Here is a 55,727-nt window from a genome sequence, read left to right as displayed (position 1 = left end):
CGTGTTCTCCACCGACCACACGGGCCCGGTCGTCGGTACCGACTTCACCCCCGACGGCGAGTACCTGATGGTCAGGCAGCAGTACAACGAGCCCTTGGTGACGATGTACGACGTGGAGAACCTCGGCGACGAGTCCCCGTCGCCGGAGGGACCCCACTGGCCCGCGGCGCACTGGAACCGGTACGCCTTCTCCCCCGCCGGACCCGTCGTGGCCGTGGAACTGCCCGACGAGGACATCGCCGTGTACGACTACGGGGCGGACGAGGTCGTCCAGGAGATCGAGACCGAACGCGACTACCTGTGGATGGAGTTCTCATCGGACGGCCGGACCCTCTACTCCGCCGGGCTGAACCTCACCGCCATGGGCCCGTCCGGTGGCCGGGCCTGGGACGTGACCACCGGGGAGGAGCTGGTCTCCGGGGACACCCTCCTGGTCGACATCCTCGCCGTCCACCCCGAGGACGAGGTAATCGCCACCTTCGCCGACGACACCCTGCTCCTCCTCGATCCCGAAACCCTCGACGTGGTCAACGAGATCAACTGAGACGGCCGTGCACCCCATGACCAACGCAACCCCCGCCCGAATCGGCCCCTACCGGATCATCGCCCCGCTGGGCTCCGGCGGTATGGGCCACGTCCACCTGGGCCTGGGCCCCGGCGACCAGCCGGTGGCGGTCAAAGTGGTACGACCCGAGCTCGCCTACGAACCCGAGTTCCGCGAGCGCTTCGCCCACGAGGTCCACCGGGCCGGTCAGGTGACCGGCGGCGACCTCCCCCGGGTCCTGGACGCCGACACCACCGGTCCCTCGCCATGGCTCGCCACCCAGTTCGTCCTGGGCCCCTCCCTCCAGGAGATGGTCCGACGGATCGGTGCCCTGCCCGAACCCACCGTCCGGTACCTGGGCCGCGTGATCGCTCGGACCCTCACCCACCTGCACGCCTCCGGGGTGGTGCACCGAGACCTCAAACCCGGCAACGTCCTGGTCGCCGCGACCGGCCCCCGGGTGATCGACCTCGGGATATCCCGGGCCATGGACGAGACCCCGGCAAGCGGCTCCTCCGAGTTCGCCGGGACCCCCGGCTACACCGCCCCGGAGACCGCCCGCGGGAAGGAGACCGGCCCGGCCGCCGACGTGTTCGCCCTCGGTGCCGTCCTGGCTTTCGCCCTCACCGGGCGGGGTCCGTTCGGTGACGGCCACCCTTCGGCCGTGATCTACCGCATCGACCACCAGGAACCGGAGCTGGACGGGGTACCGCCGTCCCTGCTCGGCCTCCTCAGGGCCTGTCTGGACAAGGACCCGGCCCGCAGACCCACCGCTGACCAGGCCCTCCAAGCCCTCGGCGGTCCGGTGGCGCCCGCAGTGTCCGCGGGCGCGTGGCTGCCACGGGTCGCCGTCGCTGTTCTGGACGGCTTCGAGCATGACCACCGCACCGTCCTCCGGGCCTTCCTGGAGACCCAGCCGGTCCCCGGAGGACACAGCCGTGGCCGCGCCCTCGCCCTGGTCGGCGCCGCCGCGACCGCGCTGGTCCTGATCGCCGGGGCCGGAGTATGGGCTGTGACAGGGCCGTTCGGCTCCGACGAGGAGAACGCCGGGCCGGCCCAGGAGAGCGGTTCACAGGAGCCGGGAGAGGGCGCCGGCCCGGAGGCCCCCCTACGTGAGCGGTGCGACCCCACCGTCCACCTGGCCCCCGAGTACGTCGAGGCCGCAGCCCCCGAACCAGCGGTTCCCTCCGACGCCGGGTCGGTCCGCTTCTCCAACGACGGCTCGGTCCTCGCGGTACACCTCCAGAACAACGTCGTCCACCTGTGGGACTGGCGGGAGCGGACCGAACTCGCCGCGATCGAACTGTCCGGCGACGCCCCCTTCCGGGAGATCGAGTTCAGCCCCGACGACTGCCTCCTCGCCCACGGCTCGGAGGACGGCGCCCACGTGTACTCCCTGGAGACCGGGGAGCACACCGTCCACCTGGAGGGGCGTGACGTCCGCTCCGTGGCCTTCTCCCCCGACGGGACAGCCCTGGCCATGGCCGACCGGACCTTCCAGGACAGCAACGGCGGGGTCTACACGGTGGACCTGGCCACCGGCGAGGACGTCACCCGTTACGAGACCGACAGTCCCCGCGGCCACAGCGTCGCCTACTCCCCCTCCGGCGACCGACTGGCCGCCCAGGACGGCCAGGGCGACCTCCGGGTGTGGGACACCGTCAGCGGGGAGCAACTGCACATAGCCCGGAACCTGCCGTTCCCCAGTTTCCGCGCGCTGGACTTCTACACCGAGGACCTCGTCGTCGCGATGCACCCCAGGGGTCCGCTCGTCGTCGACGTCAACCAGGACGAGGGCGGCACCTACTACGAGGCCGACGAGCAGCCCGAGGGCGACACCGCCAAGGTCGTGCTGAACCGCGAACACGGTCTGCTCTACGCCTTCTACATGACCGAGGCGGACGAGAACGGTGGCGCCACCCTGAGCTACCGGGTACTGGACGTCCGCACCGCCGAGGACGTCACCCCCGAGACGGAGGACGACGGACTCCCCTTCGCCCTCCTGGACGTGCACCCGGACGGCGACGTCATCGCCACTCTCCCTCCCGACGTGGACGAGGTCCAGATCCGGGACGCAGTATCCCTGGAACCCATCGACATCTTCGAGTGAGCCGGACGGACTGACGAGACCCATGCTCCCCCTGCACCCGCACGACCCGCCCTCCGCGGGCCCCTACCGTCTCCTGGCCCGGCTGGGCGAGGACCACCGCACCCGCTCCTACCTCGGGGCAGTGCCAGGCAGACCACCGGTCCGGGTGCGCATCCTGCGTTCCGCCCAGGCCACGGACCCGACCTCGCGGTCCGCCTTCGCCCACCGGGTGCGGAGCGCGTCCGGACTGGGCGGCCCGCACGTGGCCGCCGTGCTCGACGCCGACCTGGACTCCCCGGTCCCGTGGGCCGCCACCGAACGCCCGCTGGGGACGGATCTGGACGGACTGGTCCGGGACCACGGACCACTCCCGACCGCCGCCCTGCACTCCTTCGCCCTGGCCACCGCCCAGGGGCTGGCCGCGCTGCACACCGCACAGCGCGCCCACGGAGCCCTGACCCCCGAAAGCGTTCTGCTGACCGGCGACCGTGCGCTGCTGGCCGACCCCGGCCTGATCCCCTCGCACGAGGCCCAAGACGGAGCTGGCGGTGTGTTCGATCCGCCCGAGGGCGGCGGTACCCCGGCGGGTGACGTGTTCTCCTGGGCAGCGGTCCTGTGCTTCGCCGCCAGCGGGGTCGAAGGGCCCCGCGGCCTGGACCGGGTGCCCCTGCAGCTCCGGGGCGCGGTCGACGCCTGTCTTCAGGAGAACGCGAACCTTCGCCCCAGTGCGGTCGACCTGGTCATCATGCTCGGCGGGACGGCCTCCGCCGCGCCCTGGCCCCCGGAACTGGCCTCGGTGATCGATGTCTCGGCCGTCGCCGTGCACCGGGCCCTGCCCGCAGAACCCGCCGCTCCCGAGCCCGGCGGCCGGGGCCGGTTCATCGGGCTGGCCGCCGGGGCGCTGGTACTGACCCTTGTCACGGCCACCGGCGCCGTCTGGGGTTACGACCGCCTGTTCGCGCTGCCCCAGGAGAGCACCGCGGACGGGGGTTCGGACCCGACGGACGCCGGCCCGGACGACGCGGCCTGCCTGGACGGGATCGGCTTCTCCGAACCCGGCGGGTGGGAGGGCGAACTCAACGCCGGGGAGGCGGTGTTCTCCCCCGACGGCGACGTGCTGGCCCTGGCCGGGGACGACCACGGGCTCAGTCTGTGGGACTGGCGCGAGGGTGAACTGCTCGCCGTCCCCGCGGAGGGGGCGGACCTGGTCCGTGACGCGGTGTTCTCCCCGGTCGGCTGCAGGGTCTCGGCCATCCGGGCCGAGGACGTCGAAGAGGCCGAGCGGGAGGAGAGGCCCCCCTACCGGCTGGCTACCACCTACGACGTCCCCACCGGACGCACCCAGGACCACCTGGGCGCCCAGCCGGCTCCTCGCCCGGACGGAAGCCGGGAACGCACGTCCGTGTCGGCCAGTGCCTTCAGCCCTGACGGCCGGTTGCTGGCTCTGGGCACTTCCACCAGGTACGAGGTCGACCGGGACGACTCGATCGGGGTGGTGGACGTGGAGACCGGCGAGTTGGTGCGGACCTTCAACGACGGGGAGAGCACCGGTTCCCTGGCCTTCCTCGACGACACCAGGCTCGCCGGTTCCGGGAGCGACACCATCACCGTCTGGGACGTGGAGACCGGCGATCCTCTCCAGACCGTCCGCAACGTCGCCTCGCGCACGATGGCGACCGTCCCCGGACGGAACCAGGTGCTCTACGTCAGGAACGGCGAAGTGGTCTGGCGCGACCTGGAGAACGACTCCGAGCTGGGCGCCTTCCCCCTGGACGACTACGCCGCGGTCCCCTTCGGCGCCTACGTCAGGTCGCTGACCCCCGACGCCGAGCGCGGCCTGGTGCACATCGCCTGGTACCACTCCACCGGGGAGGAGGACCCGGCCGACCGCAGCACCATCCGCCGTGCCCACCTGTGGGACGTGGAGACCGGCGAGGACCTTCTGGCCGGGAACGAGGACCCCATGCTCCTGGGCGCCGCCTTCCACCCCGAGGTGATCGCCGGGGTCGGTGCCGACGGGAACGTCAACATCATCGACCCGGACACCCTGGAGACCGTTGACGTCATCGGGTGAGGCGAACACTCCAGACGCCACACGATCCCCGTCACCGGGCACCGTCCGCTATAGCGTGACATCACGCATCCGCCGCCGGAGAGGAACCGCAGCATGCCCAGGAACAAGGCCAGACACGGCGCGATGGCCGCGCTGAACTCGCTGCTCGACAACACCCGCTCCGCCGCCAGCTCCACCACCGCTTTCGGATCCCCGGTGACCTCCGGGGGCACCACGGTGGTTCCGGTGGCCCGGGTCAGTTCCCTGAGCATCATGGGCGGCGGCACCGGGAACGTCCCGTTCTTCGGCGGCGACGGCGCGGGAGGCACGGGCTGCACCCGTGTCCGCCCGTCGGGCTTCCTGGTCCTCACCCCCGAGGGGGCGGCCTTCCGCCCCATCCGCCAGCCCGCCGCGGCCCTGGCCATCCCGCTGGCCGTCATCACCGCGGTGGCCGCCACCCGTATCGTCACCGTCTCCGTGCGCGAGGCCCGCCGCCGCAAGCGGATCGCCGCAGCGCAGGAGAAACAACAGGAGTCGGTTCGTTAGGGGCAGACCCGGCACAGCGAACCCGTCGAGGGAAAGCGGCCTCGACGTCATCGAGCAGGGAGGAGGCACGGCTCGGCACCTCGGTCGTCCACCGGGCGGGGTTCTCCACGAGTTCGCCCATCCTGAGGCTTTCCTCCACATCGGATTCCGCGAACGGGATCCCCCTCGTCCGCGGCCAGCGCGTGGACCGAGCACACGATCATCAGGTCATTCGTCAGGTTCGGATCGTCACCGAGAAGCAACGCGCCGGGGACCTGCACCAGGGCGACCCCCTCATGCCCGGACGGGGAACCGTCCCAGGGCTCCGGTCCCGGTTCCGGCTCCTGAACCGCTCCGCCTCCCCGGTGACAGCCCGTGGTGTGACCGGGGACGTACCGCTTTCCGGAGCGCTCGGATAGCCTCGGCTGGTTTCGGCCGCACTGTTGTTCGGAGGGCGCGCGTTGTCCGGGGTCATCGTCGGGTTCGGAGTCATCGCCAGCGTCGTCGTCATCGGCTACATGCTCGGACGGATCCCGCTGCTCGGCCCGGGGACCAGGGAGGTCCTGAGCAGGCTGGCGTTCTACGTGGCCAGTCCCGCCCTGCTGTTCACGATCCTCGCGCGCACCGATCTGTCCATCCTGGTGTCCGACCGGGTCCTGGTGAGCGTCCTGAGCGTGGTGGCCGTCGCTCTGGTCTTCCTCACCGCCGGGATCCTCCGGCGATGGGGCGTCGGGCGCACGACCGTGGGCCTGCTGGGGTCCTCGTACGTCAACGCGGGCAACCTCGGCATCCCCATCTCGGTGTACGTCCTCGGTGACGCCACCCTGGTCGCTCCGGTCCTGCTCTTCCAACTGCTCGTGCTCGCCCCGGTCTCGCTGACCGTGCTGGACCTGAACAACGGCGGGGTGCGCGGCTTCTGGCCGGTGCTGCGCCGTTCGCTGGGCACCCCGGTGCGCAACCCCGTGGTGATCGCCTCCGTCGCCGGGGTCGCGGTCTCCGCCTCCGGCTGGGCGCCGCCCGCGCCGTTCATGGAACCGTTCGAGCTGGTCGGCGGCATGGCGGTTCCGGCGATGCTGCTGGCCTTCGGGATCTCCCTGCACGGCAGCTCCGTTCCGGGGCGCGGCGGCCCCGAACAGGTTCCGGTGCTGCTCGCCGTGGCCCTGAAGTCCGCGGGCCAGCCGTTGGCGGCCTGGGCCCTGGGCTCCCTGGTGTTCGGCCTGGCGGGCGCGGACCTGTTCTCGGTGGTGGTGCTGGCCGCCCTGCCCACCGCGCAGAACGTGTTCAACTACGCCACCCAGTACCGGACCGGCGAGACCCTGGTCCGCGAGGTGGTCCTGCTGACGACCCTCCTCACCGTCCCGGCCCTGTTCGCCATCACGTTCCTGCTGGGTTGAGGCCGCGGGCCGGGTGGGAGGTGCCCGCACGGGAGGGGCCCGACGCACGGGGTGCGGCAGGGCCCGGGCAGGTCCCGGGAGGACCGGGCAGACACCAGGAAAGCCGCCGTAAAAGGTTGGTCATGGCCGGGTAGCGGGAACACTCATCCCCAGGGCCCGCCCCCACCCCCTTGGGGGACGGGCCCGTCCACGTGAGGCGCGCCGCCCGGGTAGCTGACGGGGAACCCCGGGAACCGGCGGCCGGGACCGCTCACGGGCGGGAGCCGACTCGGGAATCCGTGCGGAAGGGGCCGGTGCGACCGCATCCGGGTCGCACCGGCCCCTTGTTCCTCCCGGGCCCGCGAGGGCGCCGAGCCCGGCCCCGTGCAGGGCCGGGCCGGGGCTTTCGGAGGCTAACCCCAGGCCAGAGCGGTCAGCTCCGGGTCCTCCAGGGCGGTGCCGATGTCGCGCAGCACCTTCGATCCCAGCTCACCGTCGACCAACCGGTGGTCGAAGGACAGCGACAGGGTCGTCACCTTCCGGATCTTCAGCTCGCCCTTGTGGACCCACGGCATGTCGCGGATCTGCCCGAAGGCGAGGATGGCGGCCTCACCCGGGTTGATGATCGGCGTACCCGCGTCCACGCCGAACACGCCGACGTTGGTGACGGTGATGGTTCCGCCGGACATGTCGGCCGGGCTGGTCTTGCCCGACCGCGCCGTCTCGGTCAGGGCCTTCAGGGACGCCGCCAGCTCCGGAAGGGTCTGGGAGTCGGCGTCCTTGATGTTGGGCACCACCAGGCCGCGTTCGGTGGCGGCCGCGATCCCCAGGTTCACGTAGTTCTTGACCACGATCTCCTGGTTCTCCTCGTCCCAGGAGGCGTTGACCTCCGGGTGGCGGCGGACCGCCATGAGCAGGGCCTTGGCCACCAGCAGGAGCGGCGACACCTTGACGTCGGCGAAGTCGGGGCGCTCGCGCAGGCGGGCCACGGCCTTCATCGTCCTGGTGACGTCCACCTGGAGGAACTCGGTGACGTGCGGAGCGGTGAACGCGCTGTTCACCATGGCCGCGGCGGTGTGCTTGCGCACGCCCTTGACCGGTACGCGCACCTCACGGGCGGTGCGGTCCGGCGCGGGCGCGGCTTCCGGCGCCGCGGCGGCCGGGCTCGGCGCCTGCTCGGCCCCGGCCGCGGCGTGCACGTCCTCACGGGTCACGATCCCGCCCTTGCCGGTGGGTGTGACCGTCGCCAGGTCCACCCCGAGGTCCTTGGCTAGCTTGCGCACCGGCGGTTTGGCCAGCGGACGGCCCGAGGCGGGTTCGGGGCCCGCGGAGGCCGCCATGACACCGGGGGTGTTCGCGGGCGCGGGCTCGGTGAGCTTGGGCGGTGGTGCGGACACCGGGCCCGAGGGGGCCGGACGGCGGCGGGCGCGGCGCTGGGTGGAGGTCGCCTTCTCGCCGTAGCCCACGAGGGGCTTCTCCCGTTCCTCGGTCTCCTCGGCACCGCCTTCGGCGGCCCCGTCCGTGGCGGCCCCGCCACCGGAGCCGCCGGTGCCGTCGTCCACGGTGATGATGGCCGAACCGACCTCCACCGTCTCGCCCTCGGCTGCCAGCAGCTCCCTGACCGTGCCCGCGAACGGGCAGGGCAGTTCGACCACGGCCTTGGCGGTCTCGATCTCACAGATCATCTGACCGTCCGCGACGGTGTCGCCCGGTTTGACGTACCAGGTGAGGAGCTCGGCCTCGACCAGCCCCTCACCGACGTCGGGCAGCTTGAACGTCTGCACGCCGTCGACCGCGGGCGTGCTCTTGTGAATCGCCATGTCTTGCGGTTCCCCGATCTAGTACGCGAACGCCCGGTCGACCCCGTCCAGGACGCGGTCCAGGTCCGGCAGGTAGTGCTCCTCCAGCCTGGACTGCGGGTACGGGGTGTCGAACGCGGCCACGCGGATGACCGGCGACTCCAGGTGGTAGAAGCACTCCTCGGTGACCCGGGCCGCGATCTCCGCACCGGGGCCGCCGGTGAGGGTGGCCTCGTGCGCCACGACGAGACGGCCGGTGCGCTTCACCGACTCGGTGATGGTGGGGTAGTCGACCGGCGAGAGCGAGCGCACGTCGATGACCTCGATGGAGTGGTCGGTGTCGGCCTCGGCCGCCTGGAGGGCGGTCTTGATCATCGGACCGTAGGCCAGCAGCGTGCAGTCGGTGCCGGGCCGCGCGATCCGGGCCGCGCCCATCGGGGTGACCTCGGCGAGGGAGGCCCCGGTGTCGACCTCGGCCTTCTCGTAGTAGCGCCGCTTGGGCTCCAGGAAGATGACCGGGTCGTCGGAGCGGACGGCCTGCTGGATCATCCAGTAGGCGTCCTCCGGGTTGGCCACGGTGACCACGCGCAGTCCGGCGGTGTGCTGGAAGTAGGCCTCGGGGGACTCGCTGTGGTGCTCCACCGCACCGATGCCGCCGCCGTAGGGGATGCGCATGACGACGGGCATGCTGAGCTTGCCCGCCGAACGGCGGCGCATCTTGGCGAGCTGGGTGAAGGTCTGGTTGGCGGCGGGGAAGAAGAACCCGTCGAACTGGATCTCCACCACGGGCCGGTAGCCGCGCATGGCCATGCCGATGGCGGTGCCGACGATGCCGGACTCCGCGAGGGGGGTGTCGATGACCCGGTCCGCGCCGAAGTCCTTGTACAGGCCGTCGGTGACCCGGAAGACGCCGCCGAGCTTACCGACGTCCTCGCCCATCATCAGGACCTTGGGGTCGTGTTCCATGGCGGCGCGCAGGCCCGCGTTGATGGCCTTGCCGATAGTGAGGTTGGTTCCCATGGCCTAGCGGCCCCCTTCCGCGCCGGCGCTCTCGAAGGAGGCCAGGTAGTCGGCGAACTCGGACCGCTGCTGGTCGATGTGGACGTTGGGGTCGGCGTAGACCTCGTGGAAGATCTCCAGCGGCTCGGGGTCGGGCATGGACCGGCACTGGGTGCGGACCTGCTCGCCGACCCGGTCGGCCTCCTCGTCGATCTGCGTGAAGAAGGCCTCGTCGGCGAGGCCGTTCTGCTCCAGGTAGCGGCGGACGCGCAGGATCGGGTCCTTGGCCTTCCACTCGTCGAGTTCGCCCGCGTCACGGTAGCGCGTGGGGTCGTCGTTGGTGGTGTGGGCGCCCATCCGGTAGGTGAACGCCTCCACCAGCGTGGGGCCGTTGCCGGTCCGCGCGTTGTCGAGGGCGGCGCGGGAGACCGCGAGGCAGGCGAGGACGTCGTTGCCGTCCACGCGCACGCCGGGGAAGCCGAACCCGGCGGCGCGCCGGTAGATCGGCACGCGGGTCTGGCGGTCCAGCGACTCGGAGATCGCCCACTGGTTGTTCTGGCAGAAGAAGACCACGGGTGCGTTGTTCACCGAGGCGAAGTTGAACGCCTCGTTGGTGTCGCCCTGGCTGGTGGCCCCGTCGCCGAAGTAGGAGATGACGGCGGTGCCGTCCTCGCCGACGGCGCCGTCGCGCTGGATGCCCATGGCGTAGCCGGTGGCGTGCAGCGCCTGGCTGCCGATGACGATCGTGTAGAGGTGGAAGCCGTGTTCGTGCGGGTCCCAGCCTCCGTTGGTGACCCCGCGGAACATGCCGAGCAGTTCCTTGGGTTCGATACCGCGGCACCAGGCGACGCCGTGCTCGCGGTAGGAGGGGAAGGCCATGTCGTCTTCGCGGAGTGCGCGTGCGGAGCCGATCTGCGCCGCTTCCTGGCCCAGGAGCGAGGCCCACAGGCCCAGCTCGCCCTGGCGCTGCAGCGAGACGGCCTCACTGTCGACCCGGCGGACCAGGACCAGGTCCCGGTAGAGAGCGCGGATCTCCTCCGCGTTGATGTCCAGGGGGTAGTCGGGGTGCTGTGTGAGCTCCCCTTCGGGTGTCAGGAGCTGGATGAGCTCCGGTTCCTCGTGCGCGGCGGTTTCCGACACGTCGCTCCTCGGGTTCTCGGGGCCGACTTCGCGTGGGTGAACGCTGATCGACCGTTTAACGGTCCACGCGCACCCAGGGTGTCGGGCGGGCGCGGACAGCCCTCCCCACATCGTGACAGAACTCACCATGGAGAGCGCAAGCCCCCGACGACACCTTTTACGCTGCGCGACCCATACTCCCGGACGCGTGACCAGGCTGGATACCAGGGCTTCCTAGCATGTACAAGGCCTTCCAACTACTTTGCGGCAACGTGTCCGCAACAGGCGGATAGAGCCCTGTCCGGAACCCGGGACGCGCCCGGTCGGGCCATGGCAGGCGTGCAGAGGGCCGCACCGGGCCCCGCGCTGCCGGTGCGGCCGTTCGGGTGGGCCGTGGCGGCTCAGCTCAGGAAGGCGACCAGGTACTGACCCATCGCCCCGGCTGTGACAGCCAGGGCGTAGCCGGTGACGAGGAGGCCGGTCCGACGGCGGGGCTTGCGATGGCTGGCCGGGCGGCGGGGACGGTCCGACCTACGCGGGAGCGGTGGAGGCGGCGCCTGCTCCCTTCGGGGGCGGGGGATCGACACCGGACGTTCGGGCTCGGGGTCCTGGTCGGGCTCGCGGTCCGGCTCCGGAGCGGGGGCGGGTTTCGGTTCGGGGGTGCGGTCGGGGGCGGCGTCCTGACGCCGGCAGGATTCCGAGGACTCGGCCCTTCGCATCCACTCGGGCAGGTCCCCGTGGGCGAACCGGCGGCGCAACCCGGGGGTGTCGGGCATTCGCGCGAGGAGTTCGCGCTGCCTCGGGGTGCGGCCCAGGGAGACCAGGGGCGGGAGTGCTTCGGGCGCGGTGCGGTCGGCGTGGTTCACCTGGGGGCGGATCCCGGGGTGGAGCGCGGTGCGGTTGAATCGTCGGCCCCGGGGCGCGTCCAGGACCCGTCGCAGGTCGAGTGGCATGGTTTCGGCGGTCATCGGGCACCCCCGCAGACACAGGTGGTGGAGGGGGCGGTGGGATAGGTGAACTCGGCCCACAGCACCGTGCCCAGCACGCTCAACGAATCCTGTTCGGCCCAGCGCTGGGTTCCCCATTCCTCCGCCAACCGGTGGATGAGCTGGAGGCCGCGCCCGGACTCGGCCTGTTCCCAGTCCTCTACCGAGCGCCGGGCGGGCGGGAACATCGGGCGGGTGTCCAGGGGGCCGTCGTCGATGACCGAGAGCCGCAGGGTGGTCCGACGGCCCATCACGACGGGGGTGGAGAGCATCCGGAGCACCGTGCCGCCGGAGCTCTGGGAACGGGAGTGCCTGACGGCGTTGGCAAACGCCTCGCTCGCGCAGAGCTCGACGTCCTCGCGGAGGTGGCGGGGAACCCCGGCAAGGGATGCCAGGTCAGAGCGGAGTTCCGTCCGGAAACGGGGGCAGGCGGTGGGCGTTCCGGGGTACTGGCGGGCTTCCCAGCGCCGCCCCGGGTAGGCGGGCGTGGGGATCTGAGAGACAATGGACACGTCGGCAACTCCTCGTCGAAGGGTTGGTTGTCGGCCTGGCCCCGGGGGTGTTGCACCACCCGCCGGGGTTTCTCATGCCACCGGAGCAACGCTGAAGCCCAGCGTCACTGCTGATGTACGCAACGATAGAAACTTATGGCATAACCATCAACACATATGCAATAAGTTCGTCAAGATCTTGCTCCGCCAGGCATGAGGGGACAGGTACACCCCGGCGCTACGGTGGGACGCGAGTACACGTCATGCCGGAAGGGGCACGCTGGATGAGCACCCTCGAACCGCCTCGTGCGCGGTACAAACAGGTGGCCGCGCTACTGCGCGACGCCATCCGGAGGGGTGACTACGCGCCAGGCAGCACGCTGCCCAGCCAGCCGGACCTCGCTCGGGAGTACGGGCTCAACCAGAGCTCCATCAGTCGGGCGGTGTCCATGCTCCAGGCCGAGGGATGGGTTCGGACCGAGCACGGCCGCGGATCCGTCGTCCTGGAGATGCCGATCGTCAAACGTGTTCGGAAGATCGACCGTGACTACCGTTCCCCGCACAGCGGCAGCTCCTACGCCGAAGAGCTCACGGAGGCGGGGCTGACACCCCGCACCGAGCTCGTCCGTTGGGGCGAGGAAGCACCCAGCGAAGAGATCTCCGAGGTCCTCCAGCTCGCCCCTGAGGACACGGTGCTTGTGCGCAAACGGCACATGTTCGCCGACGAGAAGCCCGTTCAGCTCGCCATCTCCCACATTCCCATGCAGGTCGCTGGCAGCACCGAAATCGCCATGCCCGACACCGGTCCGAGCGGCATGTACGAGCGGCTGGCCCAACGTGGTTTCGGGCCGGTCCGCTTCTCCGAGGACATCGAAGTACGTGGAGCGACCGCAGAGGAATCCGCCTTCCTCGACATCGCCCAGGGGCAACCCGTCTTCCAGGTCATGCGCACTGCCTTCGACACCGAAGAGCGGCCGGTCGAAGCCTGCTTGAACGTCCTCGCCGCACTGCGCTGGCGCCTCACCTACACCTGGGATCAGCCACGATGAACGACGGTGTTCTGCACAGTGTCAGTGTCAGCGCGATCGTGGTGCGCCCCGAGGACGGAAAGGTCCTCGTCATCCAGCGTGCTGACGACGAGCGGTGGGTTCCGCCGGGCGGTGTCCTGGAGCTCGTGGAGACCCCCGAGCAGTGCGCGGTTCGTGAGGTGCGGGAAGAGACCGGGGTCGAAGTCCGGCCGCTACGGCTGACCGGGGTCTACAAGAACATGAAGCTCGGCGTGGTCTCCCTGGGTCTGCTGTGCGAACCGATCGGCGGCCAGGCCCGACCCAGCGACGAGGCGCTGTCCGTGGCCTGGTTGGCGCCCGAAGAAGCGATCCGTACCGCCCCCGAGGCCCGGGGCATCCGCATCGCCGACGCGCTGTCCGACGACGGCCCCTTCATCCGCGTCCATGACGGAACCCATCTGTTGGCCAGCAGCGCCGGAGGCGACTTTGGTTAGCGGGAAGGTCAGCCTCCGGATGACATCCGTCATCGGTCGGCCCGTGCGGAACGCAGGGGAAAGCGGTGATTCGAAGGACTGCCGGGTCCGCACGCGCCGAAGTTAGGTTCGGTGCATGAACCACGAAGAGCAGCGACCCCCGGCATCCGCGCCGACCCCACCGACAGCTCCTCCCGGTCCTCCCCCGCCGCCCGAGGCGGGTGCTGCGCAGCGCGGGCGCCGCGGTCCGCGTCCGGTGCCTCCGGGCCGGGAGTACCACGAGGTCCTCACCACGGACAAGCGCCGGATCTGGCGGGGCATCGCCGCACTGGCGCTGCTCATGGGCGGGATGCTCGTCCTCTCCTTCGGGTTCACGATCCTCGGCTTCCTGATCGACGCCGCGCTCGGCAGGGGCAACATGTTCGAGGGCGAGTTCGAGGTCACCCCGGTCAACCAGGCGGCGGGCCTGCTCGGGCTCGCCCTGCTCCTGCCGTGGAGCATGCTCGTCCAGCGATGGCTCTACGGCGTGAAGGGCGCTTCCCTGCACTCGGTCCTGTCGCTCTTCCGCCTGGAGGTGTTCGGCCGGTCGCTCCTGATCATCCTGCCGATCTGGACGGTCTACATGGCCGCCTTCACCTTCCTCATGCCCTACGAGCAGACGGACTGGCCGTACACCGACCTCGTGCTGATGTTCGCCGTCCTCATGCTGCTGACACCGCTGCAGTCGGCCGGTGAGGAGTACGGCTTCCGCGGGCTGGCCTTCCGGGTCGCCGCGAGCTGGGGGCGAGGACCGCGGGCGGCCCTCATCCTGGGCGTCGTGGTGTCGAGCCTGCTGTTCATGGTGGCGCACGCGGCGTTCGACCCCTGGCTGAACATCTACTACTTCGTCTTCGGCGCCACCCTGGCGCTCGTCTCGTGGCGCACCGGCGGCCTGGAGCTGGCGGTGGTCGTCCACGCGGTGAACAACACGGTCGCCTTCCTGCTCGTGGTCATCACGCACACCGACCTCGCAGAGGGGATGGACCGTTCGGCGGGGGTCGGTTCGCCGGTCATGCTGGTGCCCTGTGCACTGCTCATCGTGATCACGGCCGTGGTGTGGTTCCGGACCCGGCGTACGGGACCGCCGCGGACTCCGGTGCCGGAGCCGGGCCCGGGGGCGGAACCGGTTGCGCGAACGGGGCCGGGAACTGTCTGAACCGATCCCGTTCTCGGGCACGACAAAAGCACCGACATCCACCCGGAGTCACTGTCGGTGCGTTTTCCGTGAGAAATCCATGAGTCGCCCGCAGTGGCGCGGCCTCGCATATCCGCACCGGCCCGTCAGGGCCGCAGGAGGGCGGTGACGCACTTCCCCACCGCTTCTTCGGGCGCCTTTCGCCCCGCTCGCTCCGGGCGGTGTGAAACCGTTCGCCGGAGCCTTCTCGGACGCCTTCCGAGCCCCTGGACCGGGGGCTCTCGTCCGTTCGCCGACCGCCGGTCGTGTCCGGTTATTCGGACGCGGCCCGGGCCTGCTGCTCGGGAACGCGCATCCCGCGCTCGCGCCCGTAGTCGGCGAGCATCTCGCGGAGCTGGCGGCGCGCCCTGTGCAGTCGGGACATGACCGTCCCCAGAGGCGTCCCCATCCGGGAGGCGACCTCCTTGTAGGCGTAGCCCTCGATGTCCACGAGGTAGATGACCTCCTGGAACTCCTCGGGCAGTCGGGCCAGGGCCTGCTTGATGTCGGAGTCGGGCAGGTGGTCCAGGACCTCGGTCTCGGCGGAGCGCATCCCGGACGAGGTGTGCGCCTCCGCGGCGGCCAGCTGCCAGTCCTTGATCTCGTCAGTGGTCTCCTGGCGCGGTTCCCGCTGCTTCTTCCGGTAACTGTTGATAAAAGTGTTGGTCAGGATCCGGTAAAGCCAGGCCCGTAGATTGGTGCCGGCCCTGAACTGGTGGAAATTGGCGAAGGCCTTGGCGAACGTCTCCTGAACGAGGTCTTCGGCGTCGGCCGGGTTGCGGGTCATCCGCAGGGCCGTCGGATAGAGCTGGTCTGCGAACGGTGTCACCGCGGTGGCGAAGTCCAGTGTCTGTTCCTCGTCGCGGGTGGCACCGGCCGTGGAGGTCTGATCCTTTTCGAGAGTCGTCAAGATTCCCCCTCGGGACGACCGAACGATCACTTCCACACTGTTAGACGCAGCATCACACTCCCAATGATGACATCAATTGCCGTGATCCGGGTCACGAACGTACCGATTCCATCGCCAGTCCCGGTAAGGATGCAGTAAAACCCCTGCGTGTCACCTGGCCGGGACACGGACGCGTCCCCGGGTGTCATACGCTGGCGACGCCCGCCAGGCGCGTCCCGACGAGGTGCCCTTCGACCGGCGGAGCAGTGGCATACCCGTTTTTCCTGTGGAGGACCCGTGGCCCGCGTCGTGGTTGACGTCATGCTCAAACCCGAGATCCTGGACCCCCAGGGCCAGGCCATCGCCGGCGCCTGCTCCCGCCTCGGCTTCGAAGGGGTCGAACAGGTCCGCCAGGGCAAGCGCTTCGAGGTCGAGGTCGAGGGCGAGGTGGACGAGGCCAAGCTCGCCGACGTCCGCCGCCTGGCCGAGACCCTGCTCGCCAACACCGTCATCGAGGACTTCGAGGTCCGACCGGCCTAGGACCGGACCGCCCCTGGCTCCGGCGGTACCCGGGCCACCCCGTTCTGACACCCAAAATGTCGGAAGTGTCCAAGATGTTCAGCCGCGCCCCCTGGGGGCGCGGCTGTTCGTTTTACCCGGAGCGGCCTCGGGAAGGCTTCCTAACGTGCCGAGCTGGTAACCGACAGGAGCACGAGAGGTACACGGATGGGCACCGTTTTCTCGATCTCCCTCCCTAGACAGGCGTACACGGTCTCCGTCGCACGCGACGTACTCGGCGCACTCCTCGGCAGGTCGGGGATCTGCCAGGGCTGTGTCGACGACATCCTCCTGGCCGTCTCCGAGGCCTGCGCCAACGCCGTCGAACACGGGGGGCCCGCCACCGACTACTCGGTCGAGGCCCAGCTCGCCACCGGCTGGTGCGAACTGCGGATATCCCACACCGGAAGAGCGCCGGACACCGCGGCACTCGTCCGTCGCTTCACCTCGGAACACGCGCCCCTGCCGGGTCTGGAATCGGAATCGGGCAGGGGCATCCTGCTCATGCGCTACCTCATGGACGAGGTCGACTTCAGCGGCGAACCCCACACCACCGTCATCCTGCGCAAACGCGTCACCTCCTGCGATCCCGCCAGTGAGGACGACCTCGGCCGCGAACACCCGTCGGCGCGGTTCGCGCTCCTGTAGCCCTTCGGTCCCCATCGGCCCTTCGGTTTCCACTCGCTCCGTGACGCACGCCACGCGACCTGTCGGGTCGCACACCCGGACCCCCTTCCACAGGGGCCGGTCCGGGAGGATCACACAGTCCGGGCCCCTCCCGAGGGGGTGACCGTCGTATCCGAGCACAGGTGAGCGGGTACGCTGCGGAAGTAGCGGATGCGCCGTCCCCGTGACGGGGTCAGGCACCGACTTCTCCCCGTCGAACAACAAACTCGGAGTGTGCTCATGACAGCCCGTGTGGGCGTCGTCACCTTCCCAGGCTCCCTTGACGACAAGGACGCCGCTCGCGCGGTCTCCCTGGCGGGCGCCGAACCCGTCGCGCTCTGGCACGCGGACGCGGACCTCAAGGGGGTCGACGCCGTGGTCCTGCCCGGCGGCTTCTCCTACGGGGACTACCTCCGCTGCGGCGCCATCGCCCGGTTCGCCCCGCTGATGTCCGAGCTGGTCCCGGCCGCGCGTTCGGGCGACCTGCCGGTCCTGGGCATCTGCAACGGCTTCCAGATCCTGTGCGAGAGCCACCTGCTTCCCGGTGCCCTCACCCGCAACTCCTCGCTGCGGTTCGTCAACCGCGACCAGGTCCTGCGGATGGAGAACACCCGGACCGCGTGGACCAACGACTACACCGGGGGCCAGGAGGTCCTGGTCGTCCTCAAGAGCGGCGAGGGCAGCTACGTCGCCGACGAGGAGACCCTGGACCGTCTGGAGGCCGAGGACCGGGTCATCGCCCGCTACGTCGGCGGCAACCCCAACGGTTCGCGCCGCGACATCGCCGGGATCACCAACGAGCACGGCAACGTCGTCGGCCTGATGCCGCACCCGGAGCACGCGGTCGAAGCCCTGACCGGCCCCTCCACGGAGGGCCTGGGCTTCTTCACCTCGATCCTCGGCCACCTGAAGGCCGGCGCCCCGGCGCACGCCTGACACCCCGGCCCGACTCACCCGACAGGGGGACGATCCTCGCGATGATGGCGCTGCTGCGCTCCCGGAGAACGCTGTACGTACTCGTGGGGCTGGTCGTGGTCGGCCTTGTGGTCTCCGGGGCCATCGGCCTCTTCCAGTCCTTCAACGCTCCCCCCGTCGCCAACCCCGGCGGCCAGGGCCAGCAGGAACGGCCGGGACAGGGGCAGCAGGGCGAACAGCCCGACCCCCCTCCGGACGTCGGCGCGCTGGGCAGCCCCCCTTCGGGCCTGTCCTACGTCGACCAGGATGAGGCGCACTGCGCCCAGGGGCACTGCTTCCGCCTGATCCTGGTCGCCGGTGAGGACGGCGAGGAGCTCGACACCGAGACCGAAGAGGTCATCCGGTCGGTGTACGAGCACCTGTTGGCCAACGGCTGGGAGCAGGAGCTCCCACCGGACGCGGAATCCGCGGACGACATCGCGCTCACGGACTCCGTCCTCACCGACGGCACGACCCTGGTGGCCGACTCCTCGGCCCCGGCCGCCGACGCCCTGCCGGTGCTGATGCTCGGCAACGCGGGCATGCCCGCCTACTGACCCGGTGCCGGGCGACGGACACAGCCAGGGCTCGGCCTCCACCTCCGCGCAACTCCGCGACACCCGAACGGAACCACCGCATGTCTGAAGTACCCGGTCTCGACACCGTCGCCCAGGCGACCGACAGCCCGGACACACCGCAGCCGTACGCCGAACTGGGTATGGCCAGGGACGAGTACGAGCGGGTCCGCGAGATCCTGGGCCGCCGTCCGACCGCGGCCGAGCTGGCCATCTACTCGGTCATGTGGAGCGAGCACTGCTCCTACAAGTCCTCCAAGGTGCACCTGCGCCAGTTCGGCGAGAAGGCCCCCGAAAACGACGCCCTGCTCGTGGGCATGGGTGAGAACGCGGGCGTCGTGGACGTCGGCGACGGGCGCGCGGTCACGTTCAAGATCGAGTCGCACAACAGCCCGTCCTTCGTCGAGCCGCACCAGGGCGCGGCCACCGGTGTGGGCGGCATCGTCCGCGACATCCTCACCATGGGCGCCCGCCCCGTGGCCGTGATGGACGCGCTGCGCTTCGGCCCCGCCGACGCCGACGACACCAAGCGCGTGCTGCCCGGCGTGACCTCCGGCATCTCCTTCTACGGCAACTGCCTCGGCCTGCCCAACATCGGCGGCGAGATCGGTTTCGACCAGAGCTACCTCGGCAACCCGCTGGTCAACGCCCTGTGCGTGGGTGTGCTCAAGCACGGGGACATCAAGCTCGCCCAGGCGCCCGGCCCGGGCAACAAGGTGGTCCTGTTCGGTTCCACCACCGGCCCCGACGGCATCGGCGGCGCCTCCGTACTGGCCAGCGCCTCCTTCGACGAGGAATCGGAGTCCAAGCGGCCCAGCGTGCAGGTCGGCGACCCGTTCATGGAGAAGCTGCTCATCGAGTGCAGTCTGGAGCTGTACGCCGAGGACATGGTGGTCGGTATCCAGGACCTCGGAGCCGCGGGTGTCTCCTGCGCGACCACCGAGCTGGCCGCGGGCGGCACCGGCGGCATGAACATCCAGCTGGACCGGGTCCCGCTGCGCGACCACCGGCTCACCCCTGAGGAGATCCTCATGAGTGAGTCGCAGGAGCGCATGATGGCGATCGTCGAGCCCGCCAAGATGGACGCCTTCCTCGCGGTCTGCGACAAGTGGAGCATCCTCGCCGCCGAGATCGGCGAGGTCACCGAGGTGACTCCCGAGGAGGCCGAGCGCGGCGGCCGCCTGGTGATGACCTGGCACGGCGAGACCGTGGTGGACATGCCGCCGCGGACCGCCTCCGACGAGGGGCCGGTCTACGAGCGCCCCTACGCCCGACCGGCCTCCCAGGACGCCCTCCAGGCCGACGACGCCGCGAGGCTGGCCCGGCCCGAGGGCGACGCCGAGCTGCGCGAACAGATCCTGAAGGTGCTGGGCGCCCCCGGCGTGGGCGACCCGAGCTGGGTCACCCGGCAGTACGACAGCTACGTACGCGGTGACACCGTCGTGTCCGCCCCGCACGACTCCGGGATGATCCGGATCTCCGACGACTCCGACCGCGGCGTGGCCCTGGCCACCGACGGCAACGGCCGTTTCACCCGGCTGGACCCGTACACGGGCACCCAGCTGGCCTACGCCGAGGCCTTCCGGAACGTCTCCGCGACCGGTGCCCGTCCGCTGGCGGTCACCAACTGCCTCAACTTCGGCTCGCCGGAGGACCCCGGGGTGATGTGGCAGTTCGCGGAGACCACCCGCGGTCTGGCCGATGCCTGCCAGCAGCTCGGCACCCCGGTGACCGGCGGCAACGTCAGCTTCTACAACCAGACCGGCGACGTGGCGATCAACCCCACCCCGGTCATCGGTGTGCTGGGCGTGATCGACGACGTGAACAAGCGCCTGCGCTCCGGCTTCGACACCGAGGGCGCCCGGGTGTTCCTGCTGGGCGGGACCCGCGCCGAGTTCGGCGGCTCCGCCTGGGCCGACGTGGTCCACGGCCACCTGGGCGGACTGCCGCCGCAGGTGGATCTGGCCGCCGAGGCCGCGCTCGGCGAGGTGCTGGCCGCCTCCGCCGAACAGGGTCTGGCCGTCGCCGCCCACGACCTGTCCGACGGCGGCCTGGCCGTCGCCCTGGCCGAGTCCGCGCTGCGCGGCCGCAGGGGGCTGCGGGTGGAGGTGGACGGCGACGCGTTCACGGCGCTGTTCAGCGAGTCCGGTGCCCGCGCGCTGGTCGCGGTCGGCCCGGGCGAGGAGGAGGCGTTCACGGCGCTGGCCGCCCGGCACGGTGTGCCCGTCGCCCGGATCGGCTCCGTCGGCGGCGAGAGCCTGTCGGTGACCCACCCGGGCGGTTCGGTGGAGATCGGTCTGGACGAACTGCGCACCGCCTACGAGGCGGCCCTGCCCGCCCTGATGGACGGCGTGTAGGCCTGACACCAGTGTGACGAGGGGACGCTCCCACCGGGGGCGTCCCCTCTCGTGTGTACCGGTGAGGTCAGGGGGCCGGGGAGGCCACCGGCAGGGATGCGGCCTCAGCGGCCTCAGCCAATCGTTTGTCATAGGTCACGAACGCGCTGAGCGCGGCTCCGAGGCCCAAGGCGCAGGAGACGTGCAGGGCGTCCAAGGACCTGAGCCGTGTTCCGGGGGAAAGGTTCCCAGCGGTGTCGAACACGTCCGCGGGCATACGCAGGTGCGCCACCCGGGAGAGCCAGGCGCCGGCCCGTTCAACGGTGTCGGGGCGCGCACCGGCCGCGTGCAACGCGCGCCGCAGTTCGGTTCGGGTCAGGTAACTGGTGATCTGACGTGCGTGGGCGTGCTCGTTCAACCAGCGTTCCAACGCCTCGGACTCGACCTCCTCCTTGAAGAGTTTGAGTGCGGCGCAGGTGTCGAGGTAGACGAACATCAGCGTTCGTCCTCCGCAGCCCTCAGCTCCGCCAAGGCGTCCGTGGCCAACCGGCTACCAGGAGGCGACTCCTCTCGGACCATCCCGACGGCCTCGCCCGCAGTGGGCAGGTCGTCGAGGTCGTGCGGATCGATCAGACCGCGGTCCACCGCGGCGGTGAGGGCCTCCTCCGCGTCGTCTGGCGGCAGGACGCGCCCGACCGTCACGCCCCTTCTGGTCACGGTGAAGCTCTCACCTCGCCCTGCCCGGTCGAACACGTCGGCCGCGTTGCGCTGCAGTTCACGGATGGTGATCCTGTGGTCCTTCGTGTCTGCGCTCACAAGGTCAGGGTATGCCAGTTCAACGCGCATGTCAGTCAAAATTAAGAAACGCATGACATTGCCTCCGGTCGCCCGACTTACTCCTCCACAGGTGTCTCACCGGAATGGGGGCACAGCGGAGTCCCCGAGCGGCACCCCGACCCGTAGGACGGGGCCGGCCGGGGTAGGAGTGGGGTCAGGGAGGTGTGCGGACATGGAACGTGTCAGACGAGGCAGGTTGAAGGGGACGCTCGGAAGCCACGACCGTCCTGCGAGCGCGCTCGGGTTCCGGCTGGTCCTGGCCCTGTTCGGAGCGCTGGTGCTCCTGTTGGGCACCGTGGCCGCCGTGCTCTGGGCCGACGAGATCTGGCTGGCCGTCGTCCTGGGGCTCGGGTTCGTGGCGTCCTGCGTGAACGTGTACTGGGTGAACCGCCGGCTCCACGCGGAACGTCCCGGCCGCTGAGAGCGCACCGGGCACGGCCCGGACCGCGCCCCGGCCCCCGATCATCACAAAGCCCGGGTGCGCGGCACCGAACAGGTCTAGAGTGACGCACGGTGATCATCCGTCTGGATCTGGATGGTCGATCAGCCCCGGGCCGGTTCCTGCCCCCGGCCCGGGGTCCACCGTGCCCCGCCGGGTGCGCGGAGCTCCGCCCTGTGGGGGCGGGTGGGACACCCGAAGGGTCCTCGCCCCGGCCGCCCCACGAAAGCAGGGGCGGGAGCCCTGCGGCCCCCGCCCCCGACGGACCCGGGACGGTCCTGTCTCCTACGGGATCAGTCCCGGAGGAGCATCACCCCTTCTGGCGGTCCTCGTAGCCCTCCGGGAGCCACTCCTCCCAGACGTCGCGGTTCTCGTTCACCCAGATCTCGGCCGCCTCCGAGGGGGGCATCTGCTCGTCGGCGATCATCTGCGCGACGGCGTTCTGGTCGGAGTTGGTCCACTGCCAGTTGTCGAGGAAACGGTAGGCGTGGTCGTCGTTCTCCACGAACCCGGCCCGGAAGATCTTGTTCAGCTCATAGACCGGGTAGTCGCAGTCCACGTACTCCGGGTCGGCGTCACAGCCCTCGTAGTAGTCGGGGAAGTCGACCTTGACCAGGTCGACCTCCTCCTGGAACCACTGCGGGTCGTAGAAGTAGAAGAGCACCGGCTCCTCCTCGGCGTAACGCCGCCGCACCTCGGTGATCTGCGAGGCCTCCGAGCCCGCGTAGACGATCTCCAGGTCCAGGTCGAAGGCGTTGATCATCCCCTGGTCCTGGCTGACGAACCCGGGCGCACCGGCGAGGAACTCACCGCTGTCCCCGGTCTGGGCCGTCCGGAACAGGTCGGTGTTCTCCTTCAACCCCTCCAGGGTGGTGATCTCCGGATGCTCCTCCGCCAGGTAGGCGGGGACGTACCAGCCGATCACGCCCTCGTTGCCGTTGGGGCCGCCGTCCACGACGGTGCCGTTGCCCTCGGGCCCGTACAGCTCGAACAGGTCCTCGTGGCCCCAGTTCTCCGGGATCACGTCCAGCACACCCTGGTCCAGGGCCTGCCAGGAGGGCTGTTCGTCCACCCGGACCAACTGGACCTCGTAGTCCATCTCCTCGCGCAGGATGTACGCCAGCACCTCGGCGCTGGCCTCGAACCCCACCCAGTTGTTGACGGCCATCCGGACGGTGTTGGGGTCCCGGGCGATCTGGTCGGTGCGCACCGCGCAGGAGCTCACCATCACCAGGGCCAGTCCCACGGCGAACAACCGGGTCAGGTTTCGCCTTCTCAGCAGCCTAGGCACGGGGTGCCCTCCTTCCCTGCGTCACACGGTCCAGGAACAGGCCCAGGAACACGATGGCCAGACCCGATGCCAGGCCCAGGCCCAGCTCGTTCTGCGCCAGGCCGAGCACGACGTCGTTGCCCAGCGCACCGGCGCCGACCAGCGCGCCCATGACGACCATGGACAGCACCAGGATGATGCCCTGGTTGACCGCCAGCAGCAGGGAACCGCGCGCCATCGGGAGCTCCACCTTGGTGAGCAGCTGCCACCCGGTGGACCCCTGGGACAGGGCGGCCTCCAGGGTGCCCTTCGGGACACCGCGAATGCCGTCGTTGACCAGCCTGATCACCGCCGGCAGGGCGAAGATGACCGCGGCCGCCAGTGCGGGGACGGGGCCGAGGCCGAGCAGCGCCACCGCCGGGATCAGGTAGACGAACGGCGGCAGCGTCTGCATGAAGTCCAGGACCGGCCGCAGGATCGCGGCGAACACGTCGCTGCGCGACATCAGCACGCCGATGAGCACGCCCAGCGCGATGGTGACCACGGTGGCCACCAACACCTGGGACAGGGTGTCCATGGCGTTGTCCCACACGCCCAGCAGACCGATCGCGAGGAAGGAGATCCCGGAGACCAGTGCGGCCCGCCACCCGGCGAAGACCATGCCGAGCGCGGCGGCGGCCAGCACCACCAGCCACCAGGGCGAACCGGTGAGCAGGCCGTTCAGCGGCCCCAGCACCCAGGTCTGCGTCCACGTCCCGAGTGCGGCGGAGGCCGGGCCGATCGCCGCCTCGACGCTGTCGTTGAGGGCGTTGACCGGCTTGTCGAGCTCGACCGACCAGTCACGCGGCCAGCCGCCCAGGTCCGCGAGCCGGGCGAGCGCCACCACCAGGATGACCAGGGCCAGGCCGCCGCCCAGCAGCGGCATCCGGTACTTCTCGGGGATGTCGGGGGTGTGCGCACCGTGGCCGACCGCACCGGTGACCCGGTCCATCGCGATCGCCAGCATGACGATCGCCAGGCCGGCCTGGAAGGCCTGTCCGACGTTGATCTTGGTCAGCGCCTGGAAGATCGCGTCACCCAGACCGCCCGCGCCGATCACCGACGCGATCACGACCATGGAGACCGCGAGCATGATGGTCTGGTTGACGCCCAGCAGGATGGTGCGCTTGGCCATCGGCAGCTGGACCTTGGTGAGGATCTGCCACGGCGTCGAACCGAGCGAGGTCGTCGCCTCGACGGCGCCCTTGTTGACCTCGCGGATGCCCAGCGCGGTGATCCGCACGACCGGAGGAAGCGCGTAGACCGCCGTGACCACGGCCGCCGCCGGGTTGCCGATGCCGAACAGCAGCACGAACGGCAGCAGGTAGGCGAAGGCCGGCATGATCTGCATGAAGTCCAGCACCGGGCGGACGCCCCGGTAGAACCCTTCGCTGCGACCGGCGAGGATACCGAGCGGGACGCCGAACAGCAGGGCGATGAAGACCGCGGTGATGATGAGCGACAGCGTCGTCATCGACTCGTTCCACAGCCCGGTGAGGGCGAACACCGCGAAGGTGGCGAGCACCACCAGGGCGACCCGCCATCCGGCGATCCGCCACGCGGCGAGCACGCCCAGGACGGTCACCCCGGCCCAGGTGAGGAAGGTCAGGAACTGGTTGATCAGCACGACGGCCGATCCCAGCCCCACCGAGACGTAGTTGAAGAAGTAGAGGAACAGCGGGCTGTCGTTGCGGTTCGCGACGATCCAGGCGTAGATGCCGTCGAGCCACGCCATGAAGGACTCGCCGATCCCGGTCGGGAAGCTTCCCGCCCAGGACGGGCCGCCGGCCCAGCGGGTCAGCCAGTAGCCCGCGACCAGCACGGCGACCACGGCCAGGGCCTGGACCCACGTGTTGCGCAGCAGCCCTCCGGAACCCTTGGGGGACCCTGTGCCGGTGCTCGTGGCACCGGCGGGTTCGGTCACTGTGGCCATGTCACCCTCTGCCCCCCGTCGGTGCCGGGCCGCCGTGGTCGGTGGCCTCGTCGGAGATCTCCTCCTCGATGGCGGCGACCTGGTCGGCTCCCTCCAGCTGGTCCTGGGCGATGGCGCGCAGCACGTCGTCACGGCCGACGTAGCCGAGGAGGGTGTCGCCCTCCACGACCCGGACCGGGGCGGTGCTCGCGGCGAGCATCGGCAGGACCTCGGCGAGGACGGTGCCCGGCTCGGTGGCCGGGCCGTCGGTGCGCTCGTCGGGGTAGGCGTCGCGGACCAGCCAGCGCGCGGTGAGCACGGTGGTGCGGGCGACGTCGGAGGTGAAGTCGGCGACGTAGGCGTTGGCGGGCCGCCCCACCACCTCCTCCGGGGTGCCGACCTGGACGAGTTCGCCGTCGCGCATGATGGCGATGCGGTCACCCAGTTTGAGCGCCTCCTGGAGGTCGTGGGTGATGAACACCGCCGTCTTGTTCAGTTCCCGCTGGAGCCGGGCGACCTCGTTCTGCATGTCCCTGCGGATCAGCGGGTCCAGTGCGCTGAACGGTTCGTCGAACAGCAGTACCTGCGGGTCGACGGCCAGGGCGCGGGCCAGGCCCACGCGCTGCTGCATACCGCCGGACAGCTCGCCGGGGCGGGCGTTCTCGTTGCCGGAGAGGCCGACCATGTCGATCATCTCCCGTGCCCGGGCGTAGCGTTCGGCCCGCGGCATCCCGCGGACCTCCAGCCCGTAGGCGACGTTGTCGATGATCCTCCGGTTGGGCAGCAGACCGAAGTGCTGGAAGACCATGGCCATCTTGTGCCTGCGGAGCTCGCGCAGCCTCTGGTCGCTGGCTGCCTCGATGTCCTCTCCGTCGAGTAGGACCGACCCCGCGGTCGGCTCGATCAGGCGGGTCAGGCAGCGGATCAGTGTGGACTTGCCGGAGCCGGAAAGGCCCATGACCACGAAGATCTCCCCGGGACGCACGTCGAAGGAGACGTCGCGCACCGCCACGGTGCAGCCGGTCTCCTCCTTGATGCGGTCCCGGTCGGCCCGTTCCAGTTCGGTGCCGACGACCTTGTCGGCGTTCCTGCCGAAGATCTTCCACAGGTTGCGGACGGAGAAGGTCACGTCGGAGGGGCCCGCGGACGGGGCCGCCTCGGTGGCCTGGGTGCTCATCGGGTCTCCTCCTCGTCGGCGGCGCGGTCCTGACGGATCAGGTCCGCGGCACGCTCGCCCAGGGCGAGGACCATCACCATGGGGTTGGGCGTGGGCAGGGTCGGGAAGACCGAGGCGTCGGCCACGCGCAGGCCCTTCAGGCCCCGCACCCGCAGTCGGGGGTCGACCACGGCGGTGTCGTCGTCAGCGGCGCCCATCCTGCAGGTGCCCGCCGGGTGGTAGACGGTGTGCGCGGCGCGGCGGCCGTACTCGGACAGTTCCTCGTCCGTTCGGACCTTCGGGCCGGGGGCGACCTCGCGCTTGAGCCAGGACTTGAACGGCTCGGTCTCGGCGACCTCGCGGGCGATCTTCAGCCCGTCCACGATGGTCTTCTCGTCGTAGCCGTCCGGGTCGGTGAAGTACCGGAAGTCCAGTGCCGGCTGGACCGCGGGGTCGCTGCTGGTGAGGTAGAGCTTGCCGCGCGCACGGGACCGGGGGATGTTCGGGGTCATGCAGACCGCGTAACCGTCCTCGGGGGAGTCGTAGCCCAGCCGCTTCGTGTTGTCGTCGAAGGGGATCTGGTAGATGTGGAACATCAGGTCTGGGCGCGGGTCGCTCTCGTCGCGCCGCACGAACAGGGCCGCGTCGGAGTTCATCACGGTGTTCTCGGGGACCCGTTCGCTGGTCTCCCACATGATGATCGACTCGGGGTGGTCCTGGAGGTTCTCGCCGACGCCCGGAAGGTCGTGGCGGCTCTCGATACCGACAGAACCCAGTTCCTCCGCGTTGCCGACACCGGACAGCATCAGCAGGCGGGGGCTGTCGACGGCGCCCGCGGCGAGGATGACCTCCCGGCGGGCGTTGACCGTGACCCGCTCGCCGCCGGAGGTCGTGGCGCTGACGCCGGTGGCGCGCTCGCCCTCGAACAGGATCCGGCCGACCCAGGTCTCCAGCATCACGGTGAGGTTCTTCCGCACGTCCATGACGGGGTGCAGGTAGGCCACCGAGGCGGAGGAGCGGTATCCGGTGTGGGGGTCGTAGGCGATGGACAGGAAGCCGGCGCCGTCGGCGAAGCCGCCGCCGTGCGAGGTCAGGGCGTTGAAGTCCTCGATGACGGGGACGCCCGCCGCCTCGGAGGCCGCGGACACCCAGTCCTTGACCATCTCGTTGCGGTCCTTCTCGGCGACCGGGATGATGTTGCACTTGATCCGGTCGGCGTAGGACTGCACGGTGGCGTTGTCCCAGCCCTCGGCGCCCGCCGCGACCCATTCGTCCAGGTCCTCGGCGAACGGCCGGAAGCTGATGAGCGTGTTGTGCGAGGAGCAGCCGCCCAGCACCCGGGCGCGCGAGTGCAGGATGTGCGAGTTGCCGTTGGGCTGCTCGGTCGTGGTGTACCCGTAGTCCAGGTCGCTGTCGAGGACGCTCAGCCAGTCGCGGAGCCGGAGCACGTGCTCCAGGTCCCGGTCGTCGGGACCGCCCTCGATGACGCAGACCGTGGTGTCGGGGTCCTCGGTGAGCCGATTGGCTATCACCGAACCCGCCGTACCTCCGCCAACGATGACGTAGTCGTAGGTGGTTTCGTTCATGGACACGGCCCGAATCCTCTCGTTTTGTTTTGCTCGGGGGGATGTCGGGGGGAAACCGACCTTTGTGTTCTGTGTGTATCCGTTTGTCATGTCTTCGGTTGTGGGCGTTCCTTCAGGGGAAAGCGCCCGGCGGCGCGGAGGACGGACCCGCACCGCCGGGCGGCTCCGCGGTCGCGGACGGCCCCGCCGCCCGCGACCGCCCGGTCTGTCACCCGAACCAGCGCTGCGGCTCCGGAGCCAGGTTCCGGTAGATGTGCTTGGCCTCGCGGTACTCGTCCAGACCTGCCAGGCCGAGTTCGCGGCCGACTCCGCTGCGGCCGAAGCCGCCCCACTCGGCGCCCGGGATGTAGGGCCCGTAGTCGTTGATCCACACGGTGCCGTGGCGCAGGGCCGCGGCCACGCGCTCGCCGCGTGCGGTGTCGTTGGTCCAGACACCGCCGGAGAGCCCGTAGTCGGTGTCGTTGCCGAGCTCGATCGCCTGCTCCTCGGTCTCGAAGCGCTCGACGGTCACGACCGGGCCGAACACCTCGGCCTGCACGATGTCCATGGACCGGTCGCAGTCCACGAACACGGTGGGGCGGTAGAAGTAGCCGTCCTTCAGGGCCTCGTCGTCGGGGCGCTTGCCGCCCGCGATGGTCCTGGCGCCCTCCTCGACACCGCGCGCCACCGCCTTCTCGACCTTGGCGCGGTGCTCGGCCGACACCAGGGGGCCGCAGCGCACACCCTCGTCCTGGCCGCGGCCGATACGGATGGCCTCGGCCCGGCGGGCGAGTTCGGTGGTGAAGGCGTCGTGGATGTCGTTGTGCACGATCAACCGCGCACCGGCCGAGCACACCTGGCCGGAGTGGAAGAACGCGGCGTTGAGCGCGTAGTCCACGGCCGTGTCCAGGTCCACGTCGGGGAAGATGATGTTCGGGTTCTTGCCGCCCAGCTCCAGGGCGGTCTTCTTGACCGTCTCGGAGGCGGCCGCCATGATCCGCCGACCGGTGACCAGTCCGCCGGTGAAGGAGACCAGGTCGACGTCGGGGTGTTCGGACAGCGGCGCGCCGGCGTCGGGCCCGCTGCCCGTGACCAGGTTGACCACGCCCGCGGGGATACCCGCCTCGGTGGAGAGCTCCACCAGTTTGGCGGTGGTCACCGGGGTGACCTCGCTCGGCTTGATCACCATGGTGTTGCCCGCGGCGATGGCCGGGGCCATCTTCCAGGCGAGCTGGAGCAGCGGGTAGTTCCACGGCGTGATCATGCCGCAGACCCCGACGGGTTCGTAGACCACCTTGCTGTGCACGCCCTCGGGCGCGGACACGAGTCGGCCCGCCTCCTTGTCGGCCAGACCGGCGTAGTAGCGGAAGACGTTGGTGACGTCGTCGACGTCGATCCCGCCCTCCTCGATGGTCTTGCCGGTGTCCAGCGACTCCATGACCGCGATCTCCTCGCGGTCGCGCTGGAGCAGGTCGGCGATCCGGCCGAGGATCTGACCGCGCTCGCCGGCGTCGGTACGGCGCCACTCACCGGTGTCGAAGGCACGTCGTGCGGCGGCGATGGCGGCTTCGGCGTCGGCCTTGCCGCCCTCGCTCACGATGGTCAGAACGGAGGCGTCGGCGGGGTCCAGGATCTCCCGGACCCGACCGTTGCTCGCCGCTCGCCATTCGCCGTCGATGTACAGGCTGGTGGCCTCGGCCGAACCCGGCTCGGACAGGTACGGCACGGACGGCAGGGTTACGTAGGGCTGATTCACGGATCCCTTTTGCCCAAGATCGCTAGTCACAAACTGCCTCGTCTCATAGGACACATACGCCACAACGCTCCCACAACCCTGACTGATCAGGGAAAATGACGCATCTTGGGGCGCCTTCCCCGTGGCCCACATCACCAGGGCCGCTGCGTCACTCCTACGTTCCGGGCGGGCCCGGGGACGGCAGGACACACCCACCTGGGGAATACAGGAACGAGTCTTTGACGTGCTTTTGTGAGCACCTCGGCCCTTTGGCCGGGTTCTTCCGGACGGGCCCCTCCCATGGGGGTGAGCAGCCAGCGGGGGTCAGGCGGCGGCCCTGTCCGTGACCCGTCGGACGGCCTCGGCGCCGGGCTTCTTAGCGCCGGTGAACAGCTCGCCTCCGGGCGTCACGTCCTCGGCGGCGGACTCGGGGCCGGTCCGTGTCCCTCCGCGGCCTGCTCCGGATAGGACCCCGCCTCGTGGAGGGCCCCGCACCCGACGGGCGTCTCCGCCACGGCGCGGCACAGGGCGGTCGGCGCCGGTTCGTCTCCCGGCCCGTGTCCCCCGTGAGAGCTACCCGCAAGTTCCCACCTCGTGGTGACGACGCAGCCCCGCCCCGGTCAATAGCGTTTCATCCGTCGCGGCGCCCCGGCCGCACCGATGATCCGAAGAGGAACCCCCGTGAGACTTCTCTGGCAACTCCTGGCCGTCGCCGCGGCCGCCTTCCTCGGCGGACAGGCACTCTTCGCGGTCCAGGACAACCCCTGGCTCTCCCTGGCCCTGGGCCTCCTGGCCGCCGTGGCCTCGGTGTTCGTCTACCGGTGGGTGGTGCGCCGCACCGAGAGGCGCGAAGTGACCGAGCTGGCCTGGACGGGCGCCACCGCCGCCACCGGTTGGGGCGCTCTCCTGGGGGTCGGTCTGTTCGCCCTGGTCATCATCAACATCATCTTCCTCGGCGGTTACCAGGTCCACGGCCTGGGCTCCCCGATGAGCGCCCTGGGCCTGGTCGGCTTCATGGGCGCCGTCGCGGTGTCCGAGGAGCTGTTGTGGCGCGGTGTGCTGTTCCGCGTCATCGAGGAGCACACCGGAACCTGGGTCTCCCTCGGGCTGACCGGCCTGGCCTTCGGCCTCGTGCACATGGCCAACCCGCACGCCACCCTGTGGGGCGCCGTCGCCATCGCCATCGAGGCCGGCGGCATGCTCACCGCCGCATACGTCGCCACCCGCAGCCTGTGGCTGCCCATCGGTCTGCACTTCGGCTGGAACATCGCCGGATCGGCCCTCTTCGGCACCGAGGTCTCAGGCAGCGGCACACCCCCGGGGCTGCTGGACGCCACCATGTCCGGCCACGTCCTGATCACCGGCGGCGGGTTCGGTCCCGAGGGCAGCATGTACTCGGTGGTGTTCTGCGTCATCGCCACTGTGGTGTTCATGCGGATCGCCCGGCGCCGCGGCCGGATCGTCCCCCTCCGTCGGCGTGCGGCGCTTCCCACCGCCACCACTACACTTCCACGGTGACCTCGCTCCGGCGGTTCCCCCACCTGTGGCGGCGGCTCGACGTCACCGTTCGAGACCTGCCCCTGGCCCTGCTGCTCCTGACCGCCTCGCTCGTCCCCGCACTGCACGGCCACGGCACCGAGCTCGGCGGGGTGCCGAACCGTCCCTTCGACGCCCTGGGCATGGCCGCGGTCGCCCTGCAGTGCCTGCCGCTGGCAGGGCGGCGGCGGTGGCCGGCCCTGTCCCTCACCCTGGTGGCGGCCGGCTTCGCCCTCGACCAGCTCTCCGGCTACCACCTGGTCGCGGGTACCGCGCTGCCCATCGCGCTGTTGAGCGCCGGCGCGCACCTGCCCTCGTACCGGCGCACCACCACGGTGGTGGGCTCGGCGGCCTACGCGGTGCTTGCACTCGCTCTGACCCAGCTCGGAACGGGTGAGAGCCCGGCCGGGTGGGTGACGTTCTACGCGGCGCTGGCCTTCTCCTGGGGGGCCGGGGCGTGGCTGCGCTCCACGCGTGCCGCCGAGGCCGAACACCGCCGCCGCGTCGCCGTGGACACCCGCGCCGCCGAACGCGCCCGTATCGCCCGCGAGCTGCACGACGTCGTGACCCACCACGTGACCGCGATGGTCGTGCAGACCGAGGCGGCACGCTACCTGACCGCCTCGCCCGAGCGGCTCGACCAGACCCTGGACACGGTCACCGACACCGGACGGCGGGCCATCACCGACCTGCGCCACCTGCTCGACGTGCTCGACCCCGACCACACCGCCCCCGCGCCCGGGGCCGACGAAGGACTGTTCTCCGTGGTGGAGCGCACCCGCGGGGCCGGGCAGCCGGTGGAGTTCAGCGAGGAGGGCACCCCCGCCGCCTCGCGCGGCAGCGCCGACCTCGTCGCGCACCGCGTCGTACAGGAGTCCCTGACCAACGCCCTCAAGTACGCGCACGGCAGCCCCACCACGGTGCGCGTGCGCCACCGCCCCGAGGAGATCACCGTGAACGTCAGCACCGACCGCTCCGGACCGCCGGGGACCTCCCCCGGCGGCAGCGGCCGAGGGCTGGTCGGCCTGCGCGAACGCGTCGAGGTCCTGGGCGGCGACTTCACCGCCGGACCGCACGACGACGGGGGTTTCACCGTGCACGCGCGCATCCCCGCCCGCGCCCCGTCGGGCGGCTCGGCGGGCAGGCGCGCGGCTGCCCGGGCGGACAACCAGGCGGGCGGCGGGACGTGAGCGCGCCCGTTCGGGTCCTGGTCTGCGACGACCAGGAGCTGATCCGCACCGGCCTGGTCACCATCATCGGCGCCCAGCCCGACCTCGCGGTCGCGGGCGAGTGCGGGGACGGCCGGACGGCGGTCGAACTGGCCGAACGGCTGCGCCCCGACGTCGTGGTGATGGACGTACGCATGCCCGTGCTCGACGGCATCGAGGCCACACGGCTCCTGGCCGGCGCGGGAGTGGACAACCCCGTCAAGGTTCTCGTGGTCACCACGTTCAACCTCGACGAGTACGTCTACGAGGCCCTGCGCGCGGGCGCCAGCGGGTTCCTGCTCAAGGACGCGCCCCCGGCCCGACTGCTGCACGGCATCCGCACCGTGGCCACGGGCGCCGCCCTGCTCGACCCCGACGTCACCCGCCAACTGGTGGGCAGGTTCGCCGCCCGTATCCGGCCCTCCCGTCTTTCGGCGGACGACACCCCGCTGACCCCCCGCGAGCGAGAGGTCCTGGGACTGATCGCCAACGGCCTGTCCAACGGCGAGATCGCCGCGAGCCTGTTCATCAGCCAGGAGACCGTGAAGACCTTCGTCTCACGCATCCTGGCCAAACTCGGTCTGCGCGACCGCGTCCAGGCCGTGGTCTACGCCTACCGCCACGGTCTGGTGACCTGAGCCCGCCCGTCGCGGCGGTCGGATCCTGGTCACTCCGTCACCGCCGGGGGAATACAGGAACGAGTCTTTGGCGTACATTTAGGTGTACCTAAGCCGGTTCGTCCGGCGCCCTCCGATATGCACCCCATGGACCGCTGCCCGCGAACCCCACCGAGGAACGCATGCTGCTTGAACAGGAACGCCGGGACGTCTGCCTGACGGCCCGCGCCATCGCCCAGCACCCGGGTTCCGCCCCCGGCGAGGCAGGGACCGTCAGCGTCCGCAGCGGCGACCTGGTGGTCGTCACCCCCCACGGTCTCCCCCTGGACCAGATCCAGCCGCACGACTGCCCGGTCATGTCCCTGGACGACCGGATGCTGGAGGGCCGGCGCGACCCCGCCGCCGAGACCACCCTGCACATGGCCGTGCACCGCCGGGCCGCCGAGTACGGGCGCGAGACCACCGCCGTGGTGAACGCCTTCACCGCCGACACGGTGGCGGTGTCGAGCGTGCTGGCCGAACTCCCCCCGATCCACCACCGCGCGGCGGCCCTGGGCGGGGCGATCACGGTCACCCCGTACACCCTCTACGGCACCGGGGACATCGCCGACCAGGCGGTCAAGGCACTCAAGGGCCGGGACGCCGCGCTGCTCGCCGACCACGGCGGGATCGTCCTGGGCCGGAGCCTGGAGCACGCCCTGGAGAACCTCAGGCTGCTCGACTGGCTCAGCACGGCCTACCTGCGCGCCCGGCAGCTCGGTGAGCCCCGGGCGATCTCCGAGGACGAACTGGACCAGGTCCGCCAGCGCGACACCTACGGCTGGGCCGGCCCGGACCCCTTCTCCTACTGAGGCTTGTTCGACGGGTCGTTCCGCGCCCCGTACCCCCGGTGATCTTGCTACCAGGGGCGATGTCGGCGCCGAAATCGCCCCTGGTAGCAAGATCACCTGCGGAGGAGGACCGGAACTAGTCTCCGGAGGTCTCGTCGGGCTGGGTCCAGGCGAGGTAGGCCACCGGAAAGTAACGGTGGACCACCAGCACCAGATAGGCCACCGGGAGGAAGACGCCGATCGGCACGGTGTGGTCGGCCGCGGGGTTGGTGCTCAGCAGGTGGGCGGCACCGGCGATCGCCACCGCCAGGATCAGCAGGGCCGACGTGATCGAGTGGCCCAGGGAGCGGGCGCTCTCGATCTCGGCACGCTGCCGCTCGTCCACCACCAGCTCGTAGCCGTGCATGGTCCGCGATCCGGCTTCGAGCACCTGGAACGTGATGTTCAGGGGAATCAGAACGACAAGCAGGGCGAGGCTGGAGCCGAGCACCGTCAGAGTGCTCTGGGACAGCGCCAGCGAGGTCAGGGCCGCAGTGCCCAACAGGACCAGGAACAGGGCCAGGAACAACCTGCGACGCCGGGCCGACCGGTCGGCCCACAGCCTGCGGATCTTCGGGTCCTCGAACCGGGTGCGCAGCTTCTGGAGGTGGGCCTCCGCGCGCTCCTCGGGGCTTCTCTTCATGGCGGTTCTCCTTCAGAACTCAGGGGCGGACGCTCAGAACCGGTCGGGGCCGTCCTCGTCGGGAAGCTCGTCGGGCCGGGTCCAGGCGAGGTAGCAGGCGGGTGCCGAGGTGTGCAGCATCACCAGCGTGAAGAGCAGGGGTGCGGCGAGCCCCGACGGGAAGACCACACTCGGTGGGCTGTAGACGGGCACGAGGCAGGCCAGGAAGAAGACCGCCATCAGAACCGCGGCCATCGCCTTGTGTGCCACACGGTGCGCGGCGTCCCGGTCGGCGCGCTGCCGCTCGTCGAGCAACCGGTGCGGCAGCGACAGGCGGGTGAACCGGTTGAGCTGGGTGATCACGAAGAGCACTACGCCGATGACCACCGCCATGGCCAGCATCGGCACGATGGCCTGGAGGACGCCGCCGCCCCTGGGAGCCCAGCCCAGCAAGGCGGCTCCGGCGATCACCAGGGCCACGTAGAGCACCGTGTACCGGCGGCGTCGGGCGCGGGAGGCCCAGGCCCGTCTCAGTTTCGGATCGTCGGCGCGTTCCAGCTTGACGCGGTCGCTGGGGGTCTCCGGGTTCATGTGTAGCTCCTGTGCGGCCGTCAATGGCCGATGCGGGGGAAGGGTTCGGTGGAGAAGACGACCTCGACCGGTACCTCGAAGTACTTCGCGATGCTCAGCGCCAGGTGCAGGCTGGGGCTGTACTCGCCCCGCTCCAGGTAGCCGACGGTCTGGTAGTGGACCCCGAGGGCCTCGGCCAGCTCCCGGCGGGAGACGCCTCGTTCGGCCCGCAGTACAGCGATCCGGTTGTGGATCGTCTCCGTGGTGGCCGCCGACCTGGCACGGCGGCCGTTCGACTTCTCGCTAGGCACGCTTCATCGCTTCCTCTCGGGCTGCCTGGACCCGTGACCCGGACTCGCGCCGTGCCATCCGGCGCAGGACCCACTGGGCAGCCACGAGCCCGACCAGCGCCCAGACTGCCAGAACCCCCGCCACCTGCGGCAACTGCCAGGATCCCGCCAGTTCGAGGGCTGCGTAGGAATCCGGCAGCATCGCGGCGCGGATCCCCAGTCCGAGCCAGTAGACCGGCAGGATCTGGCCGACGACCTGCACCCAGTCGGGCATGAACTCGAAGGGGAACATGAGGCCGGAGGCCATGACGATGAGGATCGTGGGCAGCACCGCCAGCGTGACCCCCATACGCGGGTTGGTGATGAACGAGCCGATGATCGCCCCGATGGGTGCGAGCGCGAGCATGCCGAGCACGCACACCCAGAGCAGGATCAGGGCGTCGGTCCACCGCTCGAAGCCGAAACCGTCGACGAACAGCAGTCCCGGCACCACCATGAGGGCCATGGCCGTGACCGACATGGCCGCGACGTGCACGGACTTGCCGACGGTGTACCCCAGCAGCCCGCGCGGAACGGCCTTGGCCCGTAGCAGCGTGCCGTCCTCCCGTTCGTTGGCCAGGACCTGGAGGACGGTGGTCACGCCCAGCATCACCAGGAAGAAGGCCGCACCGCCGCTGAGGACGACCGCACCGATCGGGTGGCCCTCGTCGTCCGCCATCCCCGTGCTGTTGAAGGCGATGGCCATCCCCAGGAACAGGAGCGGCATGTACAGGTAGCCGAACAGCTCCTGGGCGCTGCGGAAGGACAGTGTGAACTCGATCCAGCCCCGGGAGAGGCCGGCCCGGAGCGCGTTGAGGGTGCTGTTCATCGGTTCTCCCCGAAGTGGGCGGCGGCGCTCTCGGCGTCTCCGCGCTCGTGCCGCTGGACCATGGCCATGTACACGTCCTCCAGGGAAGGCCGGGTGATCTTCAGGTCGGTGATCCCGTCCCCGTGCACGGCGTACAGTTCCGCGACGTGCCTGGCCGGGTTGTCGGTGCTGTGGACGTGGCGCGTGCCGTCGGCGGTCCAGACGACCTCGCTGTCCCGGGCGACCAGTCCGGCCAGCTGGTCGGCGCTGCCGTCGGCGACGATGGCGCCCCCGGCGAGGAGGAGGATGCGGTCGGCGAGCTTCTCGGCCTCGTCCAGGTCGTGGGTGGTGAGCAGGATCGTGGTGTCCTCCTCGTCGGCCAGACGGAACACCAGGTCGTGGAAGTCCCGGCGGGCCTTCGGGTCGAACCCGGCGGTGGGTTCGTCCAGGAAGAGGACCTCGGGGCGGCCGACCACGCCGATCGCCACGTCGAGTCGGCGGCGCTGGCCCCCGGAGAGGGTCTTGACCCGCTGGCCCGCCTGTTCGGTGAGGCCGACCAGGGCGAGGAGTTCGTCGGTGTCGTGCGGGCGGACGCGGCCGGGCCGGGAGTGCGGGGCGTAGAACCGGCCGAAGTGGTGGAGCAGGTCCCGCGCCCGCCAGGCGGCGTGGTCGCGCCAGGACTGCAGGACCACCCCGAGGCGGGAGCGCCACTCCTCGTCTCCGTGCTCCGGGTCGGAGCCGAGGACCTCGACGTCTCCGGCCGATCGGCGCCGGAATCCCTCCAGGATCTCGATGGTGGTGGTCTTGCCCGCCCCGTTGGGGCCCAGAAGCGCGATCACCTCGCCCCGTCTCGCGGTGAGGTCGACCCCTTTCAGGACCTCGGTACTGCCGTAGTTCATCCGCAGGCCGCTGGCCCGCAGCACGGTCTCGGTGGGGCGTCCGGAGGCCGCAGGGCTGACCCTGGGCCGGCCCGTGGGTGCCTGGTTCGTCACAGCTCTCCTTTCGTTCGTACTTACTCTACTTTGATTGATAGTAGTCCTACTACATCTTGAGCACAGGGGGATCGAGGACCGAAGGGCGGCCAGGCCCGCTCGGAGCCGGGGTCCAGAACCGAAACCGCAGGTCAACCAGGAAAACGGAAAGGATGTGGCCACATCCGGCCACAGAACATCCGGGTACGGATACTCAGTGATCCGTCACTCTCGGACGTGAGAATGGTGCCGACGACCCATCCCGCACGGCAGGAGACTTCCATGCGCCTCAGCTACACCAGGCTCCTCGTCAACGACTACGAGGCCTGCTTCCGCTTCTACGCCGACATCCTCAAACTCCCCGTCCTCTGGGGCGACGAGAACAGCCGCTACGCCGAGTTCGACGTGCACTCGCAGACCAGACTGGCGATCAACCAGCGCGAGGTGATGGCCGAGGCCCTGGAGACCGACACCGCCGACCCGGAGCTCCCCAACCAGGACCGGCTCGCGATCATCTTCGAGGTCGACGACGTGGACGAGGCCGCCGCCCGCCTGGTCTCGGACGGCGCACGTCAGGTGATGGAACCCCGCGACTGGACCGCGTGGGGCATCCGCGCCTCCCACTTCCGCGACCCGGACGGCTACCTGCTGGAGATCAACAGCCCGCTGATCCCGGTGCCCGACCAGACCTGAACCCGCCCCCGGCGGATGCGGAACCGAGCCCCCGGGCGCCCGGGGCCGCGCACGGGGACCGTGTTCGGCCGCGACCCCTCACGCGGCCACGTGCTCCACGAGCAGTTCGTTGACCCGGTCGGCACGTTCCACCCCGAGAAGGTGCGCGGCCCCGGAAACCACCTCGAACCGGGAGTCGGGGAGCCCGTCAGCCAGCCTGCGCCCGTGCCCGGGCGGCAGCAGGGGGTCGTGCGCGGCGGAGACCACCATGGTCGGTGCGCGCACGCCGGAGACCAGGTTGCGCTGGTCCATCCCGGCCACGGTGTCGCAGATCGACGCGAATGCGCCCGGATCGGTACTGCCGAAGTCCTCCGTGAACCGGGCCGCGACCTCCGGGCGGTCCTCGGTCAGGTCCGGGGTGAACCAGGGCAGGACCACGTCCGAGGTGACCGATTCCAGCCCTGCCCCCCGTACCCGCGAGGCGACCCGGTCCCAGCGGTGCATGGGCGGGGTACGCGGCGTCCCGGCCAGCAGCGCGAGCCGCTCCAGGGTGCGCGGGGAGTTGGCGGCGATCCACAACAGCAGGGATCCGCCGAACCCGGCACCGACCGCCGAGACCCTGGAGAACCCGTGGCCCTCCAGGACACCGAGGACGTCCAGGGCCAGGTCCTCGACGGAGTAGGGCCCCCCGGGCGCCGGCGAGGTCCCGTGCCCCCGGTGGTTGATCCGCAGCACCTGGCGGTTGCGGGTGAGTTCGGGCATCTGGGGTTCCCAGACCGACATCTTCGTGCCGAACGGCGGCACGAGCAGCACGACGGGCGCGTGCACGGGGCCGTCGAGTCGGTACTGGAGCGGTATCAGGGCCATGGAACCTCCGGGTCGCCAGACCGCCAGGTTAACCGCAGGGCTTTCGCCGAAGCCAGAAAGTCCGGCCATGCCGGTCAGGTAGAGGACAGTAACTGACCGCCACGCTTTCTAGAGTTCGGGCTACCAGGACGAACCGGACGAAGGAGAACCATGACGGTGCAGACGGCGGAGCAGAACCAGGACCGCGCCCACTCGGACGAGAGGGAGACGCTCCTGTCCTTCCTCGCGCAGCAGCGCGAGTTCCTGCTCACCACCCTCAGGAAGCTCGACGGAGGACAGGCCACCCGGCGCACCACCGCCAGCGAGCTCACCCTCGCCGGCCTGGTCAAGCACCTGACCGAGGTGGAGCGCGGGTGGGTCGGGTTCATCGAGGAGGGGCCGAAGGAGGTCGACTACGAGGACCCGAGGACCTTCGAGCGCCACGAGGAGACCTTCCGTCTGGTCGACGGCGAGACCCTGGAGGGCGTCCTCGCCGAGTACGCGCGGGCGGCGGAGGAGACCGAGGCCTACGTCCGTGCCCTGCCGGACCTGGAGGTCAGCCGGAAGCTCCCGGACGCGCCGTGGTTCCCCGAGGACACCTCGTGGAGCGCGCGCGACGTCCTACTGCACCTGATCCGGGAGACCGCGCAGCACTGCGGCCACGCCGACATCATCCGCGAGTCGCTGGACGGGCAGAAGACCATGGGCTGACCCCGACACGGGCCGCATCCTTCGGTAGTGCGCGTGTCACCCTCCGTGTGCGAGACGATGGGGGCGTCCCACACGTTCCTGAGCGCCAAGGAGTGCGGCGTGAGCCCGACCTGGATCGACATCGACGACGAGGCCCTCCGGGAGGCCATGAGGTTCTCCGGCGCCCGGAGCGAGGATGACGCGGTCAACCTGGCCCTGCGGGTCTACGCGGCGCGCCACCGGAGCAGGGCCGAGACCCTCAGGGAGCGCGACAGGACGGAACCCCCGAAACGGCGGCGCCCGCGGAACTGACCGGAACCCGCCCGGACACGAGAACGGGGCGGGTCCACCGACCGGTGGGCCCGCCCCGTCCACGAGGTGGCGAGGGTCGCCTCCGCATCCCCCCTCAAAGTACGGAGGCAACCCTCGCTCTGGGAAGCGGCCTGCGACTCCTCCCCCCTGGAGTCGCGGCCTTGAAGGTCTCTCACGTGGAAGCGATCTTGTCGTTCCGCGTTGATAGAGACACTACCCACCACACCCACGAAGAACAACCCTCCGTTACGAGAAACTACTTAAAGTGATCTTCATTCCTCGGCCGGGGAACCGCCAAGCGGCTGTGGCCATCGTCAACACGGGGTCATGATCAGCCGCTCGGAGGCCGCGCATAGCCTGGACAGGTGAGATCACCGCTCCTCAGCCCGCGCTGGCTCGGCCTCCACCTCGCCGCCCTACTCGTGGCCCTGGTGTGCACGGCCGGTGCCTACTGGCAGGGCAACCGCGCGTTCGAACCCGACCGCGACGTCATCACCAACCCGGTGGAGGACCTGGCCGACGCCGTGCCCGTCACCGATCTGGGTGAACCCGGCACCTACCTGCACCCCAACCTCACCGCGAACACCGCGGTCCGGGCCCGGGGGCGGTTCGACGCCGACGCCCAGCTCCTGGTACCGCAGCGGATGGACGGCACCGAGGGCTACGCGGTGGTCGCCCCCCTCGTCACCGAGGAGGGCGTGGCCCTGGCCGTGAACCGGGGCTGGTCCGCGGAGGGCACCGAACCGCCCCCCTCCCCCGAGGGCGAAGTCACCGTCACCGGCTGGCTCCAACCGCCCCAGGACTCCTCCGAGGGCTTCGTCCCCATGGGCGAGTCCGAGGCGGGAACAGCAGAGCGGATCGCCCCGTCGGTGCTGGTCGGCGAGTGGGACTACCGGCTCTACGCGGCCTACCTCACCCTGCCCGGGAGCGACCCCGCAGCAGGCGGGCTCACCCCGATGCCGCCGCCCGAACCGCCCACCGAGTTCTCGATCAACTGGCGCAGCCTCAGCTACTCCGTCCAGTGGGCCATGTTCGGCGCCTCCGGAGTGGCGTTCTGGATCATCCTCATGCGCCGTGAACTGGCCGAGGCCCGCGCCCGGAACACGGGCGGGGCCTCGGAGGAGAGCGAACGGGACCCGGATCAGCCGGCGGGCGCGGGCTCCTGAGCCGCACGCGTGGCCGCCGGCTCCTTCGCCCTCTCGGACTTGACCACACGGTGCTCGACCACGAAACCGAGCACCGGGACGGTGCCCGCGAGCACGACGCCCAGGGTTCGGCCCGCGCCCCAGCGGCGGTCCAGGGAAACCCACAGGACGACGAGCACGTAGGCCATGTAGACGTAGCCGTGCGGCATCGCGATGAAGAGCATCAGCGGTGACTCGGGGCCGAACCAGTGCTCCAGGCCCTCGGGGGCGGGTGCCAGGGCGAACATCGAGCTCTCGCCGACCAGGTACTTGGCGGGCATGGCCACGAAGGTCAGGCCCAACAGGAAGACACCTGTGATGTAAGCGAGCACCCGGTACAACGCGAACGAAACACGCCTCTTGTCCACTGCGACCTCACCCATTCGACAACTTCGCCCCGAGGAGGGTCGGGACCCCTCCATCGAGGCTAAGCGCTGTCCGCCGCGGCGGGCCCCCGGGGTGGCCGCGCCCGGCCAATCTCACATTCTCGCAGTTCGGTACCGGTTCACTTCCGGTCCTTGTTGGCGACCCGGGTGGGGCTGCTCCACCGCCCGTCGGACTTGGCCGTCCACGCCTTCGGGATCATCCGCAGGGAGAGGTAGGCGTCCACGATCCTGATCGGGAAGAAGAACAGGCCGTAGAGGAGGTAGGACGGCCGGCGGCGCACCACCGTCATGACGCAGGTGAGCATGTAGTCGGGGACGAGCAGGCCGATGGCGAGCGCGGTCAGCGGAAGGAAGGCCGTGACCGCGGTGAACCCCTCCGTGAAGAACGGCAGACCCGCCACCACGTCCCCGCCGAACGTGCCGACGAGCACGAACACCGCGATCGCCACGGTGATCAGGAAGAGGAACGAGACCAGCACGACCTCCAGGATGTACAGGGCCAGGGCCAACCAGAAGAAGCTCGGCCACACCCCGTGCCGCCGAACCGTCTGCCAGAACCCCAGCGTCCAGCGGCCCACCTGCTTGCGGTAGTCCCGGAAGGTGAACGGGTCCTGGCTGTAGGCCTTGGTGTCCGGCCGCATCGACACCCTGCCCAGGCGTTTGCGGTGCACCTCGAAGGTCATGTTGAAGTCCTCGATCACCAGCCCCGGAGGGTTGACGGTGATCTCCCTGAGCGCACGGCTGCGGTACACGCTCGCGAAGCCCGGGACGATGAAGGCGACGTTGGTCCGCTTCCAGGTCTGCCCGAAACGCATGAGGTACTGGAGCATGAAGTACAGGCGGTCGCGATAGGCGGAGATGATCCGCCCGACGACGTTGCGCTCCCGCGGTTTCCACTCCGAGACCACGAAGCCCGCGACGGCGGCCACACCCGGGTCGGCCAGCTGGCGTTTGGCGCCTTCCACGTATCCCGCGTCGAGCTCGGTGTCAGCGTCCAGAATCAGTACACCGTCGTAGTTTTCGGTCAGCGAGAACTCCTCGATGACCGCTTCGATCGCCCCGGCCTTGCCCCGGTTGGTGAGGAGTTCGAGGACGTTCACGCCGGTCCTGGCCGCGATCTCGGCTGTCGCGTCCCTGGAGGAGTCCGAGACGACGTAGATGTCCCAGCGGTTGAACAGGCCCAGCGCGGAGGAGATCGCGGAGCCGATCACCGGCTCCTCGTTGTGCGCCGGGATGATGACGGCGATGGTGGCGGTCTCGGGGTCCTGGACCGCGGCGGCGCCGTCGGAGGCCGCCGTTTCGACGGTGTCCGCGTCGGCGGGACCGGTTCCGGCACCGCTCTCGGACAGCGCGGTGCCGCCGCCCGCGCCCGCCGCGCCGACGAGCAGCCGCTCGCGCTCGCGGCCGCCGGGGTCCGCCCGCGGCTGACGCCCCCGGGACCCGCGCCGTAGGGCGCCCCGGGCCCCGCCCTCGGCCAGCCTGAGCAGGCCCACCACGGTCCACAGCAGAAGGTTCAGCCCGAAGGCCATCCACAGGAAGACGTAGCCGAGAGCGCCGATGCCGGCGGCTGCCGCCATCGACGTCGCGAAGTCGAACCAGTAGACGAAGAGTGCGGCAGCCAGGACCAGGGCGATCAGCCCGGTCAGCAAACCACCGATGAAACGCGCAATACGCACAGCCCTGGAACCCTCCGAAAGTTATCGGTTTCGGACCGACATTAACCCGCAAAGTCGGTGTTAGGTTGACGTCCTACGCGACCGGTGGGTTCACCCGGGTTCGCGTCCTATGTAGGCCACGCAAATCGTATACACGGGCTTGCGTGAGGTGGTACCCATTAGAAGATATTTGAGGCGAGGCGTCGGCGTTGGCGCCGCTCCGGTTTACCCGAGGCCACACAGGGTCCGGAAAATCCTCGCAAAACGCAACAAAACGAGACAAGGAGAACGTCCGGCGTGATCGGCGACCCGAGATCCCCCTCGCCAGATCCTGCCCGCGCGACCCCGGAGCCCGTGAGTGGGAGAACTGCCTCGAACAGCCACGACACCGACCGTGTGCTCGCCGCGGTGCACCAGCCGCACTACTGGCCCTGGCTGGGCCTGATCGACAAGATCGACCGCTCCGACTGTTTCGTGATGCTCGACACAGTCCAGTTCGAGCGCCGAGGCTGGCAGAACCGAAACTACGTCGCCGGACCGGGTAAGCCCGTGCTGCTCACCGTGCCCGTCACACAGGCCAGCCGTGACGAGACCATTCTGGACAAGAAGATTGACAACACACAGAAATGGCGCACCAAGCACCACAGGGCGCTGGCTGAACACTGTTACCGAAAAGCCCCGTACTGGGGCGATTACGCAGAAGAAATCGCCCATCTGTACGAGACCGAGTGGGAGGACCTCGCGGAGCTGGCCATAGCGACCACCCGCCTACTGACGCGTGGTTTCGGAATCGACACACCGATTCTGCGCGCCAGCGAACTCGGGGACTTCCCCGGGCACAAGAGTGAGCTGCTCGCCCAGATCTGCGCCAAGGCCGGAGCGCACACCCTGCTCTCCGGTGCGGGCGCGAAGGACTACCTGGACCCCGGGATCATGAACCGCCACGGGGTGGACATCGAGTGGCAGGACTTCGACCACCCGGTGTACCGGCAGCACACACGTGGACCCGCCGACGAATTCGTGCCCCGCCTGTCGGCGATCGACCTCCTGCTCAACGCCGGACCGGATGCGCTGAGCGTGCTCCGACAGGCAGGGTCCCGCGGCTGACCCGGGTCAGCGAGCGGGGCACCGCCGACCCGAACCCTCGGGCACAGCGGTTCCGACGGTTCGGGTAACAACCGATCGCCCACTTCGGCAAAGGACGGGAAACTGGCATGACGACGGACTGGTCACAGGAGCGCCTCCTGGTCTACGCCCCCCACCCCGACGACGAGACCCTCGGCTGCGGCGGCCTGATGAGCAAGGCCAAACAGGCGGGCGCGGAGGTCTTCGTACAGTTCCTGACGGTCGGCGACACCGCGGACCAGTCTCCGAGGGGCTTCTCCACCGCGGAGGAGCGCTACACCGAGATCAAGAAGGTCTCCGAACACTTCCGCTGGGACGACTGGCACATGGCCCTGCCAGGCGACACGCACCACCTGAGGCTGGACTCGTCCCCCCGGGTGGACCTGACACAGCTGATCGAGCGGGAGAGCCCGCTCTCGATCGCGCGTCTGCGACCGACCGTGGTGCTCGTGCCGCACCGCACCAGTTACAACCAGGACCACCAGGCCACCGCCGAGGCCGCCCACACGGCCCTGCGCCCCTCGAACACCCTCCTGCGCCACCACCCCCGGCTGGTGCTGGCCTACGAGGAGGCCGCCGACCAGTGGCGGACCGAACCCGTGTGCTCCCCCAACCTCATCGTCGAACTCACCGAACGGGACCTGGCCGCCAAGCTCCACGGCATGGAGCTGTACGGCTCCCAGAGCCACGAACACCCACACACCCGTTCCGAACTCACCCTGCGCAGCCTCGCCGTCCTCAGGGGCATGCAGGCCGGAGTGGCCCTCGGCGAGGGCTACCACGTCCTGCGCCACCTGGCCTGACCGGCGACGCGAGAACTCCCCCACCCGTCACGACCCACCCCCGTGAAGAGCAGAACATCCGCCCAGTCCGTAGTGGAGGGGAAACCATGAAGGCTGTCATCACCGGTGGAGCCGGGTTCATCGGCTCACACCTGAGCGATCACCTCATCGCGCAGGGACACGAGGTCACCGTGCTCGACGACCTCTCGACCGGTTCACTGTCGAACCTGTCCCAGTTGAAGGACCGACCCGGGTTCCGTTTCGTCCAGGGGGACATCCTGGACCGGGAGCTGGTCGACGAGCTCGTCGCGGAGGCGGACACCGTGTTCCACCTCGCCGCCGCGGTGGGCGTCTACAACATCGTCGACAACCCGCTCCGCTCACTGCGGATCAACCTGCACGGCACCGAGAACGTCGTGGAGGCCGCGGTCAGGCACCGGGTGCCGTACATGGTCGCCTCGACCAGCGAGGTCTACGGCAAGAACGACGCCGACGGCCTCAAGGAGGACGACGACCGGATCTACGGCTCGCCAGTCAAGAGCCGCTGGTCCTACGCGGCCGCCAAGGGCCTGGACGAACTGGTCGCCTACATCCACGGCACGGAGTCCGGCGTGCCCTGCGTCATCACCCGTTTCTTCAACGTGGTGGGGCCCAGGCAGACGGGGCGGTACGGCATGGTCGTCCCCCGGTTCGTGGACCAGGCGCTGTCGTCGGATCCCATCACCGTGTACGGAACGGGCGCCCAGCGCCGCTGCTTCGGATCGGTGTACGACGTGGTCCCCGCCCTGACGCGGTTGATGGACACCCCCGAGGCCTACAACCGGGCGGTCAACCTGGGCGGCCGCGAGGAGGTCTCGATCAAGGGGCTCGCCGACCGGATCGTGGAGCTGACCGGCTCCTCCAGCGCGATCACCTACGTCGACTACGAACAGGCCTACGGAGAGGGGTACGAGGACATGCAGCGCCGCTACCCCGACACCTCCCTGGCCGCACGCCTGATCGGTTACGAGCCGACGAGGGACCTGAACGACATCATCGGCTCCCTGGTGCGGCACCGCCGTTCGGCCCGCTCGGTGCCGGAGCCGGTCTGACCCCGGGCCGGACGAGGAAGGCAGCACCCGGGTTCCCGCCACCCGGTCCGCCTGACCCGCGGCCGTTCCACGGCCGCTGACCGACAGACAGGAGAGGAGGCGTCACGAGGCCCGGTCCCCGCCTCGCCGCCGGCCCGGCGCCCCCGAGGCCCGCCCGAGGGCAGGGCCCGGCACCGGCCGTCTCCCGGGCGCCGAACCCCGAGCCCCGCCAGTGGACAGGGCATACCCGCGGCTCCGGTTCACGGCACGAGCACCGTCGTCACCACGACCACCGTCAGGGCGAGTACACACGCGCTCAGCAGGCCCATCGCCCAGGGGCTGGCCACGTTCTGCGGCGGCTGACCCGTCCGGGGGTCGCGGAGTCCGTGGCCGGTGCTCCGCCACCTCCACCACAGGTGCAGGCCCAGGGCCGCTCCCAGCATGAGGGTGAAGGCCATGACGCCCACCCGGAGCGCCGGTGCCACCTCGGGCACCGCGGAGGAGCCGGGTTCGAGCGGTCCCCGCAGGTACAGCAGGCCCACCACGGCCAGCAGGATGAGCATGCGCTGCCAGGACAGCAGGGTGCGCTCGGGCTGGAGGCCGGGGTCCCTCTCCACCCCCGGTTTCACAGCAGGTTCCCCAGCAGGACCAGAAGGCACACGAGTCCCACCGCGAACGTGGTGATCAGCGGAAGGGGGCTCATCGGCAGGGTCCCGCCGCGGCGCATGACGCGTTGCACGCGGTACCAGCGCAGCGGCGCGTACACGGTCACGACACCGGCCAGCCCGGCCAGGATCAGACCGACCAGGGTGCGCGGCGCCGCGTCCCAGTTCAGCGGCAGCAGGTGGAGCACGGCGACCGCCCCCGCGAGCAGAGCCAGCGCGGTGCGGATCCAGGCCAGGAAGGTACGTTCGTTGGCGAGGGTGAACCGGTAGTCGACGGCCCGGTCGCCCTCAGGCACCTCAGCGCTCATCGGTCCCCCCGGTTTTCGGCGTTCGGCCCCCCGACGAGGGCTTCGGTCACGACAATGAACCCGTGACCCGAAACCGACACTAACCTCGATCGGTCTTTCCTCCCAAACAGGTATGCAACACGTGTTGGGTCGGAAACCTCCAAGCCAGGAGGGGTGCTCGGACCGCCGGCGGGGCATGTGGAACAAACGAGTGGGCACCACCGCTGTAGGACCCAAGAGGATGGCAGTTGGCCCCCGGTCGACACCAACAAGACGTACGAAGATCAGGAGACCACGTGTCCACCGTCGAACTCACCAAAGACAACTTCGCCGAGACGCTGAAGGACAACAGCTTCGTCCTGATCGACTTCTGGGCGGACTGGTGCGGACCCTGCCGGCAGTTCGCCCCGGTGTTCGAGAGCTCCTCGGACCAGCACACCGACATCGTGCACGCCAAGGTGGACACCGAGGCGCAGCGCGAGCTCGCCTTCGAGTTCAAGATCCAGTCCATCCCGACGCTGATGATCGTGCGTGACCAGACGGTCATCTACAACGAGCCGGGCGCCCTTCCCGCCGAGGCCCTGGAGAGCCTGATCACCCAGGCCCGGGAGCTGGACATGGAAGAGGTCAAGCAGAAGGTCGCCGAGCAGGCCGGCGACACCCCGCAGTAACGCGGACCCCGACCGCCCCGACGTCCCACCGCCCGCCCCGGCGGGCGCGGAGCCGTCGGGGCGGTCGCGTTCGGGGCCCTGGGCGCCCGAACGCGTCCCGCTCCGTACCGGGTACGGGCGCGGCGGCACCACGGCGGCCGAGGACGACACCGGTTCGTCACCGGAGGCTTCGCACTCCACCGCCCACGTTCACCTTGGCCACGGGGTTCGTTCACCCTAGCTTCACGCAGGCATATTTTCATGGGTATCGACCGCGCTCCGCGGGTTTCACCCCCCACGTGCACACGAGCTCCGTCCGACCCGGAAGTGGCCCCATGTCTGTCAGCAACACCGCGACCCCGCGCGGAACCGAGTCCGGCCGCGGCATCGCCCCCGACACCGTCCGGTACAACCGCGAGGTTCCCGACCTGGGCAACCCCGTCTTCGACATCTCCGACCTGTCGATCCACTACGGGTCCAACAAGGCCGTCCGTGACGTGAACATGAAGGTGGGCCCGCGCCAGATCACCGCGATGATCGGCCCCTCCGGCTGCGGCAAGAGCACGGTCCTGCGCACGCTCAACCGGATGAACGACCTCATCCCGGGAGCGCGGGTCGAGGGCAGGGTGACCTACCACGGCGAGGACCTGTACGCCTCCGACGTGGACCCGATCGAGGTCCGCCGCCGGATCGGGATGGTCTTCCAGAAGCCCAACCCGTTCCCCAAGTCCATCTACGACAACGTCGCCTACGGTCCCCGGATCAACGGGGTGCGCGGCAACATGGACGACCTGGTCGAGGAGACGCTGACCAAGGCCGCCCTGTGGGACGAGGTCAAGGACAAGCTGAAGGAGAGCGCCTTCGCCCTCTCCGGCGGCCAGCAGCAGCGCCTGTGCATCGCGCGCACCATCGCGGTGAACCCCGAGGTCATCCTCATGGACGAGCCCTGTTCGGCGCTCGACCCGATCGCCACGCTCAAGATCGAGGACCTCATGTACGAGCTGGCGGCCGAGTACACCATCGTCATCGTCACCCACAACATGCAGCAGGCGGCCCGGGTCTCGGACTGCACGGCGTTCTTCACCGCCGGCGTGGACGACGCGGGGGACCGCTACGGCAGCCTCGTGGAGTTCGACGAAACGGCGAAGATCTTCAGCAAGCCCGCCGACCAGCGCACCGAGGACTACATCTCGGGTCGCTTCGGGTAACCGAGCGTCCGCGCCCAGCACCACCCCTCTCGACGAAGTGGACCCGCCCATGCCCGCGCTGACCTCCTCCGCACCGGTGCCGCCGCCTTCCGGCGTGCCGGAGGCCGAGGTGCGGGTCAAGCGGTCGGAGGGTCCGCTGAGGGTCCTGCTGGTGGAGCCCGAGTCCGAGCAGTCGCACCAGTTGGTGCTCTCGCTGAGCGGCCACGACGTGGACATCACGGTCTGCGTGGACGGGGCCGAGGCCCTGCTCCGGGTGGGGATGGCGCGTCCGGACGCACTGCTGACCAACTCGGCCCCGCCCGAGGTGGAACTGGAGACCCTGGTGCGGGTGACCCGGCGGGCGACGGACATCCCCATCCTGATCGGGGTGGGCCCGGGGGACTCTCAGCGGGCGATGCGGGCGCTCGCCGCGGGCGCCACAGCGTGCGTGAACCGCCCCTACCGGATCCCCGAGCTGTCGGCACTGCTGCGCGGCTCGCTGCCGGGTCCGGAGGGGGCGCCGACCGTGGAGGTCGGCGCCTCCGCCGCACTGCGCTCGGGCGATCTGGAGCTGGACGCCCTCGGCCACCGGCTGTTCGTGGACGGGCATCCGGTCAACCTGGCGCTGCGGGAGTTCGGGATCATGGACTTCCTGCTCAGACACAGCGGCAGGGTGGTCAGCCGGGAAGAGCTGTGGACGGAGGTCTGGCGCAAGCCGCTTCCGCCGGTGAACAACACGATCGCCGTGCACATCCGCCGCCTGCGTCACAAACTCGGTGACTCCGAGTCCCAGCCCCGGTTCATCCACACGGTCCGCGGCATCGGATACCGGCTGGACACGGCGAGCGGCGGGTAACCGCACGAAGGAAGTCGGGACCTTTTCCAGGGCCCTCCGGAAAACACGGAGCGGCCCGATATTCATGTCCGGGTCATTTTCACCAGACCAACGGACAGATGAATCCGCGGAAAGTGGAAGTTGTCATACAAACGACCACGAACCCACGTCGACACGCCCGAGAATCTCGTCATAGCTCCAGGTCAGAGCGAGCTACCCAGGGTCACTCACAGCCATCGGCACCACCACACACAGGTGCCGTTATCAAATAGTAACCCTCATTCACCCGCCATTCACCCTCCTTCTACCGGATGTCCTTCATTTCGATGACACAACGCCTTTCTACACGCTTACTGTCGTTTCACGTCAGCCCCGACAGCGGTGATTCAACGAGGAGAACTACGACATGCGCAACGGGCGTTACAAGCTCGCCGTTCTGGCGACCATCCCCCTGCTCGCGGCGGCGTGCAGCAACGGTGGCGGGGACAACGGCGACAGTGCCGACGGCGGCGGCGGTGACCTCAGCGCGTCACTGACCGGCGCGGGTGCCAGCTTCCCCGACCCCCTGTTCCAGGACTGGATCTACACCTACAACAGCGACGTCCAGCCGGGCGTCGACATCAACTACCAGAGCGTCGGCTCCGGCGCCGGTGTGGAGCAGTTCCTGGAGGAGACCGTCGACTTCGGTTCCTCCGAGGCCTACCTCACCGAGGAGGACCTGGCCGTCGCGGCCGAGAACCGCGGTTGCGAGGCCGTCCAGTTCCCGGTCGTCTTCGGCTCCGTGGTCATCGCCTTCAGCAACCCCGACCTCGACGGTCTGGTCCTGGACGCGCAGACCATCGCGGACATCTACTCCACCGAGATCACCACCTTCGACGACCCGGCGATCGCCGATCTCAACCCGGACATGGACCTGCCGAGCGACGAGATCGTCCCGGTCCACCGCTCCGACAGCTCCGGTACCACCGCGGTCTTCTCCCACTACCTCAGCACCGAGGTCGAGTCGTGGGCGGACGAGTACGGCGAGGGCAAGGAGCTCGACTGGGCCTCCGGCCTGGTCGGCGGCCAGCAGAACGACGGTGTCGCGCAGGGCATCTCGCAGAACCCCGGCGGCATCGGCTACATCAACCAGTCCTTCGCCCAGGAGGCCGACCTGGCCGTCGCCTCGGTCGTGAACGCCGACGGCACCCCGATCGAGCCGACCCTGGAATCCACCATCGCCGCCTCCGACGAGGCCGAGGTGCCGGAGAACTTCCAGTTCTCGATCGACAACATCGGTGGCGAGGGCTACCCGATCGCCGGTACCAACTGGATCTTCACCTACACCTGCGGCTACGAGCAGGCCTCCGCCGACGCCATCATCGACTTCTGGACCTGGGCCCTGACCGACGAGGGCGCGCAGGACCTCGCCGGTGAGCTGGGCTACGCGCCCCTCGGCCCGAACCTGACCGACCGCGTCATCGCCGAGCTGGAGAAGACCAACTCCGAGAACGGCTCCGACGAAGGTGCCGCCGACGGCGACACCGACCAGGAGTAACCCCACCGGGCCGGGGGCGCGTGCGCGCCCCCGGCCCGCCTCCCCGGCCCCGCAGGGGCGTACCGCTCTCCCACTCCCACGAAAGCCATCAAGAGGAGAAGCAACATGTCCACTGAGGCCCCCGAGGCCCCTGCCCCGGAGGAACCCCGGCGGGGCGCGCTGAGGTCCGGCAAGGGGAGGATGGCCGACCCGATCTTCAAGTGGGCCGTCACGGCCTGCGGCGCCATCGTGCTGGTCATCCTGGCCCTGATGGTCATCCGCACCACGTCCGAGGCCTGGCCCGTCTTCGCCAAGGAGGGCTTCTTCGGCTTCCTGCTCGGCGAGGACTGGAGCGCCGGCAGCTCCCGCAGCGAGATCAGCGGCACCTACGGCGCCTGGCCGTTCATCTACGGCACCCTGGTGACCTCGGCCATCGCCATCCTGATCGCACTTCCGCTGGCGATCATGGTCGCCTTCTACATCACCCACCTGGCGCCGAACCGCCTGGCCAAGCCGCTCTCCTACATGGTGGAGCTGCTCGCCGCGGTGCCCAGCGTCATCTTCGGCCTCTGGGGCCTGCACTGGTTCCTGCCGAACGTGCTCCGCCCCTTCTTCGAGTTTCTGGAGGGCGCCCTCGGCTGGTTCTTCCTCTTCGAGGGCCCGGTCCGCAGCGTCGGCTACCTGGCCGCCGGGATCGTACTGGCCATCATGATCCTGCCGATCATGACCGCCATCATCCGCGAGGTCATCGTGGTGCACCCGATCGACCAGAGGATGGCCGCCTACGCCCTCGGTTCGACCCGCTGGGAGGTCCTGCGCAAGGTGGTCCTCCCGGCCAGCTTCTCCGGGATCGTCGCGGCGGCGATGCTGGGCCTGGGGCGCGCCCTGGGCGAGACCATCGCGGTCCTGATGCTGATCGGCGGCTCCCAGGCCTGGGGAGCGAGCCTGTTCGGCACCGGCAGCAGCATGGCCTCGCACATCGCCGCGACCTTCGGTGAGGCCGCCCCGGAGGCCAGGACCGCACTGATGGCGATCGGTGTCGCCCTGTTCCTGGTCACGATGATCGTCAACATCCTCGCCCGCGTCATCGTCTGGCGACTGGGGCGCATGACGGGAGACGCCGCCGTATGAGCACCATGACCTCCACCCCGCCGCGCAGGCACGTTCCGCTGAGCGAACGCCCCAAGGGCTCCTCCTACCGTCGCTTCAAGGACCGCTCCGCGACCGTGGTCCTGACCGCGGCGATGGTCCTCGCCATGATCCCCCTGGTCCTCATCGTCTTCGAGGTGACCCGGCGCGGCATCGGCGTGATCAACCTGGACTTCATCACCCAGACCGAGCCCCCGCCCCGGCGCGAGGGAGGCGGCTACGCGGCCGGGTTCTTCGGAACGCTGTACATCATGGCGCTGGCCGTGCTGATGTCGATCCCGTTCGGTATCGCCACGGCGGTCTACATCGTCGAGTACGGCCCGAACCGGATGACCGCCGCTATCCGCTTCTTCACCGACGTGATGACCGGTATCCCGTCGATCTTCGTGGGTCTGTTCGTCTACGGCCTGGTGGTGATCGGGTGGGGCAGCATGGGCTTCGGCACCTTCGCCGGTGCGGTGGCCATCGCCGTGATGATGCTGCCGATCGTCACCCGGTCCGCCGAGGAGATGCTCCGGCTGGTCCCGAACGAGATCCGCAACGCCAGTTACGGCCTGGGCGCCCGCAGGTGGCAGACGATCGTGCACACGGTCCTGCCCGCCGCGGCCCCCGGCCTGACCACCGGTTCGATGCTGGCCATCGCTCGCGGCATCGGTGAGACCGCGCCGCTGCTGCTGACCGCCTTCGGGTCCGGCCTGGTCGTGACGGCCTTCCAGGGCGAACCGCAGGGCGCGGTCCCCATCCAGCTGTACCGGGGCGCCGCCCAGCCCTTCGAGGCGGGTATCGACCGCGCCTGGGGCGCCGCGCTGAGCCTGTTCGTGCTGGTGCTGGCGTTCACCGTCGTCGCCCGCTGGATCGGCTCGAAGGCCTCCACCGGCTCCCGCTGAGCCCCGTCGACCAACTGTCGCCACCGAGGGGCCGTGCCGCCCGCTGTCCGCAGCGGGAGGCACGGCCCCTTCCGTGTTCCCTCCCCGGCCGGGGCCCGGAGCGGGGCCGCTCCGGGCGGCCGCCGGACCGACCGGGAACCGCGCCGTCCACTGGTCCGGGCGGGCGGCCACCGGTAGCCTGGCCGGGCCCCTTCCCCAGCAGATCCGGAGAGCCCCGATGCCCGAGACCACCGAGTACGCCGCCACCTTCACCCTCGTCGACACCGACGGCGACGGCCTCATCTCCGCGCAGGAGCTGACCTCGCTGATGAGCAACCTGGGCGAGGAGACCACCGAGGAGCAGGCCGCCGAGGCGGTGCGGGCGATGGACTCCGACGGCGACCAGCGGATCTCCCTGGAGGAGTTCGCCGCCTACATGTCCCGCGACCGGGGCTGAGGGGCCACCGGGGTCAGAGGGGGTTCGAGGCGAGGTAGACGGTGTCCGGGACACCCCGGGCGACCACCACCTCCGCGACCTCCACCGAGCCGAAGCGGGTCCGCAGCAGCTCCTCGAAGCTGTCCACGGCGTTGGCGCTCCAGAAGGAGAGCACACCGCCGGGGGCCAGCAACCGGACGAGCTGTTCCAGGCCCGCCGCCTCGTACAGGCGGTTGTTGTTCTCCACCACGGTCCAGTCGGGGCCGTTGTCGGTGTCCAGGCAGATGACGTCGTAGCGGCTGGGCTTGGCGGCGGCGGAGGCCTCGGCCAGCCAGGCGACGATGTCGGCGTTGTGGATCCGGCAGCGGGGGTCGCGGTGGACGTACTCGGCGGCCTCGCCGAGTTCGTCGTCGTGCCAGGCGATCACCTGCGGTTCGAGCTCCACCACGTCCACGCGGGACACGCGGGGGTTGTCGAGGGCCTCGCGGGCCGAGAAGCCCACGCCGAGTCCGCCGATCAGCACCCGGGCGTGCGAGCGGCCCGCGGGGAGTCCGGACAGGCTCGCACGCACCATCTCCCGCTCGGAGGTTCCATCGCGGGTGTCCATCAGGAAGATCCCGTTGGAGTAGATCTCGTAGTGTGCGCCCACCCTGCGCAGCACCAGGTCACCGCCGGTCTCACCGGTCACCCGGGCCAGGGTGACCGTCTCGCCCTCGGGGGCGGGGTCTCGCGTTCGCTGGTTCATGTTCCACATTGTGCCCGCCGGGGCGCTCCGCCCGCTGGGTTCGGGACCTTCCGCCGCCTCGGGAGGGCCGGTGCGGGCCCCCTTGCTTACCGGCGAGTAGCTTTGGTGGCGGCGCGTCACGAGAGGAGTGTGCATGACCATGGGCAAACGTCTGGAGAGGCTGCGCGGAGCGGCCCCGATCGCACTGGGGGGTCTGTTCCTCGGGTCGGGGGTACTGCACTTCGCCGCGCCCAGAACGTTCGAGTCGATCATGCCCCGGCGCCTGCCCGCCCACCGGGCGTTCGTGTACGGCAGCGGCGCCGTCGAACTGGCCTGCGGGGTCGGGCTGCTGACCCGGCGCAGGTGGGCCGGTCCGGCCAGCGCCGCGCTGCTCCTGGCGGTGTGGCCGGCCAACGTCCGAATGGCGCTCGACTCCGGTTCGGGGCGCCTGCCGTCGGTGGCCGACAACAAGGTCGTCGCCTGGGGGCGGGTGCCGCTGCAGATCCCCCTGATCTGGGCGGCGCTCCAGTCGCGGCCCAGGTCCGGATCCTCCGCCTGATCCCCCGGGATGCGGGGCGGGCGTCAGTCGAACGAGGAGCTGGGCGCGTCCGCCTTCCGGCGCACGTGCACGCCCCCGGCCCCGGCCGGGGGCGTTCGCCGTTTTTCGGAGTCCGCGCCGCGCGCCCGTGGAGCGGGGCGGAGGGCGGCCGTGGTCGATAGGGTCGCCTGGGCCTCCCCCGTGACACCCGCCGGAAACGGATACAGGGAGGCGAAGTGAGCCGGAGAAGAAGTGCGGACCTGGTGCGGAAGTGGTCCGAGGAGGTGCTGCGGCAGGCCGGGAACCCTCATGTGGCGGCACTGACCGCCACGGCCACGGAGAACGTCAATTCCTTTGTCTTCGACATGGGCCCCAGACCCGGGTCCGCCCTGGAACTGGAATTCGACAGCACCTATCCGGGCTGCGGTGAACCGGGGGTGCTGGTCGGGTTGTCCCTCGATCCCGGAGGTGTCGGCTCCATGGTGAGACTCCCGGACTCCCTGCCGGACAGCGAAGCGGTGCTCATGCTCGCGGACCAGCTCCAGGAGGAGGTTCTGGAGAGCACCCGCGGAGAACCCGCGCCGCCCTGCCCCGGACATGTGCACCCAGCCAAACCCGACATGGCGGGCGGTGTTCCTTCGTGGGTGTGTCCGAGGGACGGAAAGCTCCTCCGGTCGATTCTCCCGCCCGGATTCACCGGGTGAGTCGAGATCTCCGCCAGTGGCGGGAGGGTTCTGTTTCCACAGCCTGTGGACAAACACGGGAGATCTGGAGAAGGGAAGGCAGGGGCCGGAGGAGCAGGGGCTTTCGGAGAGTCACCCGTGACCCGAGTTATGCACAGCCTGTGGACGGACAAGGCGGAGCCCAGATCTGAAACCGGCCACCGGCGTATCGTGCCCTGCACCCGCATATCCCCGTGATCTTGCTACCAGGGGCAACTTCGGCGCCTTGGGGTCAAGTGGTTGTTGCAACGAGGAACTCGTTGAGGACCTCGGCCGGGGTAGCCCAGCCCAGGGTCTG

58 protein-coding genes (1 of these 58 running past the window's edge) are annotated in these 55,727 nt (G+C 69.9%); 34 read left to right on the top strand and 24 right to left on the bottom strand.

What is annotated here, in order from left to right; translation table 11 throughout:
• From IE195_RS25910 to IE195_RS25890, 5 genes are all read left to right on the top strand, one after another.
• A protein-coding gene (locus tag IE195_RS25910) for a WD40 repeat domain-containing serine/threonine protein kinase (RefSeq protein WP_191276397.1) crosses the window boundary here: on the top strand, positions 1–544 show its final stretch. The gene continues 1,520 nt to the left of window position 1, outside the view; 544 of the gene's 2,064 nt are visible here — the last part of the coding sequence; its start codon lies off the left edge, out of view; it ends in the stop codon at positions 542–544.
• 16 nt (positions 545–560) lie between these two features.
• Complete coding sequence (locus IE195_RS25905) at positions 561–2,654, top strand: serine/threonine-protein kinase (RefSeq protein WP_191276395.1); 2,094 nt, start codon at positions 561–563, stop codon at positions 2,652–2,654.
• A 22-nt stretch (positions 2,655–2,676) separates the two neighbouring features.
• Positions 2,677–4,707 (top strand): WD40 repeat domain-containing protein kinase family protein, encoded by a 2,031-nt coding sequence (locus tag IE195_RS25900; RefSeq protein WP_191276393.1) that lies wholly within the window; start codon positions 2,677–2,679, stop codon positions 4,705–4,707.
• A 93-nt stretch (positions 4,708–4,800) separates the two neighbouring features.
• Positions 4,801–5,232, top strand: coding sequence for a GerW family sporulation protein (locus tag IE195_RS25895; protein ID WP_191276391.1), 432 nt, complete (start codon positions 4,801–4,803; stop codon positions 5,230–5,232).
• A gap of 440 nt (positions 5,233–5,672) precedes the next feature.
• Entirely contained in the window at positions 5,673–6,605 is a 933-nt protein-coding gene (locus IE195_RS25890) for an AEC family transporter (protein ID WP_191276389.1), read from the top strand.
• Positions 6,606–6,997: 392 nt separating this feature from the next.
• On the opposite strand, the gene IE195_RS25885 is transcribed toward IE195_RS25890, so the two are convergent.
• The 5 genes from IE195_RS25885 to IE195_RS25865 all read right to left on the bottom strand — a co-directional run bounded on the left by IE195_RS25885 (position 6,998) and on the right by IE195_RS25865 (position 11,999).
• Positions 6,998–8,404, bottom strand: coding sequence for a dihydrolipoamide acetyltransferase family protein (locus IE195_RS25885; RefSeq protein ID WP_191276387.1), 1,407 nt, complete (start codon positions 8,402–8,404; stop codon positions 6,998–7,000).
• An 18-nt stretch (positions 8,405–8,422) separates the two neighbouring features.
• Positions 8,423–9,403, bottom strand: coding sequence for an alpha-ketoacid dehydrogenase subunit beta (locus IE195_RS25880; RefSeq protein ID WP_191276385.1), 981 nt, complete (start codon positions 9,401–9,403; stop codon positions 8,423–8,425).
• A 3-nt stretch (positions 9,404–9,406) separates the two neighbouring features.
• A complete protein-coding gene (gene pdhA / locus IE195_RS25875) occupies positions 9,407–10,522 on the bottom strand; it encodes a pyruvate dehydrogenase (acetyl-transferring) E1 component subunit alpha (RefSeq protein WP_191276383.1) in 1,116 nt (371 codons plus the stop codon).
• Positions 10,523–10,902: 380 nt separating this feature from the next.
• Positions 10,903–11,469: a hypothetical protein gene (locus IE195_RS25870; protein WP_191276381.1), complete on the bottom strand. Its 567-nt coding sequence runs from the start codon at positions 11,467–11,469 to the stop codon at positions 10,903–10,905.
• Positions 11,466–11,999, bottom strand: a complete 534-nt coding sequence (locus IE195_RS25865) for an ATP-binding protein (RefSeq protein ID WP_191276379.1) — start codon at positions 11,997–11,999, stop codon at positions 11,466–11,468. The genes IE195_RS25870 and IE195_RS25865 overlap by 4 nt, the downstream gene beginning before the upstream one ends.
• Positions 12,000–12,262: 263 nt before the next feature.
• Between IE195_RS25865 and IE195_RS25860 the strand changes: the two genes are divergently transcribed.
• The 3 genes from IE195_RS25860 (at position 12,263) to IE195_RS25850 (ending at position 14,653) form a co-directional block, all read left to right on the top strand.
• Positions 12,263–13,027 (top strand): GntR family transcriptional regulator, encoded by a 765-nt coding sequence (locus IE195_RS25860; protein ID WP_191276377.1) that lies wholly within the window; start codon positions 12,263–12,265, stop codon positions 13,025–13,027.
• Entirely contained in the window at positions 13,024–13,479 is a 456-nt protein-coding gene (locus IE195_RS25855) for an NUDIX hydrolase (RefSeq protein ID WP_191276375.1), read from the top strand. Before IE195_RS25860 ends, IE195_RS25855 begins: the two co-directional genes overlap by 4 nt.
• 115 nt (positions 13,480–13,594) lie before the next feature.
• A complete protein-coding gene (locus IE195_RS25850) occupies positions 13,595–14,653 on the top strand; it encodes a CPBP family intramembrane glutamic endopeptidase (protein WP_191276373.1) in 1,059 nt (352 codons plus the stop codon).
• 292 nt (positions 14,654–14,945) lie between these two features.
• Here the strand turns inward: IE195_RS25850 and IE195_RS25845 are convergent, their stop codons facing one another.
• Positions 14,946–15,581: a sigma-70 family RNA polymerase sigma factor gene (locus IE195_RS25845; protein WP_191276372.1), complete on the bottom strand. Its 636-nt coding sequence runs from the start codon at positions 15,579–15,581 to the stop codon at positions 14,946–14,948.
• A gap of 276 nt (positions 15,582–15,857) precedes the next feature.
• Between IE195_RS25845 and purS the strand changes: the two genes are divergently transcribed.
• The 5 genes from purS to purL all read left to right on the top strand — a co-directional run bounded on the left by purS (position 15,858) and on the right by purL (position 20,670).
• The gene (gene purS, locus IE195_RS25840; protein WP_014910038.1) at positions 15,858–16,100 is read left to right on the top strand and encodes a phosphoribosylformylglycinamidine synthase subunit PurS; all 243 of its coding nucleotides are present in this window, start codon (positions 15,858–15,860) and stop codon (positions 16,098–16,100) included.
• 186 nt (positions 16,101–16,286) lie between these two features.
• A complete protein-coding gene (locus IE195_RS25835; RefSeq protein WP_191276370.1) occupies positions 16,287–16,766 on the top strand; it encodes an ATP-binding protein in 480 nt (159 codons plus the stop codon).
• A 258-nt stretch (positions 16,767–17,024) separates the two neighbouring features.
• A complete protein-coding gene (gene purQ, locus IE195_RS25830; RefSeq protein ID WP_191276368.1) occupies positions 17,025–17,720 on the top strand; it encodes a phosphoribosylformylglycinamidine synthase subunit PurQ in 696 nt (231 codons plus the stop codon).
• Between the two features lie 41 nt (positions 17,721–17,761).
• Complete coding sequence (locus IE195_RS25825) at positions 17,762–18,295, top strand: hypothetical protein (protein ID WP_191276366.1); 534 nt, start codon at positions 17,762–17,764, stop codon at positions 18,293–18,295.
• Positions 18,296–18,375: 80 nt separating this feature from the next.
• Positions 18,376–20,670 (top strand): phosphoribosylformylglycinamidine synthase subunit PurL, encoded by a 2,295-nt coding sequence (gene purL / locus IE195_RS25820; protein WP_191276364.1) that lies wholly within the window; start codon positions 18,376–18,378, stop codon positions 20,668–20,670.
• Between the two features lie 67 nt (positions 20,671–20,737).
• Here the strand turns inward: purL and IE195_RS25815 are convergent, their stop codons facing one another.
• Together IE195_RS25815 and IE195_RS25810 are read right to left on the bottom strand one after the other, a co-directional pair.
• A complete protein-coding gene (locus tag IE195_RS25815; protein ID WP_191276362.1) occupies positions 20,738–21,145 on the bottom strand; it encodes a type II toxin-antitoxin system VapC family toxin in 408 nt (135 codons plus the stop codon).
• Positions 21,145–21,465, bottom strand: coding sequence for a type II toxin-antitoxin system Phd/YefM family antitoxin (locus IE195_RS25810; RefSeq protein ID WP_191276360.1), 321 nt, complete (start codon positions 21,463–21,465; stop codon positions 21,145–21,147). The genes IE195_RS25815 and IE195_RS25810 overlap by 1 nt, the downstream gene beginning before the upstream one ends.
• Positions 21,466–21,658: 193 nt before the next feature.
• Between IE195_RS25810 and IE195_RS25805 the strand changes: the two genes are divergently transcribed.
• On the top strand, positions 21,659–21,907 hold the full coding sequence (locus IE195_RS25805; RefSeq protein ID WP_191276358.1) for a hypothetical protein: 249 nt from the start codon (positions 21,659–21,661) through the stop codon (positions 21,905–21,907).
• 328 nt (positions 21,908–22,235) lie between these two features.
• On the opposite strand, the gene IE195_RS25800 is transcribed toward IE195_RS25805, so the two are convergent.
• The 5 genes from IE195_RS25800 to IE195_RS25780 all read right to left on the bottom strand — a co-directional run bounded on the left by IE195_RS25800 (position 22,236) and on the right by IE195_RS25780 (position 29,623).
• A complete protein-coding gene (locus tag IE195_RS25800; RefSeq protein ID WP_191276413.1) occupies positions 22,236–23,153 on the bottom strand; it encodes a glycine betaine ABC transporter substrate-binding protein in 918 nt (305 codons plus the stop codon).
• Positions 23,154–23,208: 55 nt separating this feature from the next.
• Positions 23,209–25,167, bottom strand: coding sequence for an ABC transporter permease (locus tag IE195_RS25795; protein ID WP_191276356.1), 1,959 nt, complete (start codon positions 25,165–25,167; stop codon positions 23,209–23,211).
• Position 25,168: 1 nt separating this feature from the next.
• Positions 25,169–26,323, bottom strand: coding sequence for a quaternary amine ABC transporter ATP-binding protein (locus IE195_RS25790; protein ID WP_191276354.1), 1,155 nt, complete (start codon positions 26,321–26,323; stop codon positions 25,169–25,171).
• The gene (locus IE195_RS25785) at positions 26,320–27,894 is read right to left on the bottom strand and encodes a GMC family oxidoreductase (RefSeq protein WP_191276352.1); all 1,575 of its coding nucleotides are present in this window, start codon (positions 27,892–27,894) and stop codon (positions 26,320–26,322) included. Before IE195_RS25785 ends, IE195_RS25790 begins: the two co-directional genes overlap by 4 nt.
• 202 nt (positions 27,895–28,096) lie before the next feature.
• Positions 28,097–29,623, bottom strand: a complete 1,527-nt coding sequence (locus tag IE195_RS25780) for an aldehyde dehydrogenase family protein (RefSeq protein ID WP_191276350.1) — start codon at positions 29,621–29,623, stop codon at positions 28,097–28,099.
• Positions 29,624–30,283: 660 nt separating this feature from the next.
• Between IE195_RS25780 and IE195_RS25775 the strand changes: the two genes are divergently transcribed.
• The 4 genes from IE195_RS25775 to IE195_RS25760 all read left to right on the top strand — a co-directional run bounded on the left by IE195_RS25775 (position 30,284) and on the right by IE195_RS25760 (position 33,814).
• Positions 30,284–31,120: a CPBP family intramembrane glutamic endopeptidase gene (locus IE195_RS25775; protein ID WP_191276348.1), complete on the top strand. Its 837-nt coding sequence runs from the start codon at positions 30,284–30,286 to the stop codon at positions 31,118–31,120.
• A complete protein-coding gene (locus IE195_RS25770) occupies positions 31,117–32,328 on the top strand; it encodes a sensor histidine kinase (protein WP_191276345.1) in 1,212 nt (403 codons plus the stop codon). The genes IE195_RS25775 and IE195_RS25770 overlap by 4 nt, the downstream gene beginning before the upstream one ends.
• Positions 32,325–32,984, top strand: a complete 660-nt coding sequence (locus tag IE195_RS25765) for a response regulator (RefSeq protein ID WP_191276343.1) — start codon at positions 32,325–32,327, stop codon at positions 32,982–32,984. The genes IE195_RS25770 and IE195_RS25765 overlap by 4 nt, the downstream gene beginning before the upstream one ends.
• 161 nt (positions 32,985–33,145) lie before the next feature.
• On the top strand, positions 33,146–33,814 hold the full coding sequence (locus IE195_RS25760) for a class II aldolase/adducin family protein (protein ID WP_191276341.1): 669 nt from the start codon (positions 33,146–33,148) through the stop codon (positions 33,812–33,814).
• 115 nt (positions 33,815–33,929) lie between these two features.
• On the opposite strand, the gene IE195_RS25755 is transcribed toward IE195_RS25760, so the two are convergent.
• From IE195_RS25755 to IE195_RS25735, 5 genes are read right to left on the bottom strand one after another with little or no spacing between them, the layout of a single operon-like run.
• Entirely contained in the window at positions 33,930–34,475 is a 546-nt protein-coding gene (locus IE195_RS25755) for a hypothetical protein (protein WP_191276339.1), read from the bottom strand.
• Between the two features lie 33 nt (positions 34,476–34,508).
• Positions 34,509–35,045 (bottom strand): hypothetical protein, encoded by a 537-nt coding sequence (locus IE195_RS25750; protein ID WP_191276337.1) that lies wholly within the window; start codon positions 35,043–35,045, stop codon positions 34,509–34,511.
• A 20-nt stretch (positions 35,046–35,065) separates the two neighbouring features.
• Positions 35,066–35,335: a helix-turn-helix transcriptional regulator gene (locus IE195_RS25745; RefSeq protein WP_191276335.1), complete on the bottom strand. Its 270-nt coding sequence runs from the start codon at positions 35,333–35,335 to the stop codon at positions 35,066–35,068.
• Positions 35,328–36,182: an ABC transporter permease gene (locus tag IE195_RS25740; RefSeq protein WP_191276333.1), complete on the bottom strand. Its 855-nt coding sequence runs from the start codon at positions 36,180–36,182 to the stop codon at positions 35,328–35,330. Before IE195_RS25740 ends, IE195_RS25745 begins: the two co-directional genes overlap by 8 nt.
• On the bottom strand, positions 36,179–37,060 hold the full coding sequence (locus IE195_RS25735; RefSeq protein WP_191276411.1) for an ABC transporter ATP-binding protein: 882 nt from the start codon (positions 37,058–37,060) through the stop codon (positions 36,179–36,181). The genes IE195_RS25740 and IE195_RS25735 overlap by 4 nt, the downstream gene beginning before the upstream one ends.
• Positions 37,061–37,414: 354 nt before the next feature.
• Here IE195_RS25735 and IE195_RS25730 point away from each other — a divergent pair, with 354 nt between their 5' ends.
• A complete protein-coding gene (locus tag IE195_RS25730) occupies positions 37,415–37,825 on the top strand; it encodes a VOC family protein (protein WP_191276331.1) in 411 nt (136 codons plus the stop codon).
• A gap of 78 nt (positions 37,826–37,903) precedes the next feature.
• Here the strand turns inward: IE195_RS25730 and IE195_RS25725 are convergent, their stop codons facing one another.
• Positions 37,904–38,671, bottom strand: coding sequence for an alpha/beta fold hydrolase (locus IE195_RS25725; protein ID WP_191276329.1), 768 nt, complete (start codon positions 38,669–38,671; stop codon positions 37,904–37,906).
• Between the two features lie 150 nt (positions 38,672–38,821).
• On the opposite strand from IE195_RS25725, the gene IE195_RS25720 reads away from it, so the two are divergent.
• The 3 genes from IE195_RS25720 to IE195_RS25710 all read left to right on the top strand — a co-directional run bounded on the left by IE195_RS25720 (position 38,822) and on the right by IE195_RS25710 (position 40,818).
• Positions 38,822–39,361 carry a DinB family protein gene (locus IE195_RS25720; protein WP_191276327.1) on the top strand — a complete coding sequence of 180 codons (540 nt, stop codon included), beginning with the start codon at positions 38,822–38,824 and terminating at the stop codon, positions 39,359–39,361.
• 99 nt (positions 39,362–39,460) lie between these two features.
• Positions 39,461–39,652, top strand: coding sequence for a type II toxin-antitoxin system VapB family antitoxin (locus IE195_RS25715; RefSeq protein ID WP_191276325.1), 192 nt, complete (start codon positions 39,461–39,463; stop codon positions 39,650–39,652).
• A 365-nt stretch (positions 39,653–40,017) separates the two neighbouring features.
• Positions 40,018–40,818: an SURF1 family protein gene (locus IE195_RS25710; protein ID WP_191276323.1), complete on the top strand. Its 801-nt coding sequence runs from the start codon at positions 40,018–40,020 to the stop codon at positions 40,816–40,818.
• On the opposite strand, the gene IE195_RS25705 is transcribed toward IE195_RS25710, so the two are convergent.
• Positions 40,794–41,219 (bottom strand): DUF3817 domain-containing protein, encoded by a 426-nt coding sequence (locus tag IE195_RS25705; RefSeq protein WP_191276321.1) that lies wholly within the window; start codon positions 41,217–41,219, stop codon positions 40,794–40,796. The genes IE195_RS25710 and IE195_RS25705 overlap by 25 nt on opposite strands.
• A gap of 122 nt (positions 41,220–41,341) precedes the next feature.
• Positions 41,342–42,898, bottom strand: a complete 1,557-nt coding sequence (locus IE195_RS25700; protein ID WP_191276319.1) for a glycosyltransferase family 2 protein — start codon at positions 42,896–42,898, stop codon at positions 41,342–41,344.
• Positions 42,899–43,231: 333 nt separating this feature from the next.
• Between IE195_RS25700 and IE195_RS25695 the strand changes: the two genes are divergently transcribed.
• From IE195_RS25695 to IE195_RS25685, 3 genes are all read left to right on the top strand, one after another.
• Complete coding sequence (locus tag IE195_RS25695; RefSeq protein WP_229826469.1) at positions 43,232–43,984, top strand: WbqC family protein; 753 nt, start codon at positions 43,232–43,234, stop codon at positions 43,982–43,984.
• A gap of 107 nt (positions 43,985–44,091) precedes the next feature.
• Positions 44,092–44,805 carry a PIG-L deacetylase family protein gene (locus tag IE195_RS25690; protein WP_191276315.1) on the top strand — a complete coding sequence of 238 codons (714 nt, stop codon included), beginning with the start codon at positions 44,092–44,094 and terminating at the stop codon, positions 44,803–44,805.
• An 86-nt stretch (positions 44,806–44,891) separates the two neighbouring features.
• The gene (locus tag IE195_RS25685) at positions 44,892–45,875 is read left to right on the top strand and encodes an NAD-dependent epimerase/dehydratase family protein (RefSeq protein WP_191276313.1); all 984 of its coding nucleotides are present in this window, start codon (positions 44,892–44,894) and stop codon (positions 45,873–45,875) included.
• A 239-nt stretch (positions 45,876–46,114) separates the two neighbouring features.
• On the opposite strand, the gene IE195_RS25680 is transcribed toward IE195_RS25685, so the two are convergent.
• Positions 46,115–46,483, bottom strand: a complete 369-nt coding sequence (locus IE195_RS25680; RefSeq protein ID WP_191276311.1) for a DUF202 domain-containing protein — start codon at positions 46,481–46,483, stop codon at positions 46,115–46,117.
• Positions 46,480–46,827 carry a YidH family protein gene (locus IE195_RS25675; protein ID WP_191276309.1) on the bottom strand — a complete coding sequence of 116 codons (348 nt, stop codon included), beginning with the start codon at positions 46,825–46,827 and terminating at the stop codon, positions 46,480–46,482. Before IE195_RS25675 ends, IE195_RS25680 begins: the two co-directional genes overlap by 4 nt.
• A gap of 275 nt (positions 46,828–47,102) precedes the next feature.
• On the opposite strand from IE195_RS25675, the gene trxA reads away from it, so the two are divergent.
• The 7 genes from trxA to IE195_RS25640 all read left to right on the top strand — a co-directional run bounded on the left by trxA (position 47,103) and on the right by IE195_RS25640 (position 53,466).
• The gene (gene trxA, locus IE195_RS25670) at positions 47,103–47,477 is read left to right on the top strand and encodes a thioredoxin (protein ID WP_191276307.1); all 375 of its coding nucleotides are present in this window, start codon (positions 47,103–47,105) and stop codon (positions 47,475–47,477) included.
• Positions 47,478–47,791: 314 nt separating this feature from the next.
• Positions 47,792–48,664, top strand: a complete 873-nt coding sequence (pstB, locus tag IE195_RS25665) for a phosphate ABC transporter ATP-binding protein PstB (protein WP_191276305.1) — start codon at positions 47,792–47,794, stop codon at positions 48,662–48,664.
• A gap of 49 nt (positions 48,665–48,713) precedes the next feature.
• A complete protein-coding gene (locus tag IE195_RS25660; RefSeq protein ID WP_191276303.1) occupies positions 48,714–49,499 on the top strand; it encodes a response regulator transcription factor in 786 nt (261 codons plus the stop codon).
• A gap of 385 nt (positions 49,500–49,884) precedes the next feature.
• Complete coding sequence (pstS, locus tag IE195_RS25655) at positions 49,885–51,015, top strand: phosphate ABC transporter substrate-binding protein PstS (RefSeq protein WP_191276299.1); 1,131 nt, start codon at positions 49,885–49,887, stop codon at positions 51,013–51,015.
• A 105-nt stretch (positions 51,016–51,120) separates the two neighbouring features.
• Positions 51,121–52,125 carry a phosphate ABC transporter permease subunit PstC gene (gene pstC / locus IE195_RS25650; protein ID WP_191276297.1) on the top strand — a complete coding sequence of 335 codons (1,005 nt, stop codon included), beginning with the start codon at positions 51,121–51,123 and terminating at the stop codon, positions 52,123–52,125.
• Positions 52,122–53,030, top strand: coding sequence for a phosphate ABC transporter permease PstA (gene pstA / locus IE195_RS25645; protein ID WP_191276295.1), 909 nt, complete (start codon positions 52,122–52,124; stop codon positions 53,028–53,030). Before pstC ends, pstA begins: the two co-directional genes overlap by 4 nt.
• A 217-nt stretch (positions 53,031–53,247) precedes the next feature.
• Positions 53,248–53,466 carry an EF-hand domain-containing protein gene (locus IE195_RS25640; protein ID WP_191276293.1) on the top strand — a complete coding sequence of 73 codons (219 nt, stop codon included), beginning with the start codon at positions 53,248–53,250 and terminating at the stop codon, positions 53,464–53,466.
• Between the two features lie 13 nt (positions 53,467–53,479).
• Here the strand turns inward: IE195_RS25640 and IE195_RS25635 are convergent, their stop codons facing one another.
• Complete coding sequence (locus IE195_RS25635) at positions 53,480–54,190, bottom strand: spermine/spermidine synthase domain-containing protein (RefSeq protein ID WP_191276291.1); 711 nt, start codon at positions 54,188–54,190, stop codon at positions 53,480–53,482.
• 133 nt (positions 54,191–54,323) lie between these two features.
• Here IE195_RS25635 and IE195_RS25630 point away from each other — a divergent pair, with 133 nt between their 5' ends.
• Both IE195_RS25630 and IE195_RS25625 read left to right on the top strand, forming a co-directional pair.
• The gene (locus IE195_RS25630) at positions 54,324–54,728 is read left to right on the top strand and encodes a DoxX family protein (protein ID WP_191276289.1); all 405 of its coding nucleotides are present in this window, start codon (positions 54,324–54,326) and stop codon (positions 54,726–54,728) included.
• 242 nt (positions 54,729–54,970) lie between these two features.
• Positions 54,971–55,411: a hypothetical protein gene (locus IE195_RS25625; protein WP_191276287.1), complete on the top strand. Its 441-nt coding sequence runs from the start codon at positions 54,971–54,973 to the stop codon at positions 55,409–55,411.
• Positions 55,412–55,727: the final 316 nt, after the last annotated feature.

This window comes from Nocardiopsis terrae (genome assembly GCF_014651695.1).
GTDB lineage: Bacteria > Actinomycetota > Actinomycetes > Streptosporangiales > Streptosporangiaceae > Nocardiopsis > Nocardiopsis terrae.
The sequence above is the reverse complement of the archived record's forward strand: the minus strand, read 5'-3'. Positions and strand labels throughout refer to the sequence as shown.

What these genes read in the sequence shown, in the direction of transcription:
- IE195_RS25905 (WP_191276395.1), top strand. Translation starts at nt 561, where the DNA reads ATGACCAACGCAACCCCCGCCCGAATCGGCCCCTACCGGATCATCGCC.
- IE195_RS25900 (WP_191276393.1), top strand. Translation starts at nt 2,677, where the DNA reads ATGCTCCCCCTGCACCCGCACGACCCGCCCTCCGCGGGCCCCTACCGT.
- IE195_RS25895 (WP_191276391.1), top strand. Translation starts at nt 4,801, where the DNA reads ATGCCCAGGAACAAGGCCAGACACGGCGCGATGGCCGCGCTGAACTCG.
- IE195_RS25885 (WP_191276387.1), bottom strand. Translation starts at nt 8,404, where the DNA reads ATGGCGATTCACAAGAGCACGCCCGCGGTCGACGGCGTGCAGACGTTC.
- IE195_RS25880 (WP_191276385.1), bottom strand. Translation starts at nt 9,403, where the DNA reads ATGGGAACCAACCTCACTATCGGCAAGGCCATCAACGCGGGCCTGCGC.
- IE195_RS25870 (WP_191276381.1), bottom strand. Translation starts at nt 11,469, where the DNA reads ATGACCGCCGAAACCATGCCACTCGACCTGCGACGGGTCCTGGACGCG.
- IE195_RS25860 (WP_191276377.1), top strand. Translation starts at nt 12,263, where the DNA reads ATGAGCACCCTCGAACCGCCTCGTGCGCGGTACAAACAGGTGGCCGCG.
- IE195_RS25855 (WP_191276375.1), top strand. Translation starts at nt 13,024, where the DNA reads ATGAACGACGGTGTTCTGCACAGTGTCAGTGTCAGCGCGATCGTGGTG.
- IE195_RS25850 (WP_191276373.1), top strand. Translation starts at nt 13,595, where the DNA reads ATGAACCACGAAGAGCAGCGACCCCCGGCATCCGCGCCGACCCCACCG.
- IE195_RS25835 (WP_191276370.1), top strand. Translation starts at nt 16,287, where the DNA reads ATGGGCACCGTTTTCTCGATCTCCCTCCCTAGACAGGCGTACACGGTC.
- purQ (WP_191276368.1), top strand. Translation starts at nt 17,025, where the DNA reads ATGACAGCCCGTGTGGGCGTCGTCACCTTCCCAGGCTCCCTTGACGAC.
- IE195_RS25825 (WP_191276366.1), top strand. Translation starts at nt 17,762, where the DNA reads ATGATGGCGCTGCTGCGCTCCCGGAGAACGCTGTACGTACTCGTGGGG.
- purL (WP_191276364.1), top strand. Translation starts at nt 18,376, where the DNA reads ATGTCTGAAGTACCCGGTCTCGACACCGTCGCCCAGGCGACCGACAGC.
- IE195_RS25815 (WP_191276362.1), bottom strand. Translation starts at nt 21,145, where the DNA reads ATGTTCGTCTACCTCGACACCTGCGCCGCACTCAAACTCTTCAAGGAG.
- IE195_RS25805 (WP_191276358.1), top strand. Translation starts at nt 21,659, where the DNA reads ATGGAACGTGTCAGACGAGGCAGGTTGAAGGGGACGCTCGGAAGCCAC.
- IE195_RS25800 (WP_191276413.1), bottom strand. Translation starts at nt 23,153, where the DNA reads ATGGTGAGCTCCTGCGCGGTGCGCACCGACCAGATCGCCCGGGACCCC.
- IE195_RS25795 (WP_191276356.1), bottom strand. Translation starts at nt 25,167, where the DNA reads ATGGCCACAGTGACCGAACCCGCCGGTGCCACGAGCACCGGCACAGGG.
- IE195_RS25790 (WP_191276354.1), bottom strand. Translation starts at nt 26,323, where the DNA reads ATGAGCACCCAGGCCACCGAGGCGGCCCCGTCCGCGGGCCCCTCCGAC.
- IE195_RS25760 (WP_191276341.1), top strand. Translation starts at nt 33,146, where the DNA reads ATGCTGCTTGAACAGGAACGCCGGGACGTCTGCCTGACGGCCCGCGCC.
- IE195_RS25755 (WP_191276339.1), bottom strand. Translation starts at nt 34,475, where the DNA reads ATGAAGAGAAGCCCCGAGGAGCGCGCGGAGGCCCACCTCCAGAAGCTG.
- IE195_RS25750 (WP_191276337.1), bottom strand. Translation starts at nt 35,045, where the DNA reads ATGAACCCGGAGACCCCCAGCGACCGCGTCAAGCTGGAACGCGCCGAC.
- IE195_RS25740 (WP_191276333.1), bottom strand. Translation starts at nt 36,182, where the DNA reads ATGAACAGCACCCTCAACGCGCTCCGGGCCGGCCTCTCCCGGGGCTGG.
- IE195_RS25735 (WP_191276411.1), bottom strand. Translation starts at nt 37,060, where the DNA reads ATGAACTACGGCAGTACCGAGGTCCTGAAAGGGGTCGACCTCACCGCG.
- IE195_RS25730 (WP_191276331.1), top strand. Translation starts at nt 37,415, where the DNA reads ATGCGCCTCAGCTACACCAGGCTCCTCGTCAACGACTACGAGGCCTGC.
- IE195_RS25725 (WP_191276329.1), bottom strand. Translation starts at nt 38,671, where the DNA reads ATGGCCCTGATACCGCTCCAGTACCGACTCGACGGCCCCGTGCACGCG.
- IE195_RS25720 (WP_191276327.1), top strand. Translation starts at nt 38,822, where the DNA reads ATGACGGTGCAGACGGCGGAGCAGAACCAGGACCGCGCCCACTCGGAC.
- IE195_RS25705 (WP_191276321.1), bottom strand. Translation starts at nt 41,219, where the DNA reads ATGGGTGAGGTCGCAGTGGACAAGAGGCGTGTTTCGTTCGCGTTGTAC.
- IE195_RS25690 (WP_191276315.1), top strand. Translation starts at nt 44,092, where the DNA reads ATGACGACGGACTGGTCACAGGAGCGCCTCCTGGTCTACGCCCCCCAC.
- IE195_RS25685 (WP_191276313.1), top strand. Translation starts at nt 44,892, where the DNA reads ATGAAGGCTGTCATCACCGGTGGAGCCGGGTTCATCGGCTCACACCTG.
- IE195_RS25675 (WP_191276309.1), bottom strand. Translation starts at nt 46,827, where the DNA reads ATGAGCGCTGAGGTGCCTGAGGGCGACCGGGCCGTCGACTACCGGTTC.
- pstB (WP_191276305.1), top strand. Translation starts at nt 47,792, where the DNA reads ATGTCTGTCAGCAACACCGCGACCCCGCGCGGAACCGAGTCCGGCCGC.
- IE195_RS25660 (WP_191276303.1), top strand. Translation starts at nt 48,714, where the DNA reads ATGCCCGCGCTGACCTCCTCCGCACCGGTGCCGCCGCCTTCCGGCGTG.
- pstS (WP_191276299.1), top strand. Translation starts at nt 49,885, where the DNA reads ATGCGCAACGGGCGTTACAAGCTCGCCGTTCTGGCGACCATCCCCCTG.
- pstC (WP_191276297.1), top strand. Translation starts at nt 51,121, where the DNA reads ATGTCCACTGAGGCCCCCGAGGCCCCTGCCCCGGAGGAACCCCGGCGG.
- pstA (WP_191276295.1), top strand. Translation starts at nt 52,122, where the DNA reads ATGAGCACCATGACCTCCACCCCGCCGCGCAGGCACGTTCCGCTGAGC.
- IE195_RS25640 (WP_191276293.1), top strand. Translation starts at nt 53,248, where the DNA reads ATGCCCGAGACCACCGAGTACGCCGCCACCTTCACCCTCGTCGACACC.
- IE195_RS25635 (WP_191276291.1), bottom strand. Translation starts at nt 54,190, where the DNA reads ATGAACCAGCGAACGCGAGACCCCGCCCCCGAGGGCGAGACGGTCACC.
- IE195_RS25630 (WP_191276289.1), top strand. Translation starts at nt 54,324, where the DNA reads ATGACCATGGGCAAACGTCTGGAGAGGCTGCGCGGAGCGGCCCCGATC.